Raw genomic sequence first — 56998 nt, 5'->3', positions numbered from 1 at the left:
GTCGCGCCCGGCGAGGGCGTCCGGCACGGTGGCCCGCTGGATCGGGAACGGCGTGGTGATGCCCAGCCGGCCGAGAGCCTGGACCAGCGAGTCGGGCAGGCCGAGCGCGGCGAAGTCGACATCCGCGTCGGCGGCGGTGTCCGCGTCGTCGGCCTCGGCGGCGACGGTTTCGGCCCCGGCCCGGGCGGCAACGGCCCCGGCCTCGGCGGCAACAAGTGCAGCCCCGGCCTCGGCGGCGACAGCCTCGGCGGCGACGGGTCCGGCCCCGGCCTCGGCGGCTACGGGCTCGGCGGCTACGGGCTCGTCGGCGGTGGCGAGCGCGAGTGGCGCGCTGCCGTCGACGGTGTCGCGGGGAGCGGTCGCGGCGACGTCGGGCGCGGCGGCCTCGGCGGCGGCGGTGTCGGCCGGCTCGTTCGGCTCGGCCGAGGTGTCGAAGACGGACGGGAACGTGCTGGGGTCAGCAAACGTGGTCAAGAAATGCCTTTCAAGCGGGGCGCATCTTCGCGATGGCCTGCCGCAGCTGAACGCCGCCGGATCGCCCGCAAGATCGCCCATGGGCGCGCCTCATGCACGCCGGGTCAGTGATCCCGACAAGTGTACGGCGACATAGCAAACCTGCCACCGTGTCACGAGACCGGAGTGGGCGGGCTCACCCTCCCGGGCTCACCGCCCCGGGTCGGCCCCGCCACGCTCCGGTCCGGCTCGGCCCCTTCTCCCGGCCTGCTTGGCTGCTTCTCCCGGCCCGCTCAGTCGCCCCTCCGGCCCGCTCAGCTGTTGAGGAGGCCGCCGACCAGACCGTCCATCGCGTCGCCGGCCAGCAGCACGACGAGCACGCCGATCGCGACGAGCAGCCCGAGCGACGCCACCAGGACGATCAACACCTTGGCGGTGCTGGACCGGGCGGTCGGGGCGTCCGTCCAGCCCTGGGCCAGGATGTGCCCGGTCAGCGAGCCGGAATTGTCCAGTTGGTTGCCGGTGGGCAGCGAGACCGTGGCGAAGCCCGGCCCGTCGGTGCCGTACGCGGTGCTGGCCAGGTCGGCCGTGCCCGGTTCCGGCCGGGCGGCGGGGCTGCCGACGGTGGCCCGGCCGCCCTGGGCCCCGCCCGGGGGCGCGGGCGGCCCATCCGGGGGTGCCACCGGCCAGGCGGTGGTCGGGGCTGCGCCGTACAGGCCGGACGTCGGTCGGCCTGCGACCTGCGGCCCGGCCGCGGGAACACCCGACGCCGGAATGCCCGAGGCTGGGATGCCCGAGACGGGAGCGCCCGGTGCGGAGACGCCCGATGCCGGGACGCCCGACGCAGGAATGCCCGGAGCCGGGATGCCCGGGGCGGGAGCACCCGACGCCGGCGCGGCGGGTGCCGGTGTCGTTGCCACGCCGCTGGCGGCGGGCGTGCCGTCCCGCTGGGTGGCCGGGTTGGTCGGCGGCGGCCAGACCGGGAGCGCCGGGGCCGGCACGACCGGGGGCGGCGGGGCTGCCGGCGACGGTGGCTCCGTCGGGAACGGCGGTGCGGCGTGGCCCACCGGCCAGCCGGCCGGAGCCCCGGATGACGGCGGGGCCCCGGATGACGGCCGGGCCTCGGACGACGGCGGTGCCGACGACGGCGGGGTGCCGGCCGGGCCGACCGGTGGCCATGCGGGGGCGGCCGGCGGCGGCGCGGTGGTGGCCGGGGCGGTCAGCGGTGGCGGCGGGAACGGCGGTGCCGGCAGCGGGCCGGGCGGCGGCGGGGACGGCGGCACCGCCGGGCCGGGCGGGGGGACCGGCGGGCCGGGCGGGGGGACCGGCGGGCCGGGCACGGGCGGCACGGGACTGGGCGCCGGGGGCGGCGGCACGGCCGGGCCGGGCGGCGGCGTCGGGACCGGCGGGTACGGGGCGGGGGCGGGCGGCGTCGGCTCGGGAACAGGCGGGTTCGGCGACGGCGGGGTGGGACCCGGCACGGGCGGTGTGGGTGGGTTCGGCCCGGGAACGGGGGTGGGTGCCGGGGCGGGCGCCGGTGGCGCGGGCGGCCTGGTCGGCGTCGGGGGCTCGGCCGGCCCCGGGGGCCGTGCGGGCTCGGGCGGCTCCGGGCTCACCGGGGCCGACCGGTACACCCTGGCGTTGCCGGGCTTCGCGCCGCCTGCCGCCTCCGCCCCGACGACGCCGGCCGCCTCACCGGCGGAGACCCGGTTCAGGCCGGGCACCGAGGCGCTGGCGCGGGCGGCGCCGGTGCCGCCGCTCCGCTGGCTCGGCACGATGACGCCCTGCCGGGCGTTTCCCGACGCGGCTGCCGCGCCGCCGCCGGGATCCGGCGTGACCCGGGCGTCCGGCCCGGTCGACCCGCCGGTCACGGGCGCGCTGCCCGACGGGCGTGCCCCGTCCCCCGGGCCCGGCGTCGATCCGCTGGCGACGCCCCCGGCCGTCCCGGCGGGCGGTGTCGACGGCTGGCCCGGAACGGAATCGATCGCCGGGGCACCCGCGCGGTACGTGGTCCCGCTGCTGCCCGCGACCGGCAACGCGACGCCGTCGGGCGGGGCGGTCACGCCGGTGACGCTCACCCGGGCCCGTGCCGTCGCGGCGGGCACCGCTGCCCGCCCTGCCGACCCGGGCGGCGGCCCCTCGGCCGGCGCGGTGCCGACCGGGGTGCGTGTGGAGCCGGCCGGACCATCGCCGGGGGCGGGTGTGGATCCGGGGTCAAGCCGGGATCCGGGGTCGGTCGTTCCCGCCGGAACCTCTTGCTCGCCCATGGTCGTCCTCCGTGCCCACGCTCGCCTCCGGCCCGAGGCGTCGGGCCGGAAGTGTATGGGTGTCACGGTGCCACATTCCCGCCCGGCAGCACAGCCGGAGCGGACGGATGGTCAGCCGGCCACGCTCGTCGAGGCGTCCGGCGAGGCGCTGTCCTCCGGTGCCGGGCTGCTGGCCTGGGTGGTCGGCGCCGGTGACGGGGACGGGGTGTCCGACGGGCTCGGCGTCGGAGTCGGCGTCGGCGTCGGGCTCGCCGTGGTCGGCTTCGGCGTCGGCGTCGTGGGCTTCGGCGTCGGGGTGGTCGGCTTCGGCGTCGGAGTCTTCGTCGGCTTGGGGGTGGCGGTGGGCTTGGGAGTGGTCGGAGCCGGGGTGGGGGTCGGGGTCGGGGCGGGCACCGCGCCGACCACGCGGGTCGCGGCGTAGAGCCGGGACCATCCCACCGTGCTGATCTTCACCGTCTGGCCCGTGGTGGGGGACTGCACCATCTTGCCGTTGCCGATGTACATCGCGACGTGGTGGATCGTCGTCCAACTGCTGCCGGAGGCGAAGAAGAGCAGGTCGCCGGGGAGCAGCGCGCTGCGGCTCACCGTGCGGCCCCGGGTCGCGTAGTACTGGTCGCGGGAGACCCGGGGCAGCTGGTTGTAGCCGGCCGACCGGTAGGCGGCCCACATCAGCCCGGAGCAGTCGAAGGCGTCCGGACCCTCGGCGGCCCAGACGTACGGGTCGCCGAGCTGGGCCAGGGCGTAGCGGACGGCGGCCAGCGCGGTCGGGCTCGCGGTGAGGCCGTTGCTGCTCTGCCCGTCGACGTAGCCCGCGCCGAGCTGCTGCTCGAGGGCCTCCTGCTGGCGTTCCAGCTCGATGATCTGCGCCGCGTTGTCCTTGCGCAGCTTGAGCAGCTTCTTCTCCTGCTCGCGGAGCGACTTCTCCACGGCGGCGTACTGGTCCCGGACCGAACGCACCCGGGTGTCGGCGGCGAGCCACGCCTGGTAGGCGACCTGCTCGGCGGCGCGGGCGCGGGTCAGCTCGCCGGCCGCGGCGGTCGTCGCCCCCTCCGCCTCCTCGCCGCGGGTGATCTGCTGGAGCATGTTGAGCCCGTGCAGGTCCTCGGCGAACTCGCCGGGCGGCAGCGCGGCGGCGGCCTTGAGCGCGCCGGCCGCGGCGGCGTCGGCGCCCTCCTGGGCGCGGGCCAGGGCGTCGCGGGCCGTCTTCAGGTCCCGGTCGGCGGCGGCGAGCTGGCCCTCCGCCTCGGTGCGGGTCTGGCGCAGCCCGAGCAGTTGGTCACCGAGGAGGCCGACCTGGGCCTCGGCGGCCGCGATGGCGGCGGCGAGCGGGCCGGTGCCGAGCGGCGTCACCGGCGCGCCGGCGCCGGGGACGGCCGGGCCGTTCAGGCCGGGCACCGGGAGCCCGCCGACGGCGACGGGGCGGGAACCGGTGTCGGGCACGACGTTGGGCAGCGGCGGTTCGGCGTACGCGGGGGTGGCGAGCGCGGCCGTGGCCACGGCGCTGAGCAGGGCGGACCACAGCGCTGGCCGGAGCACCGGCGAGAACAGGGGCGCCCTCCGTCGCTGCCGTCGCTGTCGTCGCGTGCTCTGCACCATTCCGCTCCCCGTCCGGCGTGGGTGGGCGTCGCGCTCGGGTGGCGCGACGGCGGGGGCGGCCCCGAATGTGGCGCGCCCCACCCTGTCTTACCGCACCCGGGCAGTGATGTCGATGGCGTAACAGGTCACGAGCGGCTGAGAGTCCGGTGAGGTACGTCGCTGGGGCCGACCGGACCGGCGGCGGGTCGACGACCCGACGTAGGCTCGACGGGACCGCAGGTGGAAGGGACGTGGCTTTCGATGGACGCCGGACTCAAGCGCGAGCTCGAAGAGAAGGTGTACGCGGGCGAACGGTTGACCCGAGAGGACGGGATCGCCCTCTACGACAGCGACGACCTGACCTGGCTGGGCCGCCTGGCGCACCACCGGCGCACGGAGCTCAACGGCGACCGGGTGATGTTCAACGTCAACCGGCACCTCAACCTGACCAACGTGTGCAGCGCCTCCTGCGCGTACTGCTCGTTCCAGCGCAAGCCGGGCGAGAAGGACGCGTACACGATGCGCATCGACGAGGCGGTCCGCAAGGCCAAGGAGATGGAGGACGAGCAGCTCACCGAGCTGCACATCGTCAACGGCCTGCACCCGACGCTGCCCTGGCGCTACTACCCGAAGGTGCTGCGCGAGCTGAAGGCGGCGCTGCCGAAGGTCAACCTGAAGGCGTTCACCGCGACCGAGGTGCAGTGGTTCGAGAAGATCAGCGGCCTGGGCGCCGACGAGATCCTCGACGAGCTGATGGACGCCGGCCTGGAGTCGCTGACCGGCGGCGGCGCGGAGATCTTCGACTGGGAGGTCCGCCAGCACATCGTCGACCACGCCTGCCACTGGGAGGACTGGTCGCGGATCCACCGGCTGGCCCACTCGAAGGGCATGAAGACCCCGTCGACGATGCTCTACGGGCACATCGAGGAGCCCCGGCACCGCGTCGACCACGTGCTGCGGCTGCGCGAGTTGCAGGACGAGACGGGCGGCTTCCAGGTCTTCATCCCGCTGCGCTACCAGCACGACTTCGTCGACTCGGCGGACGGCAAGATCCGTAACCGGATCCAGGCGCGGACCACGATGGCCTCGCCGGCCGAGTCGCTGAAGACGTTCGCGGTCTCCCGGCTGCTGTTCGACAACGTCCCGCACGTGAAGTGCTTCTGGGTGATGCACGGCCTGTCGGTGGCCCAGCTCTCGCTGAACTTCGGCGTGGACGACCTGGACGGCTCCGTCGTGGAATACAAGATCACCCACGACGCCGACTCGTACGGCACCCCGAACACCATGCACCGCGACGACCTGCTGCACCTGATCTGGGACGCGGGCTTCCGCCCGGTCGAGCGCAACACCCGCTACGAGATCGTCCGCGAGTACGACGGGCCCCCGTCGCTGGCGGAGCGCCGGTCCGAGCCGCAGCAGGTGTGGGCCTGAGCAGCCCGTACCCTGGTGGGTCATGAGCGAGTCGAGCCGGCAGGGTCAGGGCGGGTTCCCGCGGCGGGACGCCGACGGGCGGATCGTCGCCCTCGGTGACCTGCTGGGCATCAGCCTCGCCGGTCTGGTGATCGGCCTGCTCGCCCTGCTGCTGTTCGACTGGGGCTTCGCCACGGTGGGCGCGGGCGACTTCGGCCGGGCCAACGGCTGGCTGGCGATCATCCTGCCGGCCTGGCTCTACTGGGAGGACTTCCGGGCCTGGGAGTTCGGCGCGGCCCGGGTGGTGGCCGCGCTGGCGGCGGCCGGGCTGGCCGTGGTCGCCGGCCTGGTGGTGGCGGGCCTGGCCGACGGGCTGCCGCCGCTGCTGGGCGGCGGGCTCGGCGCGGCGGCCTTCACCGTGGTCTACGCGGTGGTCTGGTTTCCCGGGGTGCACTGGCTGGCCCGCCGGACGGGCTGAAACCCCCGCCCGGCGGGGCCAGCCGGGGCGAATCCTACGGCCGGCCCCGCCGGCGGAGAACGGAGTGCGACGTGAGCGCGGCGGTCAAGTACACGCTGGGCCGGATCGGTCTGTTCGTGGTGGTCGTCGCGGCGCTCTGGCCGGTCGACCTGAACATCTTCCTGAAGCTCATGCTGGCGTTGGCGTTCTCCGCCGCGCTCTCGTTCTTCCTGCTGCGGGGCTGGCGGGACGAGATGGCCGGGGAGATGGCCGGGGCCGCCGAGCGCCGCCGGGCCGAGAAGGAGCGGTTGCGCTCCGCCCTGGCCGGCGACGACGAGCAGCCCGGCGACAAGAGCTGACGGCTACCAGTTGGTCGAGCCCGGCACCACCGGCCACGGCTGGTCCGCCGGCTTGATCAGGTACGCGATGCCGCCCGAGCCGCTGGCCACCGTCCCGTCGGCGCGGTAGCGCTTGGTGCGCAGCCAGATCTGCTCGAACTGCTCCCGCCGGTAGACGTTGCGTACCTCGGCGTTCGACGACGACGCCGGATCGTTGACGATCACGTCGCCGTCGGCGGTGAAGCCGACGACCACGAAGAGGTGCCCGGAGGTGCCGTAGTTCGACCCGTCCAGCTCGGTGTCCAGGAAGGACTGCGAGGTGATGACGGGCAGGCCGGCGGCGACGAAGCGTTCCAGCTCGTCGAGGGAGTGCAGCCGGGTCACCCGGGCGTCGATGTCGGGGAAGCTCGCGGCGTACGCGGTGTTGAACGGCCAGTTCCCCGCGCCCTCGTACTCGTAGTCCCAGGTCATCCGGGCGGCGTGGGCGACCTGCGGATCGGTGTAGCCGGGGGTGACCCAGGCCAGGTCCTCGGCCGACGGGCCCCGGCCGTGGTATTCCAGCACCATCGTGGTCGACGTGGGGCTGCACCAGACCTGCCCGCCGCCGCCCCACTCGGGGTAGTTGCCTTTGTGGATCATCTGGGAGTGGGCGGGAACGGGCAGCTCCCTCCCCCAGGCGATGCCGCCCCGGCTCGGCGTGACGGTGAACCGGTCCGGCACGTTCGAGCTCATCGCGCCGAGCATCCGGACCCGGGGCGAGGCCGTCTGGCCGGGCTTGCGGTAGAGGCTGAGCCGAAGCTGGTACGACCGCAGCAGCACCCCGGCGTCGGCGTCGTCGATGGCGAACGTGTCCGTCCACACGCTCGACCACGGGTCGCCCTGACCGTCGAGGGTGGCCCGCTTGATGTCGGCGTCGCCGGAGGCCCACCGGCCCATGACGTACCAGGGGGTCCGGTCGCCGGTGTTGTACGTGCCCTGGAGCTCGACCTGGAGCCAGGTGCCCGCCGGGGTGTCGGCGTTCCACGAGGCCACCAGCTCGGTGGCGTCGAAGCCGATCCGGGTGGCCGGCGAGGTCCAGGTGGCGTACTCCCAGGTGCTGGTGGTGCCGGCGTGCTCGTCGGTGAACTCGGTCGTCCCGGCGGGCCGGCCGATGGTGATCCCGGCGCGGTGACCGGGCACGGCCCGGGTGCCCCGGTGGGTGCCGGTACGCCAGTCGGGGTGGCGGGACCACTCCTGGAACGTGATCTGCTCGTCGTGTTCGACGGGCGGGCGGTGGCGGCCGGCGTGGGCGGGAACGGCCGTGCCGGCGAGGGCGAGCGCGGCGACGCCGGTGAGCGCGAGCGCGCGTAGGGCTGTGCTGGCCATCTGATCTCCGCGGGGTGAGGCGGGTCGGGGCATGCTTGCCGGTCACTATCCCGCCCGTCGGGAAGTTTCGCCAGATGTTCGCGTCAGGAAACTCCTTGCCGGAGTGAGGATGCGGTCGGGATGGATCACGTAGTGAAAGATATTGATCTGACCATGTGACAAGTGGTGAAGTGTTGACCACGAGACGGGATATCCCCGTACCCCCAGGAGGTTGTCCATGGCCTTCCGCACCTCGACCCGCCTGCGTCGCGCACTGGTGCTCGCCACCGCCGCCGGCCTGGGCCTCACCGTCGCCACCGGGCCGGTCTCCGCGCGCCCCGCCCCGGAGCCCGCCGCCGAGCCGGTCGCCGCCGAGTACGACGTGCTCGGCGTGCGCACCCTGGCCGCCCGCAACGCCGTCGCCCGCACCGGCGCCGCCGTCGACGCCGCCGAGCACGGCATCCTGCACGTCACGGCGACCGACGCCGAGGCGGCGGCGATCAGGCGACTCGGCTACCAGGTGGAGAAGCAGGCGGCCCCCGTCCACTCCGACGGCGTCGGCACGACCGGCTTTCCGTCGGCCGACTCCAACTACCACGACTACGCCGAGCTGACCACGGTGGTGAACAAGGTGGTCGCCGACCACCCGACCATCGCCCGCAAGATCAGCATCGGCAAGTCGTACGAGGGCCGCGACCTGATGGCCGTGAAGATCTCCGACAACGTGGCCACCGACGAGGCCGAGCCGGAGATCCTGTTCAACTCGCAGCAGCACGCCCGCGAGCACCTGACCGTCGAGATGGCGATCTACCTGCTCGACCTGTTCACCGACAGCTACGGCAGCGACTCCCGGATCACCAGCATCGTCAACAGCCGGGAGATCTGGATCGTCCCCACCGTCAACCCCGACGGCAGCGAGTACGACATCGCCACCGGCTCGTACCGGTCCTGGCGCAAGAACCGGCAGCCCAACAGCGGCGCGGCCGCGGTCGGCACCGACCTGAACCGCAACTGGGGCTACAACTGGGGCTGCTGCGGCGGGTCGTCCGGCGTGCCGTCGTCGTCGACCTACCGCGGGCCGTCCGCCTTCTCCGCCCCCGAGACGAAGGCGCTGCGTGACTTCGTCAACAGCCGGGTCGTCGGCGGGGTCCAGCAGATCAAGGCCAACATCGACTGGCACACGTACTCGCAGCTCGTGCTCTGGCCCTTCGGCTACACGACGGCGAACACCACCACCGGCATGACGGCGGACCAGTACAACACCTTCGCCACCCTCGGTCAGCGGATGGCCGCCACCAACGGCTACACCCCCGAGCAGTCCAGCGACCTCTACATCACCGACGGCGACAGCCTCGACTGGATGTGGGCGACGCACGGCATCTGGGCGTACACCTTCGAGATGTACCCCGGCTCGTCCGGCGCCGGCGGCGGCTTCTACCCGCCCGACGAGGTCATCCCGGCCCAGACGTCGCGCAACAAGGAGGCGGTCCTGCTGCTCTCCGAGTACGCCGACTGCCCGTACCGGGTCATCAACAAGCAGGCGCAGTACTGCTCCTGACCGCCCGTTGGTGCGGGGCCCCGCCCGGGGCCCCGCACCCGTGTCGGCATCGTCACGCTGAGACGTAGTCCCTAGATCAACGAGGTGCCGGCGGGGCGTGCGCTACGGTGGCACCGACCAAACCGCAGCGAAGCCGGTGCGAATCCGGCGCTGTCCCGCAACTGTGATGCCCCACCCGCGGCGTCGGCCCCCGGCCGCCGTCGACCAGGCGTCGGCCCGCCGGCCGACGCCGACGTGTGTGGGGCGAGCCAGGTCGCCTGCGGCACGGTCGCGACACGCGCTCTCGAGGAAGGGCGCCTCGCGGACGGGCACCCACCGGGCTCCTGTCGGCGAAGCACCACGCTCCTCGACCGACAGGAGGACCAGTGTTCCGACGTACCCCCCGGCTCTTCGCCGCGACCCTCGCGGTGGCCGCGCTCGCGCTCGGTGCGTGCGCCGAGAAGAGCTCCGACGACGCCCCGGCCCCCGGTGGCAGCTCGGCCGCCGCCGCCTTCCCGGCCACCGTCGGCAAGCTCACGCTCGACAAGCGGCCCGAGAAGATCGTCTCGCTCTCGCCGACCGCCACCGAGATGCTCTTCGCCATCGGCGCGGGCAAGCAGGTCACCGCCGTCGACGACCAGTCCAACTACCCGCCGGACGCGCCGAAGACCGACCTGTCCGGCTTCCAGCCCAACGCCGAGGCGATCGCCGGCAAGAGCCCCGACCTGGTGGTGCTCTCCAACGACACCAACAAGATCGTCGACCAGCTCACCACGCTGAAGATCCCGGTGCTGGTCACCCCGGCGGCGACCACCCTGGAGGACTCCTACCGGCAGCTCGCCGACCTCGGCACGCTGACCGGCCACCCGGACGAGGCCGCCGACGTCGTCACCCGGATGAAGGACGACATCGCCAAGCTCACCAAGGACCTGCCGCAGCGGTCGGCGAAGCTGACCTATTACCACGAGCTGGGCCCGGAGCTCTACAGCGCGACCAGCAGGACCTTCATCGGCTCGATCTACGCCCTCGCCGGGCTGGAGAACATCGCCGACGCCGCCGACGCCGACGGCAAGAACGGCGGGTACCCGCAGCTCTCCCAGGAGATCATCGTCAAGGCGAACCCCGACTTCGTCTTCCTGGCCGACACCAAGTGCTGCAAGCAGAGCCCCGAGACCGTCAAGGCGCGCAGCGGCTGGGCCGGCGTCACCGCCGTCAAGAACAACCAGGTCGTCGCGCTCGACGACGACATCGCCTCGCGCTGGGGCCCCCGGGTCGTCGACCTGCTCCGGGCCGTCGTCGACGCCGTCGCCAAGGTGCCGGCGTGACCCTCGGCGTGCTCTCCTCGGCGCGCGGCTGCCCATCCGTCGCTGCCGGCGTGGCGCGCGGCTCGCGGTGAGGGGCGTTAAGAAGGGGCCCCTGCTATGCAGAAAGCGTTGACAAGGGGCCCCTCCTTCGCGCAGCGGCCGGCCGGGCTGCGGCCCGGCTGGCTGGCCGCGGGGGTGGCCGCCGTGCTGGTCGCGCTCGTCGCCGGGGTGTCGCTCGGCCCGGTCAGCCTGCCCCCCGGCAGCGTCGCCGCCGAACTGCTCAACCTGCTGCCCGGGGTGCGCCTCGACAGTGGACTGAGCGAACGCGAGATCGCCATCGTCACCGAGCTGCGGCTGCCCCGGGTCGTGCTCGGGCTGCTCGTCGGCGGCCTGCTCGCCCTGGCCGGCGGCTGCTACCAGGGTGTGTTCCGCAACCCGCTGGCCGACCCGTACCTGCTCGGGGTGGCGGCCGGCGCCGGCCTCGCCGTCACCGCCGTGATCTCCCTCGGGGCCGTGGCGGGCGGCGCGCCGACCGGGCTGCCGCTCACCGTTCCCCTCGCCGCGTTCGTCGGCTCGCTCGGCGCGGTCGCCATGACGTACCTGCTCGGGGTCGCCGGCGGGCGGGGGCGCTCCACGGCCACACTGATCCTGGCCGGGGTGGCCGTCTCCGCGTTCCTCTCCGCCGGGCAGACCTACCTGCTCCAGCGCAACTCCGACAGCATCCAGCAGGTCTACTCGTGGCTGCTCGGCCGGCTGGCCACCGCCGGCTGGCACGACGTCCGGCTGGTCCTGCCGTACTTCCTGCTCACCACGGTCGTCGTGCTGCTGCACCGGCGCGAGCTGGACGTCCTCTCCGTCGGCGACGACGAGGCCCGCAGCCTCGGCCTGCACCCGCAGCGCTCCCGCTACCTGCTGATCGCCGCCGCCTCGCTCGGCACCGCCGCCGCCGTCTCCGCGTCCGGGCTGATCGGCTTCGTCGGGATCATCGTCCCGCACACCGTGCGGCTGCTCGCCGGGTCCAGCTACCGGGTGATCCTGCCGCTGTCCCTGCTCTTCGGCGGGGCGTTCCTGGCGCTGACCGACGTGGTCGCCCGGACCGCCGCCGCGCCCGCCGAGGTGCCCATCGGCGTGGTCACCGCGCTGCTCGGCGGCCCGTTCTTCGTCCTGGTGCTGCGCACCGCCCGTCGGGTGCTGACGTGACCGCCGCGTCGACCGGAGGCGCGTCGACCGTCCCGCCCGCCGGTCCGCCACCGGGTGCCCCGCCCGCCGTCGAGGTGCGGGACCTGCGGGTCAGCCTGGACGGCACGCCGATCCTGGCCGGCGTCGACCTGACCGTCGAGCGGGGCGAGTGGGTCACCGTGATCGGCCCGAACGGCGCCGGCAAGTCGACCCTGCTGCGCGCCCTCGGCGGCCTGCTGCCCGCGCCGGGCGCGATCCGCATCTTCGGTACGCCGAGCGAGGCGCTGCGCCGCCGCGAGCGGGCCCGGGTGGTGGCCACCGTCGCGCAGTCCCCGGTCGTCCCGGCCGGCATGACCGTCTTCGACTACGTGCTGCTCGGCCGCACCCCGTACGTCCCCCCGTTGGGCCGGGAGTCCGCCGCCGACCTCGCCGCCGTGCGGGACGTGCTGACCCGCCTCGACCTGGTCGGCTTCGGCCGCCGCGAGCTGGCCACCCTGTCCGGCGGCGAGCGGCAGCGGGTCTTCCTGGCCCGGGCGCTGGCGCAGGGGGCGACCCTGCTGCTGCTCGACGAGCCGACCAGCGCGCTCGACATCGGCCACCAGCAGGAGGTGCTCGAACTGGTCGACCAGCTCCGCCGCGCGCACGGTCTCACCGTCCTCGCCACCATGCACGACCTCTCCCTGGCCGGCGAGTACGCCGACCGGATGGTCCTGCTCGCGGCGGGCCGGGTCGCCGCCGCCGGCCCGCCGCGCGACGTGCTCACCGAGGACCTGCTGGCGAGGCACTACCGCGCCTCGGTCCGGGTCCTGCCCGGCGAGCACGGCCCCCTGGTGGTCCCGGTCCGCCCCCGCTGAGGCGTAAGGAGGGGCCCCCTGTTAACGCATTCTGTATAGGAAGGGGCCCCTGTTAACAAGCCGCTGGCCGTCAGCCGCGCGTGGGCCGGGCGATGACGGAGAACAGCGCGCCCTGGGGGTCGCGCAGCGCGGCGAGGCGGCCCTGCGGGGTGTCGTGCGGCGGCACCAGGACGGAACCGCCCAGCTCGGTGGCGCGGGCGGCGGCGTCGTCGGCGTCGGCCACGGCGAAGTACACCGTCCAGTACGCCGGCAGGTCGGCCGGGAAGTCGTCGGCCAGCGGCGGCATCATCCCGCCGACGATCCGTTCGCCGCACCGCCAGCCGGTGTAGGAGGGGCGGGTGGTCCCGCCCGTCTCCGGCGGGACCGGGCCCGCCGGCTGCTCCTCCGGACGCCAGCCGAAGACCAGCTCGTAGAAGACCTTCGCGCCTTCCGGGTCGGGCGTGACCAGCTCGTTCCAGCTCATCGCCCCGGGGGTGTCGGACAGCTCCGCCCCGGGGTGGGCCATCGGCTGCCAGACGCTGAACACCGCGCCGGCCGGGTCGGCGAAGACCGCCATCCGCCCCTGGTCGAACACGTCGAACGGACCGACCAGCACCTGCCCCCCGGCCGCCTCGACCCGGGTCGTGACCAGGTCCGCGTGGTCGGTCGCCACGTACGTCGACCAGATCGGCACCTGGTCGGGCGCGGCCGGCGGTCCGGCCCCGGCCACCGCGCGCCCGCCGAGCAGGAACGTGGTGTAGCCGGCGGCCTCCGGCTGCGGGGCGATCCGGGTGGTCCAGCCGAACAGCTCCGGGTAGAAGCGCCGGGCGTCCGCCAGGCCCGGGGTGGCCAGGTCGGCCCAGCACGGCGTGCCCGGCGGCGGCGGGACGCTGCTCACGCTGCCCTCCCTCCACAGGTGGCGGCCCGGCGGGACGCCCTGCCCGCATCCTGGCACCGGCACCCGATGGAACGGGCGGGAACGGGACGAAACGCCCCGGCCGGGCGGCGGGCCCGGTCCCTTGCCGGCGACCGCCGGCCCCGTCCGTTGCAGGGGGCCGCCGGCCCCGACCCGCGCCCACGGGCGCTCGCCGGACACCTGACCGGGCGTCTCAGCGGAAGCGGCGGCCCTCGTCGCGCCGGTACGCCCAGCCGGCGAGCGCCGCCAGCGCCACCACCCAGACGCCGAGCATCAGCACCGACACCGGCGCGGGACGCCAGTCGCCGACCGCCGCCCACATCAGCTCGACCGCGCCCCGCGTCGGCAGGTACGGCGCGATCGCCCTGACGAAGGCGGGCGCGGCGTCCGGGGCGGAGAGCAGCCCGCCGCCGAACGCCAGCGGGAAGAAGACGATCTGCGCGACCACGATCGCCGCCTTGCTCGGCAGCGCGTACCCGATGGCGAGCCCCATCAGCGTGAACGGCACGGAGATCAGCCCGACCACGGCCACGGCCAGGCCGAACGCCCAGGGACTGATCCGGGCGTCGGTGAACAGCGCCGCGATCACCACGACCGGGAGCAGCGAGAGGAAGGTCAGCGCCAGGCCCGCGAGCACCCGGCCGGCGAAGGCCGGCGCCGCCCCGGCCGGCAGCGTCCGGGTGTACGGGTTCCAGGGCTGGTCGCGGTCCTCGGCCACGCCCACGCCGTACTGGAAGATGTTGGCGCTCATCACCGCGAACGTGACCATCGCGGCGGTGGCGTAGGTGGCGCCCGTCGGATCGTCCCCGGCGAACGGGACCACGAAGAAGAGCATCGCCACGGCCGGGAAGAAGGCGCTGCCGAAGACCGCCACCGGGATGCGGAGCGTCTGCAACAGCTGGTAGCGGGCGTGCACGAGGGCGAGTCTCACGGGGGCGGTCTCCTTACGCGGCGGTCGGGGCGGCGGCGCCCTGCCCACCCGGGGCGGCGGGCGCGTGCCCGCCGGGGGTGGCTGGCCCGTGCCCGCCGGGGGAGGTGATGGCCAGGAACGCCTCCTCCAGCGAGGTGGGGCGCACCTCCAGGTCGCGGAAGGCCACCCCGCTGGTCACCAGCTCCCGGACCAGCCGGTCGGAGTCGCTGGTGAGCAGGTGGGTGCGGTCGTCGACCCGCTCGACCCGGACCACGCCCGGCAGGTCGGGCAGGTCGCCCGCGACCAGGCTGACCCGGCGTACGCCGACCACCGAGCGGATCGCCGCCGTGCTGTCGTCGGCCAGCACCCGCCCCTGCCCGATCACCACCACCCGGTGCGCCAGCGCCTCCACCTCCTCCAGGTAGTGACTGCTCAGCAGCACCGTGCCGCCGTCGGCGTGGAAGCCGCGGATCGCCTCCCACAGCGTGTGCCGGGCCTCGACGTCCAGTCCGGTGGTCGGCTCGTCGAGGAGCACCAGCCGGGGCCGCCCGACGAAGGCGAGCGCCACGGCCAGCCGCCGGCGCTGGCCGCCGGAGAGCCCGCCGGTCTGCCGGCGTACCTGGTCGGCGAGGCCGAACCGGTCGAGCAGCTCGCCCCGGGGGACCGGGTCCGGGTAGTGCGCGGCGACGAAGTCGACCACCTCGCCGACCCGGAGGGTGGCCGGCAGGCCGGTCTCCTGCGGGGTGACGCCGACCGCCAGGCGGTGAGCGGGGTCGCGGGGGTCGCCGCCGAACAGCTCGACCCGGCCGGCGGTGGGCCGGCGCAGCCCGACGAGCAGGTTGAGCAGGGTGCTCTTGCCGGCGCCGTTCGGCCCGAGCAGGCCGACCAGCTCACCCGCGCGCACGTCGAGGTCGACCCGGTCGAGGGCGAGCACGTCGCCGTACCGGCGGGTGGCCTGGTCGGCGCGGGCGAGGATCATCGGTGCTCCTTCGGTCGGGCCGGCGGACACGGTCGGCCGTCGCCTTCGGTCTACTCCCCTCGCGCCACCCGGGGCAGGGTCCATCGGCCGTACGGTGACCGCCGAAGTGACCGTGCCGGGCCGGCGCGGAGGTCAGCGGGGCAGGGGCCGGGTCAACGCCGGGCTCCCCGGCAGCGGGGTCGTCGGGGCCGGCATCCGGGCCGCGTCCGCCGACCTGGCGGCGGCCGGGCCGGACAGGGCGGTGACCAGGAACGCGCCGGTGGCGGCCCCGATCGGGTCGGGCTGGCCGGGCACCTGGTAGTGCGTGACGTTCGTGCCGAGCGTCACCTGGCGGGAGCCGTCGGGGGCGTGCAGCGAGATCGTGGCGTGCCCGAAGACCACCCCGTCGTGGCCCCAGAACCGGCCGCCGGGCAGCGCCAGCCACAGCAGGCCGAGGCCGTACCCGCCGGCCTCCGGCTGCGCCGGGTTCAGCGGCACGGTGGTCCGCATCCGGGCCAGCTCGGCCGGGCGCAGCAGCCGGCCCCCGAGCAGCGCGCGGAAGAACCGGTTGAGGTCCTCCGCCGTGGAGACCAGCGCGCCGGCCGTCCACGCCCACGACATGTTCGTCACGCTGAAGTCGCGGAGCTGGCCGTCGTACCAGGGCAGGTACGCCGCGCTGTGCGGCCCGGCGATGCGGGTGCGCCGCCCCGGGAAGTACGTCTGGCGCAGCCCCAGCGGCCGGATGACCCGCCGGTGCACCTCGTCGGCCGCGCTGCGGCCGGTCACCCGCTCGACGACCAGGCCGGCGAGGACGTAGTTGGTGTTCGAGTAGGCGAACCCCGCGCCCGGCGCCCCGGTGCGGGGCTCGTCGAGCCCGATCCGGGCGAGCTGGTCCGGGGTGAACGTGGTGAACCGGAGCCGCTCGACGTCGTAGCCGCTGGTGAACAGCACGGTGTCGTAGTCGCCGATGCCGCTGGTGTGGTTGAGCAGCATCGCGACGGTGACCCCGGGCACGGCGTACTGCGGGAGATAGTGGCCGAGCGGGGCGTCCAGCGCCACCCGGCCCTCGCCGGCCAGGCGCAGCAGCGTGGCGGCGACGAACGTCTTCGTGATGCTGCCGACCCGGTGCTGGAAGCCGGGCCGCATCGACCGGCCGGTGTCGAGGTCGGCGACGCCGCTCGCGCCGCGCCACCGGTCCCGGCCGTCGCGGGCCTCGGCGAACGTTCCCACCATGCCGGCGTCGGTGATCGCGCCGATCCCGGCGTCGAGCGCGTCCGCCGGCAGCCGCCCCGCCGCCGCTCCCGACCCGGTGGCCGCGCCCGATCCGGCGGGTGCGGCCGGCCCGGCGGGCGTGGCGGCCCCGGCGGGTGCGGCCGTCGCCGGGGCGGCGGCCAGCAGGGGCGTGGCCGCCAGCGCGGTGCCGGCCCCGGCGAGCAGGAGATCGCGGCGTGACAGGTGCATGCTGCCTCCCAAGCGGACGAGGTGCACCCATCATCACCGATCGAGACAACCGGCGCCGACGGCGCATCCGCCGGGGGAGCAGGCTCCGCCGACGAGCCGGGTCTGCCGGCGGGTGAGCAGGGGACCCTTCTCGACCGTATGCGTTAACAGGGGGCCCTTCCTTACAGCGGGGCGGGGAGCGGGGCGGTGTGCAGCACCGTCAGGCGGGAGACCGCCCGGGTCAGCACCACGTACAGCCGGTGCAGCCCGCGCGGCTCGGCCGCCACGATCGCCGCCGGCTCCACGGTCACCACGTGGTCGTACTCCAGGCCCTTGACCAGCGTCGCCGGGACCACCGTGACCCGCGCCGAGGCCGCCACGTCGTCGGCGGTCGCGGTGTCGATCCCGGCGGCGGCCAGCGCCTCCCGCAGCCCGCCGACCGCGTCGTCGGCGGCGATCACCCCGACCGAGCCGTCGTGGGCCAGCGCCGCCCGCACCTCGTCCACCGTCGCCGCCACCAGGTCATCCACCGTACGCACGTCCAGCTCGCCGTCGCGGCGCAGCGACTCCGCCGGGGGTACGTCCACCGCGAGCGCCGGCAGCAGCCGGTTGGCGAACGCCACCACGGCGGCGGGCACCCGGAAGCCGACGCTCAGCGGCACCACCGTCGCGTCCGGCTTGCCCAGGTGGGCCAGGGACTCCCGCCAGTCGCGGGCGGCCCACGGGGCGGTGCCCTGCGCCAGGTCGCCGAGCAGCGTGATCGACCCGTGTTCGCTGCGCCGGGCGATGGCCCGGCACTGCATGGGGGAGAGGTCCTGCGCCTCGTCGACCACCACGTGCCCGAAGCCGGCGGGGCGCTCCAGCAGCCCGGCGGCCTCGTCGACGAGCACCGCGTCGGCGGCCGTCCACTTCGTCGCCTTCGGGGTGCGCGGCGGCTTCGCCCAGGTCAGCAGTGCCTGCTCGGCCCCGGTGAGGACGCCGTCGGCGGCCGCGGCGAGCGCCGCCGGATCGGCGAGCAGCCCGTGCACCAGCCCTTCCGGGGTGAGCGCCGGCCAGACGGTGTCCAGGAAGTCGGCGACGGGACGGCACTTGCCCATCCGGCGCAGCCAGGCGTCGCCGGGCGACTCGGCCCGGCGGGCCTCGGCCTGGCGTTGCAGCAGGCCCACCACCCGGGCCCGGACCCGTTCCCGGCCGGTGGCGTACGGCAGCCCCTCCCGGCGGGTCTCCTCGACCACGCGGTGCAGCGGGTCGAGGCCGATCCGCCAGCGGAACGAGCCGTCGGAGACCATGATCGGCTCGGTCGGGGCGGCGATCCGGGCCTCGACGGCCCGCCGCAGCACCTCGGCCATCCGCGCGTCGTGCTTGAGCGCCGCCTGGGTCGGGTCCTCCACCGCCCGCACCGGCACCCGGGCGATCAGGTCCTCCACGGTCGCCTGCTCGACCTCGACCTCGCCGAGCGCCGGCAGCACCGCCGCGATGTACGACAGGAACGCCCGGTTCGGCCCCACGATCAGCACCCCGGACCGGCGCAGCCGCTCCCGGTGCAGATAGAGCAGGTACGCCGCCCGGTGCAGGCCGACGGCCGTCTTCCCGGTGCCGGGCGCCCCCTGGACGCAGATCGAGGCGGCCAGGTCGGCGCGGACCAGTTCGTCCTGCTCCGGCTGGATGGTGGCGACGATGTCGCGCATCGGGCCGACGCGGGGGCGCTCGATCTCGGCGGTGAGGATGCGGCTGGCGGTGCCCAGCTCCTCGCCCCGGTCCAGGTGTTCGTCCTCGAAGCTGGTCAGCGCCCCGGCGCTGAAGCCGAAGCGGCGGCGCACGGTCACGCCCTGCGGGTCGCGGGCGCTGGCCCGGTAGAACGACCGGGAGATCGGGGCCCGCCAGTCGAGCACCATGGGCTCGCCGAGATCGTCGGTGACGTGCCGGCGGCCGATGTGGTGCTCCTCGTCGCCGAACGTGAGCCGCCCGAAGAACAGCGGGGTGTCGGGCTGGTCGGCCAGCTCGGCGACACGGCGGGACAGGGTGCGCCCCAGGGTCTCCGCCGTGTACGCGTCACCGGCGACGTTGTGGCCGGTGGCGAAGAGGGCCTCGGTGCGTTCGCGCATGCGGGCCAGCGCGGCCCGGGACGCGTCCAGGTGGGCCCGTTCGGTGGCCAGTTCGGTGCCCAGGGACATGGGGGCGTGCGGGGTCATCCGACCTACTCCTCGGCGCGGGGGACAACACTGCCGCTCGCGTGTCCGGCAAAGAAAGCCGGCGCGGGGACGTCCGCTGCGGTGCTGGACACCTCGGCCGTCGGCGGGGAAGACAGCCTACTCCTCCCCGGCCTGGCCCCCATCCGATTTCCGCCCCACCCCGCCCCACCCCGGGCCCGCTGACCAAGAGAAGAACACCCGAGTCGAGCTCGGCGATGCCGCGAACCTCGTGATCACCGGCCCCCGGAGGGCGGGGCCGATGGCAGGCGCGGGTGGCGGGCGGGATCATGGGGGCATGAGCGAGGCATTGCCCGAGCGGCAGCGGGTGACGATCAGCGATCCGCAGGTGATGCGCGCCCTGGCCCACCCGGCGCGGCTCGCGATCATGGAACATCTCGCCTCGATCGGGTCGGGGGCCACCGCCACCGAGTGCGCGGAGATCGCCGGCCTGTCGCCGAGCGCGACCAGCTACCACCTGCGCGAGCTGGCGAAGTTCGGCCTGATCGAGCAGGCCCCGAGCCGGGGGGACGCCCGGGAGCGGGTGTGGCGGGCGTTCAGCCCGTCGTACAACGTGGAGGCGGGGCAGGAGGCCGGTTCCGAGGCGCGGGCCGCCGAGCTGGCTCTCGTGGAGGCGCACCTCGCCCGGGACGCGCAGCGCACCCGGGAGTGGTTCCGCCGGATGGCCGGGGAGCCGACGGAGTGGTATCGCGCCGGGGCGTTCAGCGACACCGTGCTGCTGCTCACCGCCGAGGAGCTGTCGGCGCTCAACGAGGCGGTCCAGGACCTGCTGGCGCCCTACCGGCGTCGGCTGCGGACCGATCCGCCGGCCGGGGCGCGTTCCGTGGCCATCCAGTACCGGTCGGTGCCCGTGGACTGAACGGGCGGCGACGGGGATTGCCTGCACCAAGTGTGAAGGATTATTTTCGAAGTATGTCCTTCACACCTGGTCGGTCGCGCTGGCCCGACGTCTGGCTCGCCACCGCCGCCCGGGGCATCTCCAGCTGCGGCGACTTCCTGGCCGCGAGCACGCTCACCCTCGCCCTCCAGTCCGCCGGGGCCGGCGGCCCGGCCGTGGCGGGGCTGCTGATCGCCGCCAGCCTGCCGCTCGTCGGCCTCGCCCCGCTGACCGGCCGGCTCGCCGACCGGGTGGACTCCCGCACCCTGCTCGTCGCGGCCGGCGTGGTCCAGGCGGCGATCTGCCTCGCCCTCGCGTACGCCGGACACCCGGCCCTGGTGATCGGCCTGGTGGCGCTGCTGGCCGCCGGGCTCGCGGTCACCCAGCCGGTGCTCGCCGCCCTCGTCCCGGCGATGGTCACGCCCGGGGACCTGCCCCGGGCCAGCGCGCTGAACCAGACGGCCGGCACCCTCGGCGCGCTGGCCGGCCCGGCGCTGGCCGGGCTGCTGGTGGGGCAGTTCGGCACCCGCGTGCCGCTGCTGCTGGACGCCGTCAGCTACCTCGCCCTGGTGGCCGCCGGCCTGCTGATCCGCACCCGCCGGGGCGGCGCCCGCCCGGCCGCCAAGTCCCGGCCGACCGCCAAGCCGCGCCCGGCCGCCAAGCCGCGCCCGGCCGCCGACGCCCACCCGACGCCGGCCCCCGACGGGCTGGCCCGGGGCTGGCGGCTGCGCCCCGACCGGCTGCTGTTCGCCATGGTGGCCTCGCTCGCCGGGGTGGTCGGCGCGGTCGGGGCGATCAACGTGATCGAGGTGTTCTTCATCCGCGAGACGCTGGGCAGCTCCACCACCGTCTACGGGCTCGTCACCGGGGCCTGGCCGCTGGGCATCGTGGCCGGGGCGTGGGCACTCGCCCCGCTGACCCGCCGGCTCACCGACGACGGTCGGCTGCTCGGCGTGGGGCTGCTCCTGCTCGGCGGGTGCTGCCTCGCGGTGCTGGTCTCCGCCGCCGTGCCGTCCGCCTGGTTGCTGGTGCCGATCTGGCTGCTCGGCGGGCTGCTCAACGGCGGCAACAACGTCGTCAGCAACGTGCTGCTGGCCCGTCGGGTGCCCGAGGCGGCGCGCGGCCGGGCGTACGCCGTGCTCGGCGCGGCCGTGCAGGGCGCGGGCATGGTCGGTCTCGCGGTCGGCGGCCTGCTGCTCGACCTGGCCGACCCCCGGCCGCTGGTGGCGGCGTGCGGCACCGTGGGGTTGCTCGCGGTGGCCGCCTTCGCCGTCCCGGTCCTCCGCGCGGCCCGCGCGGCGAGGGCTACGCCGTGAGCGACTGCCGGATCCGCGCGTACTCGGCGGCCATCTCCGGCTCGGCCAGGAAGTCGTCGAGCTCGGCCGAGACCCGGTAGTCGACCTCCTCCAGGGAGCGGATGGCGAGCTCGTACAGTTCGCCGCGCCGGTGCTCCTCCAGGAAGGTGGTCCAGTGTTCGAGCGCGGTGAGGACGATCAGCAGGCCGGGGTCCATGTCGCCGTCGGCGAGGGTGCCCTCGTCGATGCGGTCCAGGAGGGCGCGCAGTTCGGCCGCGCCGGCCGTGGTGACGGTCTCCAGGGCGGTGGCCAGCGCCGCCCGGGCGTCCTCGTCGAGGTCCTCCTCGTCGGCCTCGTCCACCAGGTCGGCGGTGGTCAGGCGGGTGATGGTCGCCAAGCCGAAGGCGTGCAGTTCGTCCTCGCCGGCGGCGTCGATCAGCTGCTGGATGGCCTTCTCGACCTCTTGGTAGCGCATCGCGTCAGGGTAGTGGCCGGCGGCGGACGCCCGGCGGCCGGTGCCGGCGGTGACCACGGCCGCCGGCCCGCCCGGCTCCTGCCGCGCCCCGGCGTCGGCCCACGAAACGGGCCACCCGGAAACCCGGGTGGCCCGCTCCCGCGTCGTCACGGTCAGAGGTTCAGGCTCCAACTGTTGAGGTAACCGGTGTCGAGGCTCGCCGCGTCCTGCACCCGCAGCCGCCAGCTCCCGTTCGCCACCTCCGAGGAGAGGTTCACGGTGTACGTCTGGTCGATGTTGTCGGTGCCGCCGCCGGAGCGGTTGTGCAGCACGTACGCGCTGCCGTCCGGCGCGACCAGGCTGACCACCAGGTCACCGATGTAGGTGTGCACGATGTGCACCTCGACCTTGCTCGCGGTCGAGGGGGTCGCCGCGCAGCCGCTGATCACGATGGCGCTCTCCACCGTCGTGTTGTCGGCGATCGTGACGTCGGTGCCGTTCGTGCCGGAGCAGCCCGGCAGCCCGTTCACCGTGAGGCTCAGCGTGGTCGTCCGGGCGACCGAGGGGGAGGTGCCCACCAGCGTGATCGCCACCGTGCCGCTGCCGGCGGTGGCGGCGGCGGTGACCGTGACCGTGGTCGACCCGCCGGCGGTGACCGACGACGGCGCGAACGACACGCTCACCCCGGCCGGCAGCGGGCCGGTCGAGAAGGTGACCTGCTCGGCGGTGCCCCGGACGACCGTGGTGCCGACCGTGGCGGTGCCCGAGGTGCCCGGGTCCAGGGTCAGCGCCGCCGGGGTGGCCGAGACGGTGAAGTCGTTGGCCGCGCACGACTCGGTGCCGGTGACGTTCACCGACGTCCAGGCGGCCATCACCGCCTTGTACTCGGTGCTGCACAGGCCGTACAGGTCGGTGGCGGCCGACAGGCTGTGCAGGCGCGCGGTGTTGGTCGGCTGCGCGGTGTTCACGTAGCGGGTGTTCGACACGAAGTACGCGTCGAGCGCCCGGAACCAGATCTTCTCCGCCTTCTCCCGGCCGATCCCGGTCACCGGCGGGGCCGACCCGCACAGCGGCGAGGTGCCGTAGGGGGTGACGCCGGAGCCCTCGGCCAGGTTGAAGAAGAAGTGGTTGGCCACGCCCGAGGAGTAGTGCACGTCGAGGCTGTTGGTGCCGGTCGACCAGCAGCCGTGCGACTTGCCGTCCAGCGTCGGGTCGTACATGTAGCGCAGCGGGGTGCCGTTGCCGTTGATGTTGATCTTCTCGCCGACCTGGTAGTCGCCCGGGTCGACCGGGGTGTTGGCGTAGAACTCCACCATGTTGCCGAAGATGTCGCTGGTGGCCTCGTTCAGGCCGCCGGACTCGCCCGAGTAGGTCAGGCCGCCGGGGACCACGTTCTCGGTGACGCCGTGGGACATCTCGTGGCCGGCGACGTCGAGGGCGACCAGCGGCCGGGCGTTGCCCGCGCCGTCGCCGTAGGTCATCTGCGCGCCGTCCCAGAAGGCGTTGACGTACGCGTTGCCGTAGTGCACCCGGCTCGGCACGCCGGTGCCGTTGCCGAAGATGCCGTTGCGGCCGTGCACCTCGGTGAAGTAGTCGAAGGTCGTGGCCGCGCCGAAGTGCGCGTCGACCGCGGCGGACTGCCGGTTCGAGGTCGCGCCGGTGCCCCACACGTTGTCGGCGTCGGTGAAGGTGGTGCAGGTCGAGGTGCCGTTGTTCATGTCGCAGGTGCGCCCGTTGCCCCGGGTCGGGTCGATCATGCTGTACGTCGAACCGGACAGGGTGGTGTCGATCGAGACCGGGCCGGCGTAGATGCTGTTGCCGGTGCCGACGACGGACTCGATCTCGTCGAAGGAGCCGATCCGGGCGCCGGTCAGCGCGTCACTGATCACGTGCAGCCTGGCGGGGGTCTGGCCGTCCGGGGCCCAGCCGGTCACCACCGTCTCCCAGGCGAGCCGCCCGGTTCCGCTGCTGGCGTCGACGAACAGCTCCGCCGGGCCGGTGCCGGTGACCCTGCCGGAGAACCCGGCGACCGCAGCCTTGCGGGCCTTCGCGGCGCTGACCTTCGGGGTGGTGGCGAGGCTCAGCGGGGCGGCCAGGCCGACCGAACTGCCCGCGTAGTCGCCGTCGGCCTCGGTGCGGATGACGACGTCCCCGCCGTAGACGCGGAGCCCGTCGTAGGTGCGGGTGTAGCGGACCACGCCCCGGCCCTCGGCGTCCCGCTTGCTGCTGTGCACCGTGTAGCGGTCCTTCGCCGAGGACCTGACGGCTCGGGAGTGCTCCTTCAGGGCGGTGTCGGCGGCGGCGACCAGCGCCGGTCCCGGGGTGGATGGCGGGGCGGCGGACGCGCTCGTGGTGGTGACCACGAGGCCGCTGCCGACCAGCATGGTGACGCCGGCCAGCGCCAGGGCTGATCTCAAGATGACCTCCCCAATACGAGATGCACTCGCATCTGTCGATAGCGAGATCCTCGTCCGCCGGGGACGGACAGGGAATACGGTCATCGATGGATAAACATACCGACTTGTCCATCCCGGCGGTGGTATGACCGGCGGGCCGCCATGGTCGACGGGAGGCGCGACGGGCGCGACGCCGTGCGGGATTGGCCACTCCGCGGCCCACCCGCTGAGCCCGGCCGGCAGGGCGGGGATACGGTCGCAGCATGGCTGACCGCATCGCCCGTCCCCGGGTCGGACACATCCAGTTCCTGAACTGCCTGCCGATCTACTGGGGCCTGATGCGTTCCGGCGCGCTGATCGACGTCGACCTGCACAAGGACTCGCCGGACCGGCTGAGCGCCGCGCTGGTCGCCGGTGACCTGGACATCGGGCCGATCTCGCACGTCGAATACCTGCGCCACGCCGACGAGCTGCTGCTCCTGCCCGACCTGGCGGTCGGCAGCGACGGCCCGGTGCTCTCGGTCAACATGGTGTCCACCAGGCCCCTCGCCGAGCTGGGCGGCGGCCGGGTGGCCCTCGGCTCGACGTCGCGCACCGGCGTCCTGCTCGCCCGGCTGCTGCTCGGCGAGCGGTACGGCGTCCACCCCGACTACTTCCGCTGCCCGCCCGACCTGACGCAGATGCTGCTGGAGGCGGACGCCGGGGTGCTGATCGGCGACGTGGCGCTGCGGGCGCTGTACGAGGCCCCGCAGCGGGGGCTGGAGGTCACCGACCTCGGGCAGGCCTGGCGGGACTGGACGGGGCTGCCGATGGTCTTCGCCGTCTGGGCGGTGCGCCGGGAGTTCGCCGCCGCCCACCCCGGCCTGGTCAAGGAGGTGCACGAGGCGTTCCTGCGCTCCCGCGACCTGTGCCTGGCCGAGCTGGACCAGGTCGCCGAGGCCGCCGCCCGGTGGGAGTCGTTCGACGCCGCCACCCTGGCCACGTACTTCCGGGCGCTGGACTTCTCGCTCGGCGAGCGGCAGGTGGCCGGGTTGCGCGAGTTCGCCCGCCGGGCCGCCGAGATCGGCGAGGCCCCGCCGCTGCCGGCGGACGGCCCCCGGTTCTTCGCCGGCTGAGGCAGCCGACCCGGCGTCCGCCGGGGCCGACCGTCGCCCCGGTCCGGTGTACGCCGCGACCGCCGCCGGGAGGCGACGGTCGCGGGGCCCGCGTCAGGTGCCGGAGCGCAGCACCGCCTCGGTGATCTTCTGGCAGTTCTTCATGCCGTACTCGTAGCCCATGTTGATCGGGTAGCGGACCATCACGCCCATCGTCCAGTTGTCGCCGATGGCCAGGCAGTTGATGTGCATCTCCTGCTCGCGGGTGCGGTCGATCCAGCCGTTCTTGATGGCGATCTTCTTCCGCTCGGCCGCCGGGAACGCCTTGCGGATGCCGAAGTCACCGGAGCCGCGCACCAGCCGCATCTCGTTGATCAGCCACTTGGTCCACTCCGGCCCGGCCGCCCGCCCGTCCTTGATACAGGCGCCGAGGCGCGCCGTGTCCCGGGGCGAGAGGTTCGTCCGGCTCCAGCCGCCGTCGGCGGCGACGCTGCTGTCGGTGGTCTTGCAGATGGAGATCATCCGCTTGATCGACGCGGACCGGCCCACGGTGTTGTAGAACTGCTCGGCGCGGGTGTTGTCGCTGTCGCGGATGATCCGGGTGGCGTCGGCGAGCTTGGCGTCGCTGGGCTTCTGCCCCGCCTCGTCGGTGCGTCGCAGGTAGTCGGCGACGATCCAGGACTTGATCAGCGACGCGGTGGTGCTGGTCTCGTCCATGTTCTTCGAGCCGATGATCTCGCCGGTGCGGGTGTCCAGGACGCTCCAGGCGTACCAACCCTCGATGTCGAGGTCGATCTGCTTGTCCGCGAACGGCAGCGGCTCCAGCGTCGGCGAGGGGCTGGGCGAGGCGGTGGGACGCGACTTGCGGTCCGAGGCCGCGCCGGCGGCGCGGTCGACGGGCGCGGACGCGTCGCCCCACTGGGCGGCGGCGGTCGACGCCATCGGCGAGCCGGGCAGCAGCCGCAGCGACACCAGCACGAGCCCGATCAGGACGGCCGCGATGGCGATCAGCCGCAGCGGCGACGCCTCGCCCCGCGCCGGGCCCCTGCGCGCCGAGCCCTCCCGCGCCGGGTCTCCACCGCCGGCCCGGCGGCGGCTGCCCGCCATCAGAGCTTGCCGATCGGCTGCTGCGGCACCTTCAGGGCGGCGCCGGGCTGGGGGGTGACCAACTGGGTGGTGACGCTGGCGCAGACCTTCGCACCGTACGACAGCCCCAACTTCTGCGGGTAGCGCAACATGACGGCGAGGCTCCACTTCTCGGTGACCGCAAGACAGTTCACGTGCCAGTTGCCGTCGTAGTTCAACGGCGTCCAGCCGTTCTTGATGCTGACCGGCCCCTGGGCCTTGATCTCGGCGGGCAGGCCGTCGACGATTCCCCACTTGCCGCCGCCGGAGCGCTGCCGTTGGTCCTTGACGCTGCCCCGCACCTTGCTCATCTCGTCCAGCAGGTAGGGCGTCCACTTCGCGCCGGCGGCCTTGCCGTCGCCGATGCAGTCGCCGAGCCGGACGGCGTCGCGGGGGGACATCTGGGTGAAGCTCCACCACCCGATGTACGGGCGCACGTTACCGGGTCCGGTGTCGGTCAGCCGGCAGATCTTGATCATCCGCTCGATCGAGTCGTCCTGGCCGACGGACTTGTACAGGAAGTTGGCCGCGTCGTCGTTGCTGTCCCGGATGGCGGTGCTGATCAGCCTCTTCTGCGCGGCGGTGGGCTCCTTGTCGCCGAGCCGCCGGAGGAAGTCGGCCGCGAACCAGGATTTGATCATCGACTCGGTCGAGCTGGTCCTGGTCAGGTTCTTCGAGCCGGAGATGCTGCCGCTCTCGCGGTCCATCAGGGCCCAGGAGAAGAACTCGCCGGTGAAGTTCACCGAGACGGGGCCGGCGGCCAGGGTCGGCGGCGGCGGGGCGGTGGGCTCGGGGGCGGCCACGGCGTCAGCCTCGCCCCCGCCGGACCCACCGTCCCCGCCGGAGAGCTTGGCGTACGCGGCGGGCACCAGCATGGCGCTGCCGACGAGGATCGCCACGACGGCGAGCACCAGGGCCACGCGAGGTCGCATGAGTAGGTGAGCTCCAGATGTCAGGGGCCGGGGGGACCGACTGCTTTCCGAACTGGTTCGTCCTGATCGCTGGGGGCCGGGGGAGTGGCCCGCGTCATACGCCCGACGGTCGTCGCAGCCGGTCGGTGTGACCGGGAAAGTCTACGTCCGGATGGCCGACACGCCAGGAACCGACGCCTGTCAAGTCGCTATGAAGGCGGGATTGTGACCTGTTATGCCGGTCTTGGGGGGATTCATCTCTGCTTAGTGACCCATGTCATACCTGCGCGCTGGCCTGGGTCAATACGAAAAGGGGTCGAGCCGTGACGGAAGGTGTGTTCGGAAACCTGTGACACCCTCTGGTGTCGACGGGCGCGAGCTGTAACACTTGTCGTCATGTATGGCAACGACTTCTCCGCCCCGGAGGACGCGCCCGGCGGTGGCCTGCTCGGCGAGGTGGCGGCGGCGGAGGCGGCGCTGCGCGAGGCGGCGGCCCGGCAGCGGGGCGGCGACGCCCCCGGCCCCGACGCCGACCTGGAGGCATACTTCGCCGACGTCATCGACGCCGACCAGAAGATCGAGCCCCGCGACTGGATGCCCGAGGCGTACCGGAAGACGCTGATCCGGCAGATCGCCCAGCACGCGCACTCCGAGATCATCGGGATGCAGCCGGAGGGCAACTGGATCAGCCGCGCCCCCTCGCTCAAGCGCAAGGCCATCCTGCTGGCCAAGGTCCAGGACGAGGCCGGGCACGGCCTCTACCTGTACGCCGCCGCCGAGACCCTCGGCGTCAGCCGGGACGAACTGGTGCAGCTCCTGCTCGACGGGCGGCAGAAATACAGCTCGATCTTCAACTACCCGACCCTGAGCTGGGCCGACGTGGGGGTGATCGGCTGGCTGGTCGACGGCGCGGCGATCGTCAACCAGGTGCCGCTGTGCCGCTGCTCCTACGGCCCGTACGCGCGGGCCATGATCCGGGTCTGCAAGGAGGAGTCGTTCCACCAGCGCCAGGGCTACGAGATCCTGCACACCCTCGCCCACGGCACCCCGGAGCAGAAGGCCATGGCCCAGGACGCGGTGGACCGCTGGTGGTATCCGTCGCTGGCCATGTTCGGCCCGCCCGACGGCGACTCCACCCATTCCGCCCGGTCGATGGCGTGGAAGATCAAGCGGTTCTCCAACGACGAGCTGCGCCAGCGCTTCGTCGACATGTGCGTGCAGCAGGCGGAGATCCTCGGCCTCACCCTGCCCGACCCCGACCTGCGCTGGAACGAGCAGCGCCAGGCCTACGACTTCACCGAGCCGGACTACGCCGAGCTGATGCGGGTGATCTCCGGCGAGGGCCCGTGCAACCGGGAGCGGATGGAGCACCGCCGCCGCGCCCACGCCGAGGGCGCGTGGGTCCGTGCGGCTGCCGCCGCGTACGCCGCGAAGCGGTCGACTGCGAGAGAGGCGGTTGCGGCATGAGCGGGACCGACAGCCCGAACCCGCTGTGGGAGGTCTTCGTGCGGGCCCGGCGCGGCCTGGCGCACACCCACGTCGGCAGCCTGCACGCCCCCGACGCCGAGCTGGCCCTGCGCAACGCCCGGGACCTCTACACCCGCCGCCAGGAGGGGGTGTCGATCTGGGTGGTGCCGGCCGCCGCGATCACCGCGTCCAGCCCCGACGAGAAGGACGCCTTCTTCGACCCGGCGGCCGACAAGGTCTACCGCCACCCCACCTTCTACGAGGTGCCGGACGGGGTGGCCCACCTGTGAGGCAGCCCTTCGACTTCGCCCTCGCCCTCGGCGACGACGCGCTGGTCGCCGCGCAGCGCCTCGGCGAGTGGACCAGCCGCGCCCCGGAGATGGAGGAGGACGTCGCGCTGGCCAACATCGCCCTCGACCAGCTCGGGGCGGCCCGACTCCTGCTCACCTACGCGGGTGAGCTGGAGGGGGCGGGCCGCGACGAGGACGCGCTGGCGTACCTGCGCGACGACCGGGAGTTCCGCAACTGCCTGCTGGTCGAGCTGCCCAACGGCGACTTCGCGGTGACCATGGCGAAGCTGCTGTTCCTGTCCGCCTACCAGCTCCCGCTCTACGCCGCGCTGGCCGGCTGCGCCGACGAGCGGCTCGCCGCGATCGGGGCGAAGGCGCGCAAGGAGTCCGCCTACCACCGGGACCACGCCGCGCTGTGGGTGCGCCGGCTCGGCGACGGCACCGCCGAGTCGCACCGCCGCATGCAGGCCGCCGTCGACCACGTCTGGCCGTACGCGCACGAGCTGTTCGCGCCGTGGCCGGGCGCGCCGGTCGACCCGGCCACCCTGCGCGGCGAGTTCGACGCGTACGTCGGGCCGGTGCTGGCCGAGGCGACCCTGACCCGGCCGGCGGACGGCTGGGCCCCGGCCGGCGGGCGGGACGGCGTGCACACCGAGCACCTGTCGTACCTGCTGGCGGAGATGCAGGTGCTGCACCGCGCCCACCCGGGGGCGCAGTGGTAGACCCGAGGACGGCCGTGGCGGCGGTGGTGGACCCGGAGATCCGGGTGATCACCATCGACGAGCTGGGCATCCTGCGGGCGGTCGACCAGGACCCGGCCACCGGCCGGGTCACCGTGACCATCACCCCCACCTACACCGGCTGCCCGGCGATGGACGTGATCCGGGCCGACATCCGGCGGGCGCTGGCCGCCGCCGGGCACCCCGACGCCGACGTCCGCACGGTCTACAGCCCGGCGTGGAGCACCGACTGGATCTCCGACGCGGGCCGCGCCAAGCTGGCCGCCGCCGGCATCGCCCCGCCGCCCGCGACCCCGGGCGGGGCCGCCGGGGCCGGCACGGTCGTGCCGCTGACCCTCGCCGTCCGCTGCCCGCTCTGCGGCTCGGCGGAGACCGAGCAGGTCAGCCGGTTCGGCTCCACCGCCTGCAAGGCCCTGTGGCGCTGCCGCGCCTGCCGCGAACCCTTCGACCACCTGAAGGCGCTGTGACTGTCACGATCACCCGCCCGGCCCGTCGCCGGCCGGCCTTCCACCCGCTGCCCGTCGCCGCCGTCGACCGGCTCACCGCCGACGCCGTGGCGATCACCTTCGCCGTGCCGGAGGAGCTGCGGACGCTCTTCACGTTCACCGCCGGCCAGCACCTCACCGTGCGGCTCCCCGCCGGCTCCACCGGCGCGGACGCGGACGTGCGGCGGTCGTACTCGATCTGCTCGACGCCCGACGAGCTGGCCCGGCACGGCCGGCTGCGGATCGGGGTGCGGGAGGTCCCCGGCGGCGCGTTCTCGGCCTACGCCTGCTCGGTGCTGCGGCACGGCGACACCGTCGAGGTGCTGCCGCCGCTCGGGCACTTCACCACGGCATTCGACCCGGGCCGGGCCCGCCGCTACGGCGCGGTCGCCGCCGGCTCCGGCATCACCCCGGTGCTCGCGCTGGTCGCCACGGCCCTGGCCGTCGAGCCGGCCAGCACCTTCACCCTGGTGTACGGCAACCGCACGGCCAACTCGGTGATGTTCGCCGAGGAGCTGGCCGACCTGAAGGACCGCCACCCGACGCGGCTGCACCTGGTGCACGTGCTGTCCCGGGAGCCCGGCGAGTCGCCGCTGCTGTCGGGGCGGATCGACGCCGACCGGCTGGGCCGCCTGCTGGACACGATCGTGCCGGGCGACGCGATCGAGGAGTGGTTCCTCTGCGGCCCGTACGGCATGGTGGTTGACGCGAAGGCGGTGCTCGCCGCGCGGGGCCTGCCGGAGTCGGCGGTGCACGCGGAGCTGTTCCACGTCGCCGAGACGCCCGCGCCGACGCAGCGCCGCCCCGCCGGGCCGACCGGGGACGCCGAGGTGACGATCGTGCTGGACGGCCGGGCGTCGACCTTCCCGATGGGCCGTGAGGAACGGGTCCTCGACGCGGCGCTGCGGGTGCGCGGCGAGCTGCCGTACGCGTGCAAGGGCGGGGTCTGCTCGACCTGCCGGGCGAAGGTGGTCTCCGGCGCGGTGACGATGGCCCGCAACTACGCCCTGGAGCCGGACGAGGTCGCCGCCGGGTACGTGCTGACCTGCCAGTCCACCCCCACCACCGACACCCTCACCGTCGACTACGACGCGTAGCCGGCAGGCGGGGGTCGCTGGACACGACGGCGGGGCGCGGCCGCCGTGCTGGTATGAAGGGCGCTGTGGACAGGCGACGGGCCATCGTGGTCGGCAACAGCGACGGCATCGGGCTGGCGGTCACCCGCCGGCTGCTGGCCGACGGCTGGACGGTGGCGGGCCTGTCGCGCAGCAGCAGCCCGTTGACGGGCAGCGGCTACGACCACCGCCTCGCCGACGTCACCGATCCCGGCTACCGCGAGGTGCTCGCCGGGGCGCTGGACACCCTCGGCGGGGTCGAGGTCTGCATCTACGCCGCCGGGGTCGGTGACTTCTTCGCCGTGGACGACCTGGCCGCGCAGACCAGGGCGCTGGAGGTCAACCTCGTCGGCGCCGCGCGCACCGTGGAGGTGGTGGTGCCGGTCATGGCCCGCGCCGGGGCGGGGCACGTGGTCGGCCTGTCGAGCCTCGCCGACGTGGCACCCTCGGCCGAGGCCCCGGGCTACGCCGCGGGCAAGGCCGGGCTGTCGTCGTACCTGCTGGGGCTGGGCGGGGCCCTGCGGCCACACGGGGTGCGGGTCAGCGTCGTCCGGTTCGGTTTCGTGGACACCAAGATGGCCAAGGCGCGGGTCAAGCCGATGATGCTCTCGGTCGACCAGGCCGCCGACGTGGTGCTGGACTGCCTGCGTACCCGCGCGACTGTCGTCTCCCGACCCCGACGGATGGCGGCGCTGGCGCGTACCGCCGGGGTGGCGCTGAACATGCGGGCGCGCCGGTGAGGTCGGCCGCAGCGGTGAAGTCGGCCCCGACGGCGGCTGGCCAGGCTTTGTTACGGTCACGCCAGCAGCGCCGGTCGGACTGGGAGCGATGATGGAGAAGAGGCACGTCGGCACGTTGGTCGTCGTACTGGCCTGTGTGGCGGTCGTCGGAGCGGTCGGCGGCACCTACCTGGCCACCCGGGGCGACGGCGCGACGACGGACCGCATCGTGGACGCCGGCAGCACCGTGGACGCGGGCCGGCAGACGGGCGGCCCCGAGGCCAGCGGGGGAGCCGACCCGGCCGACCAGCCGGCACGTCCGTCGTCCGGCACTCCCACGGGTTCGTCCGATTCCTCTTCCTCCGGCTCCTCAGGCGGGGGATCGCGGACGTACCGGCTCGACCGGACCTTCTACGACCAGGCGTCGATGACGGTCACCCTGGTCAGCGCCGAGGTGACCGGGAGCAAGCTGCGGCTGAACGTCCGCTACCGCAACGGTTCGGCGACGGCCCCCTGGGCGCTGGAGTGCTCGCCCGTCGCCGAGGACCGCGAGCTGGTGCTGCTCACCCTGGCCGACGGCCGGACCGTGCGCCCGGAGAGCACCTACTGCTCCACTCGCCCCGGCGAGTCGATCGAACTCGCGCCCGGCCGCGACCTGGCCAGTTGGGCCGTGTTCCCGGTCGCGCCGCAGGCCGGCTCGTCGCTCGACCTGTCCTGGTACGACTTCCCCGCCACCGACCTCACCCTCCGCTGACGCGCCACCCGGCACCGGGGCGGGCGCGAGCCTGGACCGGTCGAATCTTGGAAGATTCCGGCCCCTGGAGGGGCCTCTTTCTTCCAAGATCTCCTATCTGTCGAGGGTGCGAGGTGCGGCGCGGGCTTCAGCGCTCGCGTAGGTGTGCGGTCCAGTAGGTGAGGTCGGAGTGGTGCTCCGTGAGGACGACCGGCTCGCCGCAGGCATCCCCGATCATCTTGGCCGCGTCGTCCAGGTGTGCCGGCTGGTGATCCCAGTCGTCGTCGCAGAACAGGTGCAGGCCGACCTCGCCCCGGTCGTCGCCGAGCGCCTCGGCTGCGTCGGGCGGCACCAGCACCACCGTGTAGCGGGCGGCTTCCCGCTCCGCCTCGGTGGGTGGCTCCGGCTCGTCCCGCCGCCGGCGGCGGAAGCGTTCGACAACGGACGGGATGGGGCCGGGCGAGTCCGCCGGATCGTACGGCCGCAGCCAGGTGGGCTGAATGGTCCGCATCGCAACTCCTCAATTCGTGGCGACGGAGGTTGGCAACGTTGCTTGCCATAGTTGCTTTCTAGCTGCCTGGAGTCAATACTCAATGCCACGGCGCGTGTCGTCAGAGTGACGGCCGGCGGGGTGGTGGAGGGGACGGCATGGCCAAGGCGAATCTGCCGACGGTCGTCGGGCGTGGGCTCGGCGGCGAGCTGCGCGAACTGCGGAAGGCGCGCGGGTTGCCGCTGCGGCAGGTGGCGACCCGGCTGGACTGGCAGGCGTCCAAGCTGTCCCGGATGGAGACCGGCATCCAGGGCATCCAGGCCGCCGACGTCGCCTCGCTGCTGGTGATCTACGGCATCACCGGGGAGGAGCGCAAGCGGCTGCTCGCCATGGCCGAGCGGTCGGCCGAGACCGGCTGGTGGGAGGCGATCGGCGGGCTGTCCGACGAGTCGCGCACGCTGATCCGGCTGGAGGCCGAGGCGGTCGGCATCGTGAACTGGGAGCCGCTGCTGGTGCCAGGTCTGTTGCAGACCCCGGACTACGCCCACGCCGTGATGGTCGGCTGCGGGGTGCCGCCCGCAGACGCGCAGGGGCGGGTGGCGGCCCGGCTGGGCCGGCAGGCGATCCTGAGCCGCCCCAACCCGCCCGCGCTCCACGCGTTGCTCGACGAGGCGGTGTTGCGCCGGGCGCTCGGCGGCCCCCGGGTGATGGCCCGGCAGCTCCGGCACCTGGTCGAGGCGGCCGAGCGGCCGACGGTGACGCTGCGGGTGGTGCCGCTGGCGGCTGGCGCGCACACCGGCCTGGACGGCTCGTTCGCGCTCTTCGACTTCCCGCGCAACCGGTCGGTGGTCTATCTCGACCACAAGCTGACCGGGTTGTTCCTGGAGGAGGCCGCGCAGGTGGCGCACTTCCGGCGGGAGGCGGATAGGCTGGCCGAGGCGGCGTTGAGCCCCGTCGATTCGGTGGCGCTCGTCGCGCGTTACGCGGCGGAGCACGAGCGAGAGTGAGCCGAGGATGACCACCCCCGAGCTGTCCGGCGCGACCTGGCGCAAGTCGACCCGCAGCGGATCCAACGCCAACTGCGTGGAGGTGGCGGAGACGGCGCGGGCGGTGGGCGTACGCGACTCGAAGGACCCGGCCGGGCCGGTGCTGGCCTTCGACCGGCGGGCCTGGACCGCCTTCGTAGCCGGCCTGCCGGGCCGGGCCTGACCGGCGGGCGACGGCCCCGGCCGCCGCGCCGGTGGCGGAACCCCCCGGAACTTGGACAGTTGCTGTCGGGAGCTGACAGGAATTGTCCAACATCGGCGTGGGTCGGCGACAGCGCCAGCGGCGGGGCGGCGGGGTGCGGAACGCGTCACGGCGGCGCGCTCCCCTGCGGCCCTGGACGGCTGTCCGGCGTACGCTCGGAGGCGTGACGGTGAGCCGGGAGATCGACGACATCCTGCAACGCGGCGCGGACGGCGGGCGGATCACGCCCGAGGAGGCCCTGCTGCTCTACACCGAGGCGCCCTTCCACGCCCTCGGTGAGGCGGCCGACGCGGTGCGTCGGCGGCGCTACCCCGACAACATCGTCACCTACCTGATCGACCGCAACATCAACTACACGAACGTCTGCGTGACGGCGTGCAAGTTCTGCGCCTTCTACCGTGCGCCCAAGCACAAGGAGGGGTGGACCCACCCGACCGAGGAGATCCTGCGCCGCTGCGGCGAGGCGGTCGAGCTGGGCGCGACCCAGGTCATGCTCCAGGGCGGCCACCACCCCGACTACGGCGTGGAGTACTACGAGGAGCTGTTCTCCTCGGTCAAGCAGGCGTACCCGCAGCTCGCCATCCACTCCATCGGGCCGAGCGAGATCCTGCACATGGCCAAGGTCTCCGGCGTGAGCCTCGACGAGGCGATCGCGCGGATCAAGGCGGCCGGGCTCGACTCGATCGCCGGGGCCGGCGCGGAGATGCTGCCGGACCGGCCGCGTAGGGCGATCGCCCCGCTCAAGGAGTCCGGCGCGCGCTGGCTGGAGGTCATGGAGCTGGCCCACCGGCAGGGCCTGGAGTCGACCGCCACGATGATGATGGGCACCGGCGAGACGGCCGCCGAGCGGATCGAGCACCTGCGGATGATCCGCGACGTGCAGGACCGCACCAGGGGCTTCCGGGCGTTCATCCCGTGGACGTACCAGCCGGAGAACAACCACCTCAAGGGGCGCACCCAGGCGACGACGCTGGAATACCTGCGCCTGGTCGCGGTCTCCCGGCTCTTCTTCGAGACGGTGCCGCACCTTCAGGCGTCCTGGCTGACCACCGGCAAGGACGTCGGCCAGCTCGCCCTGCACATGGGCGTGGACGACCTCGGCTCGATCATGCTGGAGGAGAACGTGATCTCCTCGGCGGGCGCGCGGCACCGGTCCAACCTGCACGAGCTGATCGGCATGATCCGGTCGGCGGACCGCATCCCCGCCCAGCGGGACACCCTCTACCGCCGGCTCGCGGTGCACCACACCCCGGCCGACGACCCGACCGACGACCGGGTGGTCTCGCACTTCTCCTCGATCGCGCTGCCGGGCGGCGGGGTCGGGAAGACCCTGCCGCTGGTCGACGCCCGCTGACGGGAGGCGATCCCCGGGCCGCACCCGACCGTGACGCACGGTGTCGACGGCGGTCCCGTAGCGTGACCGCCCGAAAGTCCCGTGACCTGTCGTCGGGAGGCCATTAGTGGTCGCCGTTCGGGGGACGCGCCTGGTTGCGGGCCCGCCCCACAAGCGGCGAATCCCGACAATCCCTGAAGGTGACCGAACGTATGGTCCGGGCATCGTCGGCGCGGGGGGTGGCGGCGTCGCCCAGCGGCCGATAACGTGCGGCGCGCACCCTCCGACGCAGGTCGGAGCGGGTCGGCCGAGGTGGAACGGCCGGCGGGCCACATCCTCCATCGGCCCATGAGGGCCGTTCACATAACGCACCGCAGCGAGGGCGGGATGGGCGACCATCCCGCCCTCACTGTCGGTACGGGCCGTGGTCGAAGCGGTGAACAACCCGTGCCGCCGCTGGCGCGAACGATCTACCTCGGATAACGTCCGCTCGATTCCGCAACCTCCCTCTTTCCTGTCTCGGGGGATCAATGACCTCGTTCCACCGTTCGGCGCTGGCCCGTGTCGGCGCCGCGGCGCTGCTGGCCGCCGGTGGCCTCGCCACCGCCGCCGCCCCGGCGCAGGCGGCCGACCAGGCCGACCTGGCGCTCGTCCCGCTCAGCCAGAACCTGGCCCGGGGCGTGCAGGCGGCCAAGGCCAAGCCCTTCAAGTTCACCGTCGACAACACCCGCAGCTCGGCCGTGGCCCGCGACGTCCGGGTCACCGTGGAGACGAAGGGGCTGACCCAGCGGGTCGGCTTCGTCGTCCCGCAGGGCTGCGACGTCGCCGGCACCACGTTCACCTGCCTGCTCGGCGACCTGGCCGGGGGCACCACCGAGGACTTCGGCATCCCGCTGTTCAGCACGGGCCTTCGGGGCAAGGGCGGCTCGCTGAAGGTGACGATCACCTCGGCGACCGCCGACCCGAACGCCGACGACAACTCCGAGACCGTCGACATCACCGTGACCCGCCCCGGCTACGACCTCACCTCCTGGGTGCAGGACGGGTACGCCAACGTCGTGGTCGACGGCGCGCAGAACAGCGAGCCGGACCTCAAGCCGATCCCGCGCGGCGGCACCGCCCCGCTGGACTGGGCGGTCTACAACGACGGCAGCCGCCGGGCGACGGGCATCTTCTACATGCTCACCCTGCCGGCGAAGGTCAGCTTCGCGAAGCTCCCCGACAACTGCGTCGAGCAGGAGATCGGCGGGCTGGCCCAGGCGCTCTGCGAGGACGCGGGCGCGGTGGTGAAGCCGGGCGAGTACTACACCGACGACGTGCAGGTGAAGGTCGCCGAGGACGCGGCCGAGCCGGTCCTGCGCCCGGGCGAGCTGTTCGCGTACGGGCTGGACGGGGCGGAGGGCGAGCCCGAGGAGGAGCCGCGCGTCGCCTCCTCGGCGCAGCGTCGCGCCTTCGCCGAGACGGACGAGGTCGACAACCAGGCCGTCTTCGACGTGTTCGTGGACCTGTCGGCCCAGCCCACCCCCACGCCCACCCCGACCGGTGAGCCGAGCGCCACGCCGACCGCGTCGCCCTCCGGCGGGCCGGGCGTCACCCCCTCGCCGAGCGACGGCGGTGGCGGCGGGCTGCCGGTGACCGGTGTGCAGGCCGGCCTGATCGGTGGCGTCGGCGCGGCCGTGCTGCTGGCCGGCGGCGTGCTGCTCATGCTGGCCCGCCGCCGCCGGGTGGTGCTGGTCACGCCGGGCGACGAGAAGTCGACCGACTGACCCGGGGCACGACAGCCGGTCAGCGACCGGGCGCGACGGTACGGGCGGGGTGGGCGACCACCCCGCCCGTACCGCGTCCGGGCGGCGGCTGGCAGAGTGGAGGGGTGAGCCGTACCCCGCAGGGCCAGCGCGCCAGCCTGGACAAGCAGCCGCACGAGGTCGCCGCGATGTTCGACGGGGTGGCGGCCCGCTACGACCTGACCAACACGGTCCTCTCCTTCGGGCAGGACCGCTCGTGGCGGCGGGCCACCCGGGCGGCCCTGGGGCTCGGCCCCGGCGACCGGGTGCTGGACGTGGGCGCGGGCACCGGCGTCTCCACGGAGGAGCTGTCCCAGCCCGGCGCGTACGCGGTCGGCGTCGACCTCTCCCTCGGCATGCTGCACGCCGGCAAGCGGTCCCGCCCGACGGTGCCGCTGCTGGCCGGTGACGCGCTGCGGCTGCCCTTCGCCGACGCCAGCTTCGACGCGGTGACCATCTCCTTCGCGCTGCGCAACGTGTCGGACACCGACGCCGCGCTGCGCGAGCTGGCCCGGGTCACCCGGCCCGGCGGCCGGCTGGTGGTCTGCGAGTTCAGCACCCCGGTCAACCCCGCCTTCCGGACGGTCTACCTGTCGTACCTGATGCGGTCGTTGCCGGCGGTGGCCCGCACGGTGGCGAGCAACCCGGAGGCGTACGTCTACCTGGCCGAGTCGATCCGGGCGTGGCCGGACCAGCCGGCCCTGGCCGGGCGGATCGGCGCGACCGGCTGGGAGCGGGTGGCGTGGCGCAACCTCACGGGCGGCGTCGTGGCGCTGCACCGCGCGACCCGCCGCGCCTGACCCGAGTCGCCCACACCTTTACCAATTGTGGGGAAATAGTCCACTTTGCCGCTTAGGCTCGCGGCATGACCGGAGCAGACCAGGCGGGCGGCGCGCCGCCCGACGACGACGCGGCGGAGCTGGTCGCGCAGCTCCGGGACCTCGCCGGGGCCGATCCCGCCGACGTGCGTCGCGTGGTCGCCGAGGTGCTGGCCGCGCTCGACCGGGTGGCCGGCGGCGCGCTGCGCGAACACCTGCCCGAGTCGATCCGGGCCGACGCCGGACTGGACGCCGTAGCCGATGCCGGGCCGAACGCCACCGTTCCCGTCCCGCGCTGACGACCGAAGTGGACCTTGGTGGCCCTCACCTCGGCAAGTTAGGGCCACCTAACCAGGCGCGCGTGTCACGTCGGTCATAGACTCCACCCGACTGGCTTGTGAAGCATTTCACGAGCATGGGGAGGAGGCGCAGATGACCGCGGTGGAGAACGACGCCGACGTGATCGTCGTGGGCGCCGGTCCCGGTGGCTCGGCGACGGCGTACCACCTGGCGCGGCACGGCGTCCGGGTGCTGCTGCTGGAGAAGACCGAGTTCCCCCGGGAGAAGGTCTGCGGCGACGGGCTGACCCCGCGCGCGGTCCGGCAGCTCATCCGGATGGGCGTGGACACCTCGACCGAGGCGGGCTGGCTGCACAACCGGGGCCTGCGGGTGATCGGCGGCGGCGTCCGGCTGGAGCTGGACTGGCCCGACCTGGCCAGCTTCCCCAACTACGGGCTGGTCCGCACCCGGCTCGACTTCGACGACCTGCTCGCCCAGCGCGCCGTCTCGGCCGGGGCGAAGCTGCGCACCAGCGTCAACGTCACCGGCCCGGTGCTCGACGCCGACGACCGGGTGATCGGCGTGGTGGCCGAGGTCGGCCCGGAGAAGGAGCCCGCCACCTTCCGCGCGCCGCTGGTGGTCGCGGCCGACGGCGTCTCCGGCCGCTTCCCGCTCGCCCTCGGGCTGGCCAAGCGCGAGGACCGGCCGATCGGCGTGGCCGTCCGGCGCTACTACCGCTCGCCCGCCAAGCACGACGACGACTACCTGGAGTCGTGGCTGGAGCTGCGCGGCAAGGGCAACGGCGAGCTGCTGCCCGGCTACGGCTGGATCTTCGGCCTCGGCGACGGGCGGGTCAACGCCGGCCTGGGCATCCTCAACTCCTCCACCGCCTTCGGCAAGACCAACTACCGGCGGCTGCTCACCGACTGGCTGGCCAACACCCCCGAGGAGTGGGGGCTGACCGACGAGACGAACGCCGAGGGGCCGATCCTCGGCGCGGCGCTGCCGATGGGCTTCAACCGGGTGCCGCACTACACCCGGGGCGTCCTGCTGGTCGGCGACTCCGGCGGCATGGTCAACCCGTTCAACGGCGAGGGCATCGCCTACGCGATGGAGTCCGGCGAGCTGGCCGCCGAGGTCGCGGTGCAGGCCCTCGCCCGGCCGGCCGGCGCCGAGCGGGAGCGGGCGCTACAGGCCTACCCGCAGGAGCTGAAGGCCCGCTTCGGCGGCTACTACCGGCTCGGCGGCATCTTCGTGAAGCTGATCGGCCGTCCGGAGATCATGCGGGTCGCCACGAAGCACGGCATGCCGCACCCCGCCCTCATGCGCTTCGTGCTCAAGCTGCTGGCCAACCTGACCGACCCGCGCGGCGGGGACGCCATGGACCGGGTCATCAACGCGATGACGAAGGCGGCACCCGCCGTGTGAGCCGTCGAGGCCGAGGTCGACGAGGACACCGGCCAGGCAGAGATCGACCCCCGCCGACAGCCGTCGTGAGGGACGTGAATAGTGTGATTTTGGCCCACCACCGCCGAGGGCAGGGAAGGACGAGCAGGAGACCACGATGACGCTCTCGCCTTACGCACCCATTATCGGGCTGTTCGCCCTCGCCGCGGCGTTCTCGCTGTTCTCCGTGGCCGCCGCCCGCTTCGCCGGCCCGCGCCGGTACAACAAGGCCAAGCTCGAGGCGTACGAGTGCGGCATCGAGCCCAGCCCGCAGCCCGTCGGGGGCGGCCGGTTCCCGATCAAGTTCTACCTGACGGCGATGCTCTTCATCGTCTTCGACATCGAGATCATCTTCCTCTACCCCTGGGCGGTCTCGTTCGACGCCCTGCCGATCTTCGGCTTCGTGGAGATGGTCCTGTTCATCGTCGCGGTCTTCGTCGCGTACGCCTACGTGTGGCGGCGCGGCGGCCTGGACTGGGACTGAGGGAGGTACGTCAGATGGGTATCGAGGAGAAGCTTCCCGCCGGCGTCCTGCTCACCTCCGTGGAGAAGCTGGTCAACTGGTCGCGGAAGTCGTCCGTCTGGGGCGCCACCTTCGGCCTGGCCTGCTGCGCCATCGAGATGATGGCCGCCGGTGGCCCGCACTACGACATGGGCCGCTGGGGCATGGAGGTGTTCCGCGCCTCGCCCCGCCAGGCGGACCTGATGATCGTCGCCGGCCGGGTGAGCCAGAAGATGGCCCCGGTCCTGCGCCAGATCTACGACCAGATGGCCGAGCCCCGCTGGGTGCTCTCGATGGGCGTCTGCGCCAGCAGCGGCGGCATGTTCAACAACTACGCCATCGTGCAGGGCGTCGACCACATCGTCCCGGTCGACATGTACCTCCCGGGCTGCCCGCCCCGGCCGGAGATGCTCATCGACGCGATCCTCAAGCTCCGCGAGAAGATCATGTATGAGCCGCTGGGCCCGAACGGCCGCAAGATGCTCCAGGCCCGCCAGGAGCGCGGCGACGTCCCCGTCGTGCCGTACGGCTCGATGCCCTCGTCGTACCGCAACGACAAGGCCCGCCGCGCCGAGTGGACCCGGGCGGTCCGCGAGGGGCGCGAGGAGCAGCTGCGGATCGAGAACTGGATGAACGCGCAGAACCACCTCCACCCGCACGGGGGCCCGAAGTGACCGCACCGAACGACAGGAACAGCACCGGCGGCCTGCCCGTGCCGGTGACGCCGGCCGGTGCCAGCAGCGGCGCGCCGGCCGAGCACCCGCCGTCGAGCCCGGCCGGGCGCGGCATGTTCGGCACCCACGGCACCGGCGACGTCTCCGGCTTCGGCGGCCTGGTCCGCCGGCAGCAGCCGATCGAGGAGACCCCCCGGCCGTACGGGGGCTACTTCGACGAGGTCCGCGACGCGCTGGAGGAGGCGTACCCGGACTTCGGCGACGCGATCGAGAAGGTCGTGGTCGACCGGGGCGAGCTGACCCTGCACGTGCGCCCGGAGCGCATCGCCGAGGTCTGCCAGGTGCTGCGCGACGACCTCGCCCTCCGCTTCGAGCTGTGCTCCTCGGTGTCCGGCGTGGACTACCTGGGCGCGGACGAGCGCCGGCTGCACGTGGTCTACCAGCTCACCTCCATGACCTACCGCCGCCGGCTGCGGCTGGAGGCCGCGGTCTCCGTCGAGGCCCCGCACCTGCCGAGCGTCACCGCCGTCTACCCGACCGCCGACTGGCAGGAGCGGGAGGCGTACGACATGTTCGGCATCGTCTTCGACGGCCACCCCAACCTGACCCGGATCCTCATGCCGGACGACTGGGAGGGGCACCCGCAGCGCAAGGACTACCCGCTCGGCGGCGTGCCCGTCGAGTACAAGGGCGCGGAGATCCCGCCGCCGGACCGTAGGAGGTCCTACCAGTGACGACGTCGAACTACGCCACCGAGCGTGAGACGACCGAGGGCAAGGTCTTCACCGTCACCGGTGGGGACTGGGACCAGGTGGTCTCCGGCACGGACCCGATCAACGACGAGCGGATCGTCGTCAACATGGGTCCGCAGCACCCGTCGACGCACGGCGTGCTCCGGCTGATCCTGGAGCTGGAGGGCGAGACCGTCCGGGAGGCCCGGTCGGTCGTCGGCTACCTGCACACGGGCATCGAGAAGAACCTCGAATACCGCAACTGGGTGCAGGGTTCGACGTTCGTGACCCGGATGGACTACCTCTCCCCGATCTTCAACGAGACGGCCTACAGCCTCGCGGTGGAGAAGCTGCTCGGCATCACCGACGACGTGACCGAGCGGGCCACCACGATCCGGGTCCTGATGATGGAGCTCAACCGGATCTCGTCGCACCTGGTCTGGCTGGCCACCACCGGCATGGAGCTGGGCGCGATCTCGATCATGCTGTACGGCTTCCGCGAGCGGGAGTACATCCTCGACATCTTCGAGACCATCACCGGCCTGCGGATGAACCACGCGTACGTCCGGCCGGGCGGCGTGGCGCAGGACGTCCCGGACGACGCGATCCGCAAGATCCGCGACTTCCTGAAGATGATGCCGAAGAAGCTCAAGGAGTACGAGGACCTCCTCTCCGGCCAGCCGATCTGGACCGAGCGCACCAAGCAGGTGGCGGTGCTCGACGTGACGGGCTGCCTGGCGCTGGGCGTCACCGGCCCGGTGCTGCGCTCCGCCGGCCTCGCCTGGGACCTGCGCAAGACGATGCCCTACTGCGGCTACGAGTCCTACGAGTTCGACGTGCCCACCCACCCGGACGGCGACGTCTGGGGCCGCTACCTGGTGCGGGTCGCCGAGATCCGGGAGTCGCTGAAGCTCGTCGAGCAGGCGCTCGACCGGCTCAAGCCGGGCCCGGTGATGGTGGCCGACCGCAAGATCGCCTGGCCGGCGCAGCTCGCCATCGGCGTCGACGGCATGGGCAACTCGCTGGAGCACGTCGCCAAGATCATGGGTCAGTCGATGGAGTCCCTGATCCACCACTTCAAGCTCGTCACCGAGGGCTTCCGGGTCCCGCCCGGCCAGGTGTACGTGGGCATCGAGTCGCCCCGGGGCGAGCTGGGCGTGCACGCGGTCTCCGACGGCGGCACCCGGCCCTACCGGGTGCACTACCGGGAGCCGAGCTTCGTCAACCTCCAGGCCCTCCCGGCGATGGCCGAGGGCGGCCTGATCGCCGACGTGATCGCCGGCGGCGCCTCGCTGGACCCCGTGATGGGTGGGTGTGACAGGTGAGCGCGAGGAGTGAGCTTGCGAGCCCCGCAGTCGCGAACGGAAGGCGGCTCTGATGACGACGACTTTCACTGACGAGACGCGGGAGCGGGCGCGCGAGATCATCGCCCGCTACCCGGCCGACCGGTCCCGGTCGGCGCTGCTGCCGCTGCTGCACCTGGTGCAGTCGGAGGAGGGGTACGTCTCCCCGGCCGGCGTCGAGTTCTGCGCCGAGGTGCTCGGCCTGAACAAGGCCCAGGTCGGCGCGGTCGCCACCTTCTACACGATGTACAAGCGCCGGCCGACCGGTGACTACCTGGTCAGCGTCTGTACCAACACCATGTGCAACGTGCTGGGCGGGCAGGAGGTCTACGACACCCTCGCCGAGCACCTGGGCGTCGGGCACGACGAGACCACCGCCGACGGCAAGGTCACCCTGGAGCACGCCGAGTGCCTCGCGGCCTGCGACTACGGCCCCGTCATGACGGTCAACTACGACTTCTTCGACGGCGTCGACCCGCAGACCGCGGTCGGGGTGGTCGAGGAGCTGCGGGCCGGCGGCCGGCCGATGCCGACCCGGGGCGCGCGGCTCTGCACGCTGAAGGAGATGTCGGTGCAGCTCGCCGGCTTCGCCGACGAGCGCGAGGGCGCGGTCGCCGACGGCGGCCCGGGCGAGCCCACCCTGCGGGGCCTGCGGCTGGCCGAGCAGCACGGCATCTCGGTGCCGGGCTACGACCCGAACACCCCGATCCGGAGCAAGGCCGAGGCCGACCGGGCCGCCGCCGAGGCCAAGGCGAAGGCGGATGCCGAGAAGGCGAAGGCCGAGGCCGAGAAGGCCGCCGCCGAGGCGAAGGCCCAGGCCGCGAAGCCGGCTCCGGCAGCCGAGCCCGAGCCCGCGCCGGCCGCGCCCGGGGTGGCGGTGCCGGTCGACGGGGCGCCCCCGGTCCCGCGCGACGCCCAGCAGGCCCAGGCCGCGGGCGCCGCCGCGAACCCGCCGGCCGGCGACCGCAAGCCCGCCGGCGACGACGCCGAAGCCCAGGAGCGCTCCCTCAAGGAAGCGGAGGCCCAGCAGTGACGACTCCCCGGCCGGAGACCCTGGCCAAGCTCACCCCCGTGCTCACCAAGCGTTGGCTGTCGCCGGACGCCTGGCGGATCGGCACCTACGAGAAGCTCGACGGCTACGCCGCCCTGCGCAAGGCGCTCAAGGCGCACCCGGACGACCTGATCCAGCTCATCAAGGACTCCGGGCTGCGTGGTCGCGGCGGCGCGGGCTTCCCGACCGGCCTGAAGTGGGGCTTCATCCCGCAGGGCGACGGCAAGCCGCACTACCTGGTGGTCAACGCCGACGAGGGCGAGCCGGGCACCTGCAAGGACCTGCCGCTGATGACCCACGACCCGCACTCGCTGGTCGAGGGCGTGATCATCGGGTCGTACGCGATCCGGGCCAGCCGGGCGTACATCTACATCCGGGGCGAGGCGGTGCACGCCGCGCGCCGGCTGCGCAGCGCCGTCCAGGAGGCGTACGCCAAGGGCTACCTCGGGCGCAACATCCTCGGCTCCGGGTTCGACCTGGACCTGGTGGTGCACTCGGGCGCGGGGGCGTACATCTGCGGCGAGGAGACCGCGCTGCTGGACTCGCTGGAGGGCTTCCGGGGCCAGCCGCGGCTGCGCCCGCCGTTCCCGGCGACCCACGGCCTGTACGCCAGCCCCACCGTGGTCAACAACGTCGGCACCATCGCCAGCGTGCCGTACATCGTGCTCGGCGGGGCCGACTGGTGGAAGACCATGGGCACGGAGAAGTCGTCCGGGCCGATGATCTACTCGCTCTCCGGCCGGGTCGCCAACCCCGGCCAGTACGAGTGCACGATGGGCGTCACGCTGCGCGAGCTGCTGGAGCTGGCCGGCGGGATGCAGCCGGGCCACAACCTGCGGTTCTGGACCCCGGGCGGCTCGTCCACCCCGCTGCTCACCGCCGAGCACCTGGACGTGCCGCTGGACTTCGAGGGGGTGGCGGCGGCCGGCTCGATCCTGGGCACCACGGCCACCCAGCTCTTCTCCGACCAGGACTGCCCGGTCTACGCGACGTACCGGTGGCTGGAGTTCTACCACCACGAGTCGTGCGGCAAGTGCACCCCGTGCCGCGAGGGCAACTACTGGATGGTCCGGGTCTACCGGCGGATCCTCGCCGGCCAGGGCACCCACGAGGACCTGGACACCCTGCTCGACACCTGCGACAACATCCTCGGCCGCTCGTTCTGCGGCCTGGGTGACGGTGCGACCAGCTCGGTGACCTCGTCGCTGAAGTACTTCAAGCAGGACTACCTCGACTACATCGAGGGACGTACCGCGCCGAAGCTGTCGGACAAGCAGCTGGTGGGAGCGCACTGATGACCGACGTAGCCAAGCAGACCGAGACCGTCACGCTCACCATCGACGGCGTCGAGGTCACCGCACCCAAGGGCGCGCTGCTGATCCGGGTCGCCGAGCAGCTGGGCACCGAGATCCCGCGCTTCTGCGACCACCCGCTGCTGGCCCCGGCCGGCGCGTGCCGGCAGTGCCTGGTCGAGGTGGAGGGCCAGCGCAAGCCGGTGGCCTCCTGCACCCAGACCGTCGCCGAGGGCATGGTGGTGCGCACCCAGCTCACCTCGCCGGTCGCCAAGAAGGCGCAGGAGGGGGTCATGGAGCTGCTGCTCATGAACCACCCCCTCGACTGCCCGATGTGTGACAAGGGCGGCGAGTGCCCGCTACAGAACCAGGCGATGTCCACCGGCCGCACGGACTCCCGGTTCCACGAGCACAAGCGGGAATACCCCAAGCCGTTGCCGATCAGCACCCAGGTGCTGCTCGACCGCGAGCGCTGCGTGCTCTGCCAGCGCTGCACCCGGTTCTCCGAGGAGATCGCGGGCGACAAGTTCATCGACCTGATGGGCCGGTCGTCCGCCGAGGAGATCAACATCTACCGGGACGAGGAGTACGGCGCGGAGGCCGGCGAGGACAGCGGCGACGTCCCGTTCAACTCCTACTTCTCCGGCAACACCGTGCAGATCTGCCCGGTGGGCGCGCTGACCGGCGCGCAGTACCGGTTCCGGGCCCGCCCGTTCGACCTGGTCTCCAGCCCCAGCGTCTGCGAGCACTGCTCGGCCGGCTGCGCCCAGCGCACCGACTGGCGGCGCGGCAAGGTGCTGCGCCGGCTGGCCGGCGACGACCCGCAGGTCAACGAGGAGTGGAACTGCGACAAGGGCCGCTGGGGCTTCCAGTACACCCGCGCGTTCGACCGGATCACCAACCCGCTCGTGCGCGACGCCGAGACCGGTGAGCTGCGCGAGGCGTCGTGGAGCGAGGCGCTGACCGTCGCCGCCGAGGGGCTGGCCGCGGCCCGGGACTCCGCCCGGGGCACGGCGGTGCTGACCGGCGGCCGGCTCACCGTCGAGGACGCCTACGCGTACGCGAAGTTCGCCCGGGTCGCCCTGCGCACCAACGACATCGACTTCCGGGCCCGGCCGGTCTCCCGCGAGGAGTCCGACTTCCTGGCCAGCTCGGTCGCCGGGCGCACCGACGTCACCTACGCGGACGTGGAGAACGCCCCCGCCGTGGTGCTCGTCGGCCTGGAGCCGGAGGAGGAGTGCCCGATCCTCTTCCTGCGGCTGCGCAAGGCGTACCTGAAGAAGAAGCTGACGGTGTACGCGATCGCGCCGTTCGCCACCCGCGGCCTGGAGAAGCTCGGGGCCAAGCTGGCCCGGGTGGTGCCGGGCGAGGAGGCGAGCGTGCTCGCCGAGCACGCCACGGTGGCCGAGGCGCTGAGCACCCCCGGCGCGATCCTGATCGTCGGCGAGCGGCTGGGCGAGGTGCCCGGCGGCCTGTCGGCGGCGGCGGACGTGGCCCGGCGTACGGGCGCGAAGCTGGCCTGGGTGCCGCGGCGCGCGGGCGACCGGGGCGCGGTCGACGCGGGCTGCCTGCCCAACCTGCTCCCCGGCGGCCGTCCGGTCACCGAGCCGGCCGCGCGGGCCGAGCTGGGCGAGGCGTGGGACATCCCGGCCGGCGTGATCCCGAGCCAGGCCGGCCGGGACACCGACGCCATCCTCGCGGCGGCGGCGGGCGACCAGCTCGGCGCGCTGGTGGTGGCCGGCGTCGACCCGGCCGACCTGGCCGACCCCCGGCTGGCCGAGCAGGCCCTCGACGCGGTGCCGTTCCTGGTCAGCCTGGAGCTGCGGATGAGCGCGGTGGCCCGCCGGGCCGACGTGGTCCTCCCGGTCGCCCCGGTGGTCGAGAAGGCCGGCAGCTTCCTGGACTGGGAGGGTCGCCTGCGGCCCTTCGAGGCGGTCCTGCGCACCGCCGCGATGACCGACGGCCGGGTGCTCGACGCCCTCGCCGCGCTGCTCGACGTGCAGCTCGGCACCGGCGACGTGCTCAGCGTCCGCCGCGAGCTGGGCAGCCTGCCGCCGACCCGGGCCGACCGGCCGTCCACGCCGTCGGTGCAGCCGGCCACGGTGCCGCAGCCCGGCGCCGGGGAGGCCGTGCTGGCCACCTGGCACCAGCTCGTCGACCTGGGCAGCCTGACCGACGGCGACGAGCACCTCGGCGGCACGGCCCGCCCGCCGGTGGCCCGGCTGGGCAAGGGCACCGCGGAGGCCCTCGGCGTCGCCGACGGCGACCCGGTGACGGTGGGCACCGACCGTGGGGCGATCACCCTGCCGGCGGCGATCACCGAGATGCCCGACGGCGTCGTCTGGCTGCCGACCAACTCACCCGGCTCCACCGTCCGGCGCGGCCTCGGCGCGACGTCCGGCACGGTGGTACGGATCAGCGCGCCCGCCGCGACCGCCCCGGTCGCCGCCGACGTCGCCGGCCGCCCGGGTCCCCTCCTCAACTCCGGGGGTGTTTCCCAGTGAACGCGGTCTACCTCGCGCAGGACCCGACGCTGGCCGACTTCGGCAAGGACCCGTGGTGGCTGGTCCTGATCAAGGTTCTGTTCGCCTTCGTCTTCGGCCTGCTGGCCACGCTGCTCGGCGTCTGGTTCGAGCGGCGGGTCGTCGGCTACATGCAGGTACGGCCCGGCCCCAACCAGGTCGGCCCGTTCGGCCTGCTCCAGACCCTCGCCGACGGCCTGAAGATGGCCTTCAAGGAGGACATCCTCCCGAAGGCGGCGGACAAGGTCGTCTACTTCTTCGCGCCGGTCATCTCGGTGGTCTGCGCGGTCACCGCGCTGTCGGTGATCCCGTTCGGCCCGATGGTGAGCATCTTCGGTCACCGGACGCCGTTGCAGGTCACCGACGTGCCGGTGGCGGTGCTGGTGCTGCTGGCCTGCTCGTCGCTGGCCGTCTACGGCATCGTGCTCGGCGGCTGGGCCTCCGGCTCGACGTACCCGCTGCTCGGCGGCCTGCGCTCCAGCGCCCAGATGATCTCCTACGAGGTCGCGATGGGGCTGAGCATCGTGGCGGTGTTCATGACCGCCGGGACGATGTCGACCAGCGGGATCGTCGCCGCCCAGGGCGACGCCACCCGGTTCACCGTCGCCGGCGTCGAGGTGCCGGCCCCCGGCTGGTACGCGATCCTGCTGCTGCCGAGCTTCATCATCTTCTTCATCGCCACCGTCGGTGAGACCAACCGGGCGCCGTTCGACCTCCCCGAGGCCGAGTCGGAGCTGGTCGCCGGCTTCATGACGGAATACAGCTCGCTGAAGTTCGCGCTCTTCATGCTCAGCGAGTACGTGGCGATGGTGACCATGTCCGCGGTCACCACGACGCTGTTCCTCGGCGGCTGGCGGGCCCCCTGGCCGATCACGCTGTGGGCGGACGCCAACACCGGCTGGTGGCCGATGCTCTGGTTCTTCGGCAAGGTGCTGGCGCTGGTCTTCGTCTTCGTCTGGCTGCGGGGCACCCTGCCCCGGCTCCGCTACGACCAGTTCATGCGGTTCGGCTGGAAGGTGCTGCTGCCGATCAACCTGGTCTGGATCCTGGTCCTGGCCGGCCTGCGCTCGATCGAGGGCTGGCAGACCCGGGACCGGCTGCTCGCCACGGGCCTCGGCGCGGGCGTGCTGCTGCTGGTGACGCTGCTGTGGCCGAGCCGCAAGAAGGAGCCGCAGCCGACGCTCCAGGAGCAGGCCAACAGCCGTCCGCACGGCAGCTTCCCGCTGCCACCGATGGACCTGCAAGTGCCACCGAGCCCGCGCACCAAGCGCGTGGTCGCCGAGCGGGAGCCGGCCAACGTCGCCGCCGGCTCGGACTCCAGGGAGGTGTGACGTGGGCGCGATCACCGGAACGTTCAAGGGCTTCGGGGTCACCTTCTCGCACATGTTCAGGAAGGTCGTCACGACCGACTACCCGTTCAAGCCGCCGGTCTCGGCGCCGCGCTACCACGGGCGGCACATCCTCAACCGGCACCCGGACGGCCTGGAGAAGTGCATCGGCTGCGAGCTGTGCGCCTGGGCCTGCCCGGCCGACGCGATCTACGTCGAGGGCGGGGACAACACCGAGGAGAACCGGCTGTCCCCGGGTGAGCGGCACGCGTCGATCTACCAGATCAACTACGCCCGCTGCATCTTCTGCGGGCTCTGCATCGAGGCCTGCCCGACCCGGTCGCTCACCATGAGCAACGAGTACGAGCTGGCCCGGGACAACCGGCAGGACCTGATCTTCACGAAGGAGCAGCTGCTCGCGCCGCTGCTGCCGGGCATGGAGCAGCCGCCGCACCCGATGCGGCTCGGCGACAGCGAGAAGGACTACTACGTCGGCGCGCTGAGCAACCCGGGCACCTCCGCCGGGGCCGAGCACGCGGCGAACAGCCCCGGTCGCTACCAGGTCGAGGAGCACCCCGGGGTGACCTTCCCCGGCGCCGAGCAGCAGGCCCAGCGGGCGGCGGCGGGCAAGGGGGACGAGGCATGACCACGCAGACGGTGCTCGCCGCGGCGGGCGGGGTCTCCGGCGGCGAGGAGGTCACCTTCTGGATCCTCGCCCCGTTGGCGCTGCTCGGCGCGATCGGCATGATCGCGGCCCGCAACGCCGTGCACTCGGCGCTCTGGCTGGTGCTGACGATGCTCTGCCTGGGCGTGTTCTACGTCCTCCAGGCCGGGCCGTTCATCGGCATGGTGCAGATCATCGTCTACACCGGCGCGATCATGATGCTCTTCCTGTTCGTGCTGATGCTGGTCGGCCGGGACTCCTCGGACTCGCTGATCGAGACCCTGCGCGGCCAGCGGATCGCCGCCGTGGTGCTCGGCCTCGGCTTCGCCGGCCTGGTCGGCGGCGGCCTCTACCGGGGCCTCGGCGGCGTCTCGGCGGTCGGCCTGGAGCAGGCCAACGCCGAGGGCAACGTGCAGGGCATCGCCCGGCTGCTGTTCACCAAGTACGTCTTCGCCTTCGAGCTGACCTCGGCGCTGCTGATCACGGCGGCGGTCGGCGCGATGGTGCTGGCGCACATCGAGCGGCGTCGGGAGGACAAGATGGACCAGATCGCCACCATGAAGGCCCGCTTCGCCCCGGGCAACTACCCCGGCCCGAAGCCCGGCCCGGGTGTCTTCGCCACCTCGTCCTCGGTGGCCACGCCGGCCCGCCTGCCCGACGGCCGGCTGACCGAGCGCAGCATCCCGGAGATCCTGCCGGCCCGGGAGATGACCGCCGAGGAGACCACGTTGAAGGGGACGGACCGGTGACCCCGGACTACTATCTCGTGCTCGCCGCGGTGCTGTTCACCATCGGTGCGGTGGGGGTGCTCGTCCGCCGGAACGCGATCGTGCTGTTCATGTGCGTCGAGCTGATGCTGAACGCGGCCAACCTGACCCTGGTCACCTTCAGCCGGATCAACGGTGACCTGAACGGCCAGATCATGTCGTTCTTCGTGATGGTGGTGGCCGCGGCGGAGGTCGTGGTCGGCCTCGCGATCATCATGTCCATCTTCCGGACCCGGCGCTCGGCCAGCGTCGACGACGCCAACCTGCTGAAGTACTAAGGGGCCCTGCGGTGGGAACGATTCTGATGAACGCCCCGGCTGAGCCGGCAGGTGAAGTCGCCTACGCTGCGGCGAGCGGCCTGCTGGGCAGCTTCTGGCTGCTGGTGGCGATCCCGCTGGCCAGCGCGGCGGTCCTGCTGCTGCTGGGTCGGCGGGCCGACCGGTGGGGGCACTGGCTCGGGGTGGCCGCGATCGGGGCCGCCTTCGTGCTCGGCCTGACCTACTTCTTCCAGCTCCGCGGCCTGGAGAACAAGTCGGCGGAGCTGAGCCTCTGGGACTTCATCGCCGTCGGTGACCTGCACGTGGACTTCGGCCTGCTGTTCGACCCGCTGGCCGCGGTCTTCGTCCTGCTGATCACCGGGGTGGGCTTCCTGATCCACCTGTACGCGGTCGAGTACATGGCGCACGACGAGGGTCGGCGGCGGTTCTTCGCCTACTTCAACCTCTTCGTCGCCGCGATGCTCCTGCTGGTGCTCGGCAACAACTACGTGATGCTCTACTTCGGCTGGGAGGGCGTCGGCCTGGCGTCGTACCTGCTGATCTCCTTCTGGTACGGCCGGCCGAGCGCGGCCACCGCCGGCAAGAAGGCGTTCCTGATGAACCGGGTCGGCGACGCCGGCCTGGCCATCGGCATCTTCATCATGTTCGCCACCCTCGGCACCACGCAGTACGACGAGGTGTTCAACGGCGTCGGCTCGCTGACCGGCACCACGGTGCTGGTGCTCGGCCTGCTGCTGCTGCTCGGCGCGGCCGGCAAGTCCGGCCAGTTCCCGCTCCAGGCGTGGCTGCCGGACGCGATGGAGGGCCCGACCCCGGTGTCGGCGCTCATCCACGCCGCCACCATGGTCACCGCCGGCGTCTACCTGATCGCCCGGTCGAACCCGGTCTTCTCGGCCAACTCGACGCTCCAGCTCGTGGTGGTCAGCGTCGGCGCGCTGACCCTGCTGCTCGGCTGCATCATCGGCGCGGCCAAGGACGACATCAAGCGGGTGCTCGCCTGGTCGACGGTCAGCCAGATCGGCTACATGTTCCTCGGCGTCGGCCTCGGCGGCGGGGCGTACGCCCTGGCGATCATCCACCTGCTCGCGCACGGCTTCTTCAAGGCCAACATGTTCCTCGGCGCCGGCTCGGTCATGCACGGCATGAACGACCAGGTGGACATCCGCCGCTTCGGCGGGCTGTCGAAGTACATGAAGGTCACCTGGATCACGTTCATGATGGGCTGGCTGGCCATCATCGGCCTGCCGCCGCTGTCCGGCTACTTCTCCAAGGAGCCGATCATCGTCGCCGCCTTCACGCGCGACGACTGGACGGCGTGGCTGTTCGGCGGCGCGGCGCTGCTCGGCGCGGGGCTCACCGCGTTCTACATGACCCGGCTGTTCGTCCTCACCTTCCACGGCCCGAAGCGGTGGACCGAGGACATCGAGCACCCGCACGAGTCGCCGAAGCTGATGACGATCCCGCTGATCCTGCTGGCGATCGGCTCGGTGGTCGCCGGTGGCCTGATGGTGTGGAACGACGGCCTGGCCTCCTGGCTGACGCCGGTGCTGGGCGAGGCCGGCGAGGAGCACCACGCCGTGCTGTCGCACACGGTGATCACGATCCTGTCGCTGGTCGTCACGATCGCCGGGGCCGGGCTCGCCTGGTCGCTGTTCCGCAACGGCACGGCCACCGAGCCGCAGCCGGCGGGTGTGCTGGTCACCGCCGCCCGGCGCAACCTCTACACCGACGCCTTCAACGAGGCGGTCTTCGAGAAGCCGGGGATCTTCCTCACCCGGGCGCTGGTCTTCCTCGACAACCGGGGCGTCGACGGGCTGGTCAACGGCCTCGCCGCCGCCGTGGGCGGGGGCTCCGGCCGACTCCGGCGGCTGCAGACCGGCTTCGTCCGGTCGTACGCGACGTCCATCCTGACCGGCGCGCTGCTGGTGGTGGCGGCGTTCCTGGCCGTGCAGGCGGGGTGGCTGGCGTGATCGACCTCTCTACGGCCGCCCCCGCCGGCGGACCACGCAGTGACGACGGAGGTAAGGCCGCATAATGTCCAACTTCCCGTTCCTCTCGGTGCTGACCGTGGCGCCGCTGGTCGGCGCGCTGGTCGTGGCCGTCCTGCCGCGCCGCCGGCCGGAGCTGGCCAAGCAGGTGGCCTTCGGGTGGTCGCTGCTGGTGCTCGCCCTGTCCGTGGTCATGTGGCTGGCCTTCAAGACCGGCGGTGAGCGGCTCCAGTTCCGCGAGTCGTACACCTGGATCCCGCAGTGGGACGCCCGGTTCACCTTCGCCGCCGACGGCATCGCCCTGGTGATGCTGATGCTGATCGCGGTGCTGGTGCCGCTGGTCATCCTCGCGTCCTGGCACGACGCCGAGTCGTCGAAGCGCTCGATCCCGGTCTACTTCGCCCTGCTGCTCGTCCTCGAATCCACGATGATCGGCGTCTTCGCCGCCGCCGACGTCTTCCTGTTCTACGTGTTCTTCGAGGTCATGCTGGTGCCGATGTACTTCCTGATCGGCAGCTACGGCGGCCACCAGCGGCAGTACGCGGCCGTGAAGTTCTTCCTCTACTCGCTGGTCGGCGGCCTGTTCATGCTGGCCGCCGTGATCGGCCTGTGGGTCGTCGGCGGGAAGACCTTCGACTGGCAGGCGCTCACCCAGATCGACATCTCCACCGGGACCGAGCGCTGGCTGTTCCTCGGCTTCTTCCTCGCCTTCGCGATCAAGGCGCCGTTCTTCCCGTTCCACACCTGGCTGCCGGACGCCGGTGGGGCCGCCCCCGCCGGGGCCGCCGCGCTGCTCGTCGGCGTGCTGGACAAGGTGGGCACGTTCGGGATCCTGCGTTACTGCCTGCCGCTGTTCCCGGAGGCGTCGAAGTGGTTCGCCCCGTACGCGCTCGCGCTCGGGGTGATCGGCATCATCTACGCCGCGTTGCTGGCGGTCGGCCAGAACGACCTGAAGCGGCTGGTGTCGTACACCTCGATCGCGCACTTCGGGTTCATCGGGGTCGGCATCTTCGCCTTCACCACGCAGGCCGGCACGGGCGCGGTGCTCTACATGCTCAACCACGGCCTCGCCACCGGCCTGCTCTTCCTGGTGGTGGGCATGCTGGTGGCCCGGCGCGGCTCGGCCCTGATCAGCGACTTCGGCGGCGCGGGCAAGCTGGTGCCGCTGCTGGCCGGGGTGCTGTTCTTCGCCGGCCTGGCCTCGCTGGCCCTGCCCGGCACCGCGCCGTTCGTCTCCGAGTTCCTGGTGCTGATCGGCACCTTCACGGTGAACAAGCCGGTCGCGGTGATCGCCACGCTCGGCATCATCCTGGCCGCCGCGTACGTGCTGTGGATGGTGCAGCGGACGACCCAGGGCACCCTCAACCCGGCCCTGACCGAGGTCGAGCCGATGCGCCGCGACCTCAACCTGCGCGAGAAGGTCGTGGTCGCGCCGCTGATCGCGCTGATCGTGCTGCTCGGCTTCTATCCCAAGCCGGTCACCGATGTCATCAACCCCGCCGTCCGGGCCACCATGGAGGACGTCGGCAGGACCGATCCGGCCCCTGAGGTCGGCGGTGTCGTGCAGGAGGCCGCAAAGTGACCGAGCTCAAGCTGCCGTCGATCGACTACGCGGCGCTCGCTCCGATCCTGATCATGCTGGGCGCCGCCCTGCTGGGCGTGCTGGTCGAGGCCTTCGTGCCCCGCAAGCGCCGCCACCTCGTCCAGCTCTCGCTGGGGCTGCTCGCGGTGCTCGCCGCGCTGGTGATGGTGATCTTCAACGCCGACGACCGGCTGATCACCGCCGGCGGGGCGCTCGCCGTGGACGGGCCGACCCTGTTCCTCCAGGGCGCGATCCTGGTCCTCGCCGCCATGTCGCTGCTGCTCATGGGCGAGCGCTCGGTGGAGCGGGGCGGGGCGTTCGTCGCCCAGGCCGCCGTCACCGCCGAGTCGGCCGAGGACCGGCGGCAGGCCGAGGGCAGCAACGGGGCGACCGAGGTCTACCCGCTGGCCAGCTTCGCCATCGGCGGCATGCTGATCTTCGTGGCGGCGAACGACCTGCTGACCATGTTCATCGCCCTGGAGGTCTTCTCCCTGCCGCTCTACCTGCTCTGCGCGCTGGCCCGTCGCCGGCGGCTGCTGAGCCAGGAGGCGGCGATGAAGTACTTCCTGCTCGGCGCGTACGCCTCGGCGTTCTTCCTGTTCGGCGTGGCCCTGGTGTACGGCTTCACCTCCGGCATCCCGGGCCGCCCGGCCGGCGTCGACTTCGCCACCATCCACGCGGCGGTCACCGAGTCCCCGGCGAGCCAGGTGCTGCTCTTCGCCGGCATGGCGCTGCTCGCCATCGGCCTGCTGTTCAAGGCCGCCGCCGCCCCGTTCCACGTGTGGACCCCCGACGTCTACCAGGGCGCCCCGACGCCGGTCACCGGCTTCATGGCGGCCTGCACGAAGGTCGCCGCGTTCGGCGCCCTGCTGCGGGTCTTCCACGTGGCGTTCGCCGGGGCGGCGTGGGACTTCACCCCGGTCCTCGGCGCGGTGGCGGTGCTCACCATGCTGGTCGGCGCGGTGCTGGCGGTCACCCAGACCGACATCAAGCGGCTGCTGGCCTACTCGTCGATCGCCAACGCGGGCTACCTGCTGGTCGGCGTGCTCGCGCCGAGCCGGGACGGGCTCGCCGGCACGATGTTCTACCTGGCCGCGTACGGCTTCTCGGTGCTGGCCGCCTTCGCGGTGGTGACCCTGGTCCGCGACGCCGACGGGGAGGCCACCCACCTGTCCCGCTGGGCGGGGCTGGGGAAGCGGTCGCCGTTCTTCGCGGCGATCTTCACCTTCATCCTGCTGGCCTTCGCCGGCATCCCGCTCACCAGCGGCTTCATGAGCAAGTTCGCCGTCTTCGCCCCGGCCCTCGACGCCGACCAGGCGTGGCTGGTGGTGGCCGGCGTGCTGACGAGCATGGTGCTCGCGTTCCCGTACCTGCGGGTCGTGGTCATGATGTGGCTGTCCGAGCCGGGGGAGTCCACCCCGACGGTGATGGTGCCGGGCGGGCTGACCTCGGCGGCGCTCATGATCGGCGTGCTGGCCACGCTGGTGCTGGGCGTCGTGCCGGGCCCGCTGCTCGACCTCGCCAACGGTGCCGCCGAATTCGTGCGATGACCGACGTTTCCCCGCGACGGGGCCGGTACGCGACAGCGTGCCGGCCCCGTCGCCGCATCCCCGCCCCGGAGCAGGTCGAACGGGTGTGGCATGGTGGATAGCGTGGTGAATCCGGCTGGCGAGCGTTCAGGTGCCACCGGCTCCGCTCGGCGGGGTCGGGAGAGCATGGGTCAGTTCGGCGCGCTCGGCCTGCACCTGGCCGATGCCCGCGTCGAGGCGTCCGTGTTGGGCCTGCTGGAGTCCGTCGAGGCGGAGCTGCGGGCCACCGTGACGAGCGCCGACCCGCTGGTGACCGAGGCCGCCCGGCACCTGGTGGACGCCGGCGGCAAGCGGTTCCGCCCGCTGCTGGTCGCGCTGGGAGCCCAGTTCGGCGATCCGGCCGACCCGCGGGTCGTCTCCGCCGCCGTGGTGATGGAGCTCACCCACCTGGCGACGCTCTACCACGACGACGTCATGGACGAGGCCGCCGTGCGGCGGGGCGCCCCGAGCGCCAACT

Annotated in this window: 52 protein-coding genes and 1 pseudogene (2 of these 53 running past the window's edge); 39 read left to right on the top strand and 14 right to left on the bottom strand. The window is 73.1% G+C overall.

Going from position 1 to position 56998, the window contains the following annotated elements; translation table 11 throughout:
• The 3 genes from HDA31_RS28075 to HDA31_RS28065 form a co-directional block, all read right to left on the bottom strand.
• A protein-coding gene (locus HDA31_RS28075; protein WP_425488124.1) for a DEAD/DEAH box helicase crosses the window boundary here: on the bottom strand, positions 1-99 show its 5' portion. It extends 2010 nt beyond the left edge of the window; 99 of the gene's 2109 nt are visible here — the first part of the coding sequence; the start codon lies at positions 97-99; its stop codon lies beyond the left edge, outside the window.
• A gap of 668 nt (positions 100-767) precedes the next feature.
• Positions 768-1136 carry a hypothetical protein gene (locus HDA31_RS28070; RefSeq protein WP_178062950.1) on the bottom strand — a complete coding sequence of 123 codons (369 nt, stop codon included), beginning with the start codon at positions 1134-1136 and terminating at the stop codon, positions 768-770.
• A gap of 1695 nt (positions 1137-2831) precedes the next feature.
• Positions 2832-4316: a C40 family peptidase gene (locus tag HDA31_RS28065; protein ID WP_074475471.1), complete on the bottom strand. Its 1485-nt coding sequence runs from the start codon at positions 4314-4316 to the stop codon at positions 2832-2834.
• Between the two features lie 240 nt (positions 4317-4556).
• Here HDA31_RS28065 and mqnE point away from each other — a divergent pair, with 240 nt between their 5' ends.
• From mqnE to HDA31_RS28050, 3 genes are all read left to right on the top strand, one after another.
• Entirely contained in the window at positions 4557-5726 is a 1170-nt protein-coding gene (mqnE, locus tag HDA31_RS28060; protein ID WP_178062951.1) for an aminofutalosine synthase MqnE, read from the top strand.
• Between the two features lie 22 nt (positions 5727-5748).
• Complete coding sequence (locus HDA31_RS28055; RefSeq protein ID WP_074475469.1) at positions 5749-6183, top strand: hypothetical protein; 435 nt, start codon at positions 5749-5751, stop codon at positions 6181-6183.
• A 71-nt stretch (positions 6184-6254) separates the two neighbouring features.
• The gene (locus tag HDA31_RS28050; protein WP_178062952.1) at positions 6255-6521 is read left to right on the top strand and encodes a DUF4229 domain-containing protein; all 267 of its coding nucleotides are present in this window, start codon (positions 6255-6257) and stop codon (positions 6519-6521) included.
• Positions 6522-6524: 3 nt separating this feature from the next.
• Here the strand turns inward: HDA31_RS28050 and HDA31_RS28045 are convergent, their stop codons facing one another.
• Positions 6525-7865: a C39 family peptidase gene (locus HDA31_RS28045; RefSeq protein ID WP_178062953.1), complete on the bottom strand. Its 1341-nt coding sequence runs from the start codon at positions 7863-7865 to the stop codon at positions 6525-6527.
• A 217-nt stretch (positions 7866-8082) separates the two neighbouring features.
• On the opposite strand from HDA31_RS28045, the pseudogene HDA31_RS28040 reads away from it, so the two are divergent.
• From HDA31_RS28040 to HDA31_RS28025, 4 genes and pseudogenes are all read left to right on the top strand, one after another.
• Positions 8083-9396: pseudogene (locus tag HDA31_RS28040) on the top strand (M14 family metallopeptidase); the annotation flags it as partial.
• A gap of 371 nt (positions 9397-9767) precedes the next feature.
• Complete coding sequence (locus HDA31_RS28035) at positions 9768-10706, top strand: ABC transporter substrate-binding protein (RefSeq protein WP_074475465.1); 939 nt, start codon at positions 9768-9770, stop codon at positions 10704-10706.
• A 96-nt stretch (positions 10707-10802) separates the two neighbouring features.
• Positions 10803-11885: a FecCD family ABC transporter permease gene (locus HDA31_RS28030; RefSeq protein ID WP_178062955.1), complete on the top strand. Its 1083-nt coding sequence runs from the start codon at positions 10803-10805 to the stop codon at positions 11883-11885.
• Positions 11886-11959: 74 nt separating this feature from the next.
• Positions 11960-12718, top strand: a complete 759-nt coding sequence (locus tag HDA31_RS28025; RefSeq protein WP_178067027.1) for an ABC transporter ATP-binding protein — start codon at positions 11960-11962, stop codon at positions 12716-12718.
• Between the two features lie 70 nt (positions 12719-12788).
• On the opposite strand, the gene HDA31_RS28020 is transcribed toward HDA31_RS28025, so the two are convergent.
• The 5 genes from HDA31_RS28020 to HDA31_RS28000 form a co-directional block, all read right to left on the bottom strand.
• Positions 12789-13595 (bottom strand): VOC family protein, encoded by an 807-nt coding sequence (locus HDA31_RS28020; RefSeq protein ID WP_178062956.1) that lies wholly within the window; start codon positions 13593-13595, stop codon positions 12789-12791.
• Between the two features lie 211 nt (positions 13596-13806).
• Positions 13807-14544, bottom strand: a complete 738-nt coding sequence (locus HDA31_RS28015; protein ID WP_074475461.1) for an ABC transporter permease — start codon at positions 14542-14544, stop codon at positions 13807-13809.
• Between the two features lie 13 nt (positions 14545-14557).
• A complete protein-coding gene (locus tag HDA31_RS28010; protein WP_178062957.1) occupies positions 14558-15502 on the bottom strand; it encodes an ABC transporter ATP-binding protein in 945 nt (314 codons plus the stop codon).
• A 132-nt stretch (positions 15503-15634) separates the two neighbouring features.
• Complete coding sequence (locus HDA31_RS28005) at positions 15635-16942, bottom strand: serine hydrolase domain-containing protein (RefSeq protein WP_246384272.1); 1308 nt, start codon at positions 16940-16942, stop codon at positions 15635-15637.
• Positions 16943-17103: 161 nt separating this feature from the next.
• On the bottom strand, positions 17104-19113 hold the full coding sequence (locus HDA31_RS28000; protein ID WP_178062958.1) for a HelD family protein: 2010 nt from the start codon (positions 19111-19113) through the stop codon (positions 17104-17106).
• 295 nt (positions 19114-19408) lie between these two features.
• Here HDA31_RS28000 and HDA31_RS27995 point away from each other — a divergent pair, with 295 nt between their 5' ends.
• Both HDA31_RS27995 and HDA31_RS27990 read left to right on the top strand, forming a co-directional pair.
• A complete protein-coding gene (locus tag HDA31_RS27995; RefSeq protein ID WP_178062959.1) occupies positions 19409-19990 on the top strand; it encodes an ArsR/SmtB family transcription factor in 582 nt (193 codons plus the stop codon).
• A 53-nt stretch (positions 19991-20043) separates the two neighbouring features.
• Positions 20044-21324 (top strand): MFS transporter, encoded by a 1281-nt coding sequence (locus tag HDA31_RS27990; protein ID WP_178062960.1) that lies wholly within the window; start codon positions 20044-20046, stop codon positions 21322-21324.
• On the opposite strand, the gene HDA31_RS27985 is transcribed toward HDA31_RS27990, so the two are convergent.
• Positions 21314-21928, bottom strand: a complete 615-nt coding sequence (locus HDA31_RS27985) for a hypothetical protein (protein ID WP_246384274.1) — start codon at positions 21926-21928, stop codon at positions 21314-21316. The genes HDA31_RS27990 and HDA31_RS27985 overlap by 11 nt on opposite strands.
• A gap of 2 nt (positions 21929-21930) precedes the next feature.
• Positions 21931-24174: a M4 family metallopeptidase gene (locus tag HDA31_RS27980; protein WP_246384275.1), complete on the bottom strand. Its 2244-nt coding sequence runs from the start codon at positions 24172-24174 to the stop codon at positions 21931-21933.
• A gap of 242 nt (positions 24175-24416) precedes the next feature.
• On the opposite strand from HDA31_RS27980, the gene HDA31_RS27975 reads away from it, so the two are divergent.
• On the top strand, positions 24417-25268 hold the full coding sequence (locus HDA31_RS27975; RefSeq protein ID WP_178062961.1) for a menaquinone biosynthetic enzyme MqnA/MqnD family protein: 852 nt from the start codon (positions 24417-24419) through the stop codon (positions 25266-25268).
• Positions 25269-25361: 93 nt separating this feature from the next.
• Here HDA31_RS27975 and HDA31_RS27970 read toward each other — a convergent pair whose 3' ends face one another.
• Both HDA31_RS27970 and HDA31_RS27965 read right to left on the bottom strand, forming a co-directional pair.
• Complete coding sequence (locus tag HDA31_RS27970) at positions 25362-26354, bottom strand: serine hydrolase (protein WP_246384276.1); 993 nt, start codon at positions 26352-26354, stop codon at positions 25362-25364.
• Positions 26354-27304 (bottom strand): hypothetical protein, encoded by a 951-nt coding sequence (locus tag HDA31_RS27965; RefSeq protein WP_178062962.1) that lies wholly within the window; start codon positions 27302-27304, stop codon positions 26354-26356. The genes HDA31_RS27970 and HDA31_RS27965 overlap by 1 nt, the downstream gene beginning before the upstream one ends.
• Positions 27305-27679: 375 nt before the next feature.
• On the opposite strand from HDA31_RS27965, the gene paaA reads away from it, so the two are divergent.
• The 7 genes from paaA (at position 27680) to HDA31_RS27930 (ending at position 32853) form a co-directional block, all read left to right on the top strand.
• On the top strand, positions 27680-28750 hold the full coding sequence (gene paaA, locus HDA31_RS27960; protein WP_178062963.1) for a 1,2-phenylacetyl-CoA epoxidase subunit PaaA: 1071 nt from the start codon (positions 27680-27682) through the stop codon (positions 28748-28750).
• Positions 28747-29040 (top strand): 1,2-phenylacetyl-CoA epoxidase subunit PaaB, encoded by a 294-nt coding sequence (gene paaB / locus HDA31_RS27955; RefSeq protein ID WP_074475450.1) that lies wholly within the window; start codon positions 28747-28749, stop codon positions 29038-29040. The genes paaA and paaB overlap by 4 nt, the downstream gene beginning before the upstream one ends.
• A complete protein-coding gene (gene paaC, locus HDA31_RS27950; RefSeq protein ID WP_178062964.1) occupies positions 29037-29762 on the top strand; it encodes a 1,2-phenylacetyl-CoA epoxidase subunit PaaC in 726 nt (241 codons plus the stop codon). The genes paaB and paaC overlap by 4 nt, the downstream gene beginning before the upstream one ends.
• Complete coding sequence (gene paaD / locus HDA31_RS27945) at positions 29756-30247, top strand: 1,2-phenylacetyl-CoA epoxidase subunit PaaD (protein WP_178062965.1); 492 nt, start codon at positions 29756-29758, stop codon at positions 30245-30247. Before paaC ends, paaD begins: the two co-directional genes overlap by 7 nt.
• Entirely contained in the window at positions 30244-31362 is a 1119-nt protein-coding gene (paaE, locus tag HDA31_RS27940; protein ID WP_178062966.1) for a 1,2-phenylacetyl-CoA epoxidase subunit PaaE, read from the top strand. Before paaD ends, paaE begins: the two co-directional genes overlap by 4 nt.
• Before the next feature lie 65 nt (positions 31363-31427).
• A complete protein-coding gene (locus HDA31_RS27935; protein WP_246384277.1) occupies positions 31428-32120 on the top strand; it encodes an SDR family NAD(P)-dependent oxidoreductase in 693 nt (230 codons plus the stop codon).
• Between the two features lie 91 nt (positions 32121-32211).
• Entirely contained in the window at positions 32212-32853 is a 642-nt protein-coding gene (locus HDA31_RS27930) for a hypothetical protein (RefSeq protein WP_178062968.1), read from the top strand.
• A gap of 127 nt (positions 32854-32980) precedes the next feature.
• On the opposite strand, the gene HDA31_RS27925 is transcribed toward HDA31_RS27930, so the two are convergent.
• Entirely contained in the window at positions 32981-33343 is a 363-nt protein-coding gene (locus tag HDA31_RS27925; protein ID WP_178062969.1) for a hypothetical protein, read from the bottom strand.
• A 137-nt stretch (positions 33344-33480) separates the two neighbouring features.
• Here HDA31_RS27925 and HDA31_RS27920 point away from each other — a divergent pair, with 137 nt between their 5' ends.
• From HDA31_RS27920 to HDA31_RS27815, 22 genes are all read left to right on the top strand, one after another.
• Positions 33481-34329, top strand: coding sequence for a helix-turn-helix domain-containing protein (locus tag HDA31_RS27920; protein WP_178062970.1), 849 nt, complete (start codon positions 33481-33483; stop codon positions 34327-34329).
• A 7-nt stretch (positions 34330-34336) separates the two neighbouring features.
• Positions 34337-34531 carry a DUF397 domain-containing protein gene (locus HDA31_RS27915; RefSeq protein ID WP_178062971.1) on the top strand — a complete coding sequence of 65 codons (195 nt, stop codon included), beginning with the start codon at positions 34337-34339 and terminating at the stop codon, positions 34529-34531.
• 202 nt (positions 34532-34733) lie between these two features.
• Positions 34734-35924, top strand: a complete 1191-nt coding sequence (gene mqnC / locus HDA31_RS27910; protein WP_178062972.1) for a cyclic dehypoxanthinyl futalosine synthase — start codon at positions 34734-34736, stop codon at positions 35922-35924.
• 509 nt (positions 35925-36433) lie between these two features.
• Entirely contained in the window at positions 36434-37669 is a 1236-nt protein-coding gene (locus HDA31_RS27905; protein WP_074475437.1) for a cell wall anchor protein, read from the top strand.
• Positions 37670-37773: 104 nt separating this feature from the next.
• A complete protein-coding gene (locus HDA31_RS27900; RefSeq protein WP_074475436.1) occupies positions 37774-38487 on the top strand; it encodes a demethylmenaquinone methyltransferase in 714 nt (237 codons plus the stop codon).
• Between the two features lie 65 nt (positions 38488-38552).
• Positions 38553-38804 (top strand): hypothetical protein, encoded by a 252-nt coding sequence (locus HDA31_RS27895; protein WP_178062973.1) that lies wholly within the window; start codon positions 38553-38555, stop codon positions 38802-38804.
• A gap of 133 nt (positions 38805-38937) precedes the next feature.
• Positions 38938-40212: a geranylgeranyl reductase family protein gene (locus HDA31_RS27890; RefSeq protein ID WP_074475434.1), complete on the top strand. Its 1275-nt coding sequence runs from the start codon at positions 38938-38940 to the stop codon at positions 40210-40212.
• A 136-nt stretch (positions 40213-40348) separates the two neighbouring features.
• Positions 40349-40714 (top strand): NADH-quinone oxidoreductase subunit A, encoded by a 366-nt coding sequence (locus HDA31_RS27885; RefSeq protein WP_043961418.1) that lies wholly within the window; start codon positions 40349-40351, stop codon positions 40712-40714.
• 14 nt (positions 40715-40728) lie between these two features.
• The gene (locus HDA31_RS27880; protein WP_007074124.1) at positions 40729-41406 is read left to right on the top strand and encodes a NuoB/complex I 20 kDa subunit family protein; all 678 of its coding nucleotides are present in this window, start codon (positions 40729-40731) and stop codon (positions 41404-41406) included.
• On the top strand, positions 41403-42140 hold the full coding sequence (locus tag HDA31_RS27875) for an NADH-quinone oxidoreductase subunit C (RefSeq protein ID WP_074475433.1): 738 nt from the start codon (positions 41403-41405) through the stop codon (positions 42138-42140). The genes HDA31_RS27880 and HDA31_RS27875 overlap by 4 nt, the downstream gene beginning before the upstream one ends.
• Positions 42137-43462, top strand: coding sequence for an NADH-quinone oxidoreductase subunit D (locus HDA31_RS27870; RefSeq protein WP_178062974.1), 1326 nt, complete (start codon positions 42137-42139; stop codon positions 43460-43462). Before HDA31_RS27875 ends, HDA31_RS27870 begins: the two co-directional genes overlap by 4 nt.
• A 52-nt stretch (positions 43463-43514) precedes the next feature.
• On the top strand, positions 43515-44513 hold the full coding sequence (nuoE, locus tag HDA31_RS27865; RefSeq protein WP_178062975.1) for an NADH-quinone oxidoreductase subunit NuoE: 999 nt from the start codon (positions 43515-43517) through the stop codon (positions 44511-44513).
• The gene (gene nuoF / locus HDA31_RS27860) at positions 44510-45826 is read left to right on the top strand and encodes an NADH-quinone oxidoreductase subunit NuoF (protein ID WP_043961427.1); all 1317 of its coding nucleotides are present in this window, start codon (positions 44510-44512) and stop codon (positions 45824-45826) included. The genes nuoE and nuoF overlap by 4 nt, the downstream gene beginning before the upstream one ends.
• Positions 45826-48327, top strand: a complete 2502-nt coding sequence (locus HDA31_RS27855) for an NADH-quinone oxidoreductase subunit G (protein ID WP_178062976.1) — start codon at positions 45826-45828, stop codon at positions 48325-48327. Before nuoF ends, HDA31_RS27855 begins: the two co-directional genes overlap by 1 nt.
• Positions 48324-49676, top strand: coding sequence for an NADH-quinone oxidoreductase subunit NuoH (nuoH, locus tag HDA31_RS27850; protein ID WP_178062977.1), 1353 nt, complete (start codon positions 48324-48326; stop codon positions 49674-49676). The genes HDA31_RS27855 and nuoH overlap by 4 nt, the downstream gene beginning before the upstream one ends.
• A gap of 1 nt (position 49677) precedes the next feature.
• The gene (nuoI, locus tag HDA31_RS27845) at positions 49678-50319 is read left to right on the top strand and encodes an NADH-quinone oxidoreductase subunit NuoI (protein ID WP_074475428.1); all 642 of its coding nucleotides are present in this window, start codon (positions 49678-49680) and stop codon (positions 50317-50319) included.
• Complete coding sequence (locus HDA31_RS27840) at positions 50316-51086, top strand: NADH-quinone oxidoreductase subunit J (protein WP_178062978.1); 771 nt, start codon at positions 50316-50318, stop codon at positions 51084-51086. The genes nuoI and HDA31_RS27840 overlap by 4 nt, the downstream gene beginning before the upstream one ends.
• Entirely contained in the window at positions 51083-51382 is a 300-nt protein-coding gene (nuoK, locus tag HDA31_RS27835) for an NADH-quinone oxidoreductase subunit NuoK (protein WP_007074133.1), read from the top strand. The genes HDA31_RS27840 and nuoK overlap by 4 nt, the downstream gene beginning before the upstream one ends.
• Before the next feature lie 26 nt (positions 51383-51408).
• On the top strand, positions 51409-53352 hold the full coding sequence (nuoL, locus tag HDA31_RS27830) for an NADH-quinone oxidoreductase subunit L (protein WP_178067032.1): 1944 nt from the start codon (positions 51409-51411) through the stop codon (positions 53350-53352).
• Positions 53353-53416: 64 nt separating this feature from the next.
• Complete coding sequence (locus HDA31_RS27825) at positions 53417-54952, top strand: NADH-quinone oxidoreductase subunit M (RefSeq protein ID WP_043961437.1); 1536 nt, start codon at positions 53417-53419, stop codon at positions 54950-54952.
• On the top strand, positions 54949-56502 hold the full coding sequence (gene nuoN, locus HDA31_RS27820; protein WP_074475425.1) for an NADH-quinone oxidoreductase subunit NuoN: 1554 nt from the start codon (positions 54949-54951) through the stop codon (positions 56500-56502). Before HDA31_RS27825 ends, nuoN begins: the two co-directional genes overlap by 4 nt.
• A 90-nt stretch (positions 56503-56592) precedes the next feature.
• On the top strand, positions 56593-56998 hold the beginning of the coding sequence (locus HDA31_RS27815) for a polyprenyl synthetase family protein (protein WP_178062979.1). 677 nt of this gene lie beyond the right edge of the window; only the first 406 of its 1083 coding nucleotides appear in the window; its start codon is at positions 56593-56595; its stop codon lies beyond the right edge, outside the window.

The organism is Micromonospora carbonacea (genome assembly GCF_014205165.1).
In the GTDB taxonomy this organism is placed as follows: domain Bacteria; phylum Actinomycetota; class Actinomycetes; order Mycobacteriales; family Micromonosporaceae; genus Micromonospora; species Micromonospora carbonacea.
Note: the sequence above shows the minus strand (reverse complement) of the source record. Positions and strands in the feature narration are given on the sequence as shown.

What these genes read in the sequence shown, in the direction of transcription:
- HDA31_RS28065 (WP_074475471.1), bottom strand. Translation starts at nt 4,316, where the DNA reads ATGGTGCAGAGCACGCGACGACAGCGACGGCAGCGACGGAGGGCGCCC.
- mqnE (WP_178062951.1), top strand. Translation starts at nt 4,557, where the DNA reads ATGGACGCCGGACTCAAGCGCGAGCTCGAAGAGAAGGTGTACGCGGGC.
- HDA31_RS28055 (WP_074475469.1), top strand. Translation starts at nt 5,749, where the DNA reads ATGAGCGAGTCGAGCCGGCAGGGTCAGGGCGGGTTCCCGCGGCGGGAC.
- HDA31_RS28045 (WP_178062953.1), bottom strand. Translation starts at nt 7,865, where the DNA reads ATGGCCAGCACAGCCCTACGCGCGCTCGCGCTCACCGGCGTCGCCGCG.
- HDA31_RS28030 (WP_178062955.1), top strand. Translation starts at nt 10,803, where the DNA reads ATGCAGAAAGCGTTGACAAGGGGCCCCTCCTTCGCGCAGCGGCCGGCC.
- HDA31_RS28010 (WP_178062957.1), bottom strand. Translation starts at nt 15,502, where the DNA reads ATGATCCTCGCCCGCGCCGACCAGGCCACCCGCCGGTACGGCGACGTG.
- HDA31_RS28005 (WP_246384272.1), bottom strand. Translation starts at nt 16,942, where the DNA reads ATGCACCTGTCACGCCGCGATCTCCTGCTCGCCGGGGCCGGCACCGCG.
- HDA31_RS28000 (WP_178062958.1), bottom strand. Translation starts at nt 19,113, where the DNA reads ATGACCCCGCACGCCCCCATGTCCCTGGGCACCGAACTGGCCACCGAA.
- HDA31_RS27995 (WP_178062959.1), top strand. Translation starts at nt 19,409, where the DNA reads ATGAGCGAGGCATTGCCCGAGCGGCAGCGGGTGACGATCAGCGATCCG.
- HDA31_RS27990 (WP_178062960.1), top strand. Translation starts at nt 20,044, where the DNA reads ATGTCCTTCACACCTGGTCGGTCGCGCTGGCCCGACGTCTGGCTCGCC.
- HDA31_RS27975 (WP_178062961.1), top strand. Translation starts at nt 24,417, where the DNA reads ATGGCTGACCGCATCGCCCGTCCCCGGGTCGGACACATCCAGTTCCTG.
- HDA31_RS27970 (WP_246384276.1), bottom strand. Translation starts at nt 26,354, where the DNA reads ATGGCGGGCAGCCGCCGCCGGGCCGGCGGTGGAGACCCGGCGCGGGAG.
- HDA31_RS27965 (WP_178062962.1), bottom strand. Translation starts at nt 27,304, where the DNA reads ATGCGACCTCGCGTGGCCCTGGTGCTCGCCGTCGTGGCGATCCTCGTC.
- paaA (WP_178062963.1), top strand. Translation starts at nt 27,680, where the DNA reads ATGTATGGCAACGACTTCTCCGCCCCGGAGGACGCGCCCGGCGGTGGC.
- paaB (WP_074475450.1), top strand. Translation starts at nt 28,747, where the DNA reads ATGAGCGGGACCGACAGCCCGAACCCGCTGTGGGAGGTCTTCGTGCGG.
- HDA31_RS27930 (WP_178062968.1), top strand. Translation starts at nt 32,212, where the DNA reads ATGGAGAAGAGGCACGTCGGCACGTTGGTCGTCGTACTGGCCTGTGTG.
- HDA31_RS27925 (WP_178062969.1), bottom strand. Translation starts at nt 33,343, where the DNA reads ATGCGGACCATTCAGCCCACCTGGCTGCGGCCGTACGATCCGGCGGAC.
- HDA31_RS27920 (WP_178062970.1), top strand. Translation starts at nt 33,481, where the DNA reads ATGGCCAAGGCGAATCTGCCGACGGTCGTCGGGCGTGGGCTCGGCGGC.
- HDA31_RS27915 (WP_178062971.1), top strand. Translation starts at nt 34,337, where the DNA reads ATGACCACCCCCGAGCTGTCCGGCGCGACCTGGCGCAAGTCGACCCGC.
- HDA31_RS27905 (WP_074475437.1), top strand. Translation starts at nt 36,434, where the DNA reads ATGACCTCGTTCCACCGTTCGGCGCTGGCCCGTGTCGGCGCCGCGGCG.
- HDA31_RS27895 (WP_178062973.1), top strand. Translation starts at nt 38,553, where the DNA reads ATGACCGGAGCAGACCAGGCGGGCGGCGCGCCGCCCGACGACGACGCG.
- HDA31_RS27890 (WP_074475434.1), top strand. Translation starts at nt 38,938, where the DNA reads ATGACCGCGGTGGAGAACGACGCCGACGTGATCGTCGTGGGCGCCGGT.
- HDA31_RS27885 (WP_043961418.1), top strand. Translation starts at nt 40,349, where the DNA reads ATGACGCTCTCGCCTTACGCACCCATTATCGGGCTGTTCGCCCTCGCC.
- HDA31_RS27880 (WP_007074124.1), top strand. Translation starts at nt 40,729, where the DNA reads ATGGGTATCGAGGAGAAGCTTCCCGCCGGCGTCCTGCTCACCTCCGTG.
- nuoE (WP_178062975.1), top strand. Translation starts at nt 43,515, where the DNA reads ATGACGACGACTTTCACTGACGAGACGCGGGAGCGGGCGCGCGAGATC.
- HDA31_RS27855 (WP_178062976.1), top strand. Translation starts at nt 45,826, where the DNA reads ATGACCGACGTAGCCAAGCAGACCGAGACCGTCACGCTCACCATCGAC.
- HDA31_RS27840 (WP_178062978.1), top strand. Translation starts at nt 50,316, where the DNA reads ATGACCACGCAGACGGTGCTCGCCGCGGCGGGCGGGGTCTCCGGCGGC.
- nuoL (WP_178067032.1), top strand. Translation starts at nt 51,409, where the DNA reads ATGAACGCCCCGGCTGAGCCGGCAGGTGAAGTCGCCTACGCTGCGGCG.
- HDA31_RS27825 (WP_043961437.1), top strand. Translation starts at nt 53,417, where the DNA reads ATGTCCAACTTCCCGTTCCTCTCGGTGCTGACCGTGGCGCCGCTGGTC.